This is a genomic window from Citrobacter sp. RHBSTW-00017 (assembly GCF_013797615.1).
Lineage (GTDB): Bacteria > Pseudomonadota > Gammaproteobacteria > Enterobacterales > Enterobacteriaceae > Citrobacter > Citrobacter braakii.
Window position 1 is genome coordinate 3624623 of sequence record NZ_CP056899.1, and the last position, 56873, is coordinate 3681495.

The window sequence follows — 56873 nt, forward strand, 5'->3', positions numbered from 1 at the left end:
ATGGAATTGGTATGGTGCATCAGGAGTTAAACCTGTTTGAGAACCTCACCGTCGCGGAAAACATTTTCCTCGGTCGGGAGATTCAAAAAGGCATGGCCCCCATTAATGAGGCCGAGCAAGAGAAACGCACCGCGGAATTATTAACCCGGCTCGATCAGCCGATATCACCGCGCGACCTGGTTGGCAATCTCAAAGTAGGGCAGCAACAGCTAGTCGAAATCGCCAAAGCACTGGCTGAAGATGCAGATATCCTGATTCTTGATGAACCCACCTCAGCGCTCAGTAAAACTGAAGTCGAGATTCTGTTTCGCGTGATCCGTGAACTTACTCGCCAGGGCGTGTCGATAATCTATATCTCCCATCGCCTCGAAGAATTGATGGCAATTGGCGATGTGATCACTATTTTACGCGATGGTAAATTTCAAGCCGAAGCCAAGGTTAGCGACATCGATGTCCCGTGGATTGTGCGCGAGATGTTGGGCAGTGATCCGGTAAGCAACTTTCTCGAACCCGGCCGCACGTTTGGAGCTCCGGTTCTGGAAGCTGAACATATCACCTGCGTGAATACCGCTGGCAGCGCAGTCGTCAATGACGTCACCTTTAACGTTCATGCCGGTGAAATTGTCGGTATCTATGGACTTATGGGGGCTGGGCGAACCGAATTGTTCGAGTGCTTGTTAGGTACTGAGCGCAACTACCTCGGAAAACTGTGGCTCGACAGCAAACCGGTCCCGCAGCGCTTAACCACCGCCGATCGCATCCGTATGGGAATGAGTCTGGTGCCGGAGGATCGCAAGCGCACAGGGATTTTCCCCATTTCATCCGTCGCCACCAATCTGACCATTGCCAGCCTTTGGCGGCGTCTGCAACGTGGCTTTGCCATTGCCCGCAAAGATGAAGAGGCCGTGGTCGCCAGCACAATTGGCAATCTGTCGATAAAAGTCTCCTCGCCAGAGGTTGAAATTCAGGCGCTGAGCGGAGGGAACCAGCAAAAAGTGGTGATTGGTCGCTCTCTGCTCACCAATCCCAAAATTCTATTTCTTGACGAACCCACACGCGGCATCGATGTCGGGGCGAAAGCCGATGTGTTCCGCATGATGGTCCAGCTTTCCCAGCAGGGTATTGCTGTGGTCTTCTCCACCTCAGATTTAAAAGAAATTATGGCGGTTTCTGACCGCATTCTGGTGATGTCCGGCGGCAAGCTAACTGCCGATATCGCCCGCGATCGTGCCGAAGAATCGGCGCTGGTAACCGCAAGTGCTCAGGGGTTCTGATATGAAAACACTACAATCTGCCGCCAACGCGCCTCGCTCCACAGTCGCCTTCTCTCGGGAAAATATCCTGCTACTAATCCTAAAACTGCGCACTTTTATTGCACTGTTTTTAATCGTCGGGTTCTTTGCCTTCACCGTACCGGGATTTCTCTCTGGCGGCAGCATGGTCATTATGATCAAGCATATCGCCATTAACGCCTTTCTGGCGCTGGGGATCACGTTTGTCATTATTACCGCCGGGATTGATCTCTCAATTGGCGCTACGCTTGGGCTGTGCGGCATGGTCGCAGGATGGCTAATCACTAAAGGCATTGTATTGCCAATGTTCGGCATCGCAATTTTCCCCAGCGTCTGGGTGATTGTGCCTGTCGTCTTGTTGATTGGTGGGCTGATTGGCGCGGCGAATGGTTGGATCATCACCCACTATAACGTCGCACCGTTTATTTGTACGCTCGGAACCATGTACGTTTTGCGCGGGGCGGCGATGCTGACCTCCGATGGGCAAACCTTTCCCGGGCTTTCCGGCAATCCGCAGCTCGGCAATACCGGTTTTGATGAGATTGGTGCCGGTACACTGTTTGGGATTCCGTGGGCCATCTGGATGATGATTGTGCTGGCACTGGTCATTGCTTACGTCGCTCGTCGTCTACCTTTTGGTCGCCACGTTTACGCCATCGGGGATAACGAGCGCGCTGCTGAGCTGTCAGGGGTAAAAGTAAAACAGGTGAAAATCTGGGTGTATACCCTATCCGGACTGTGTGCCGCGATTGCTGGAATTGTGGTCTCGGCACAGCTTTCCGCCAGCCATCCGGCCAACGGTACGGCATTTGAGATGAACGCCATTGCCGCAGTGGTTCTCGGCGGTACGTCACTGGCCGGTGGACGGGGCACGATTTTAGGCACGCTGATTGGCGCTTTCGTTATCGGTTTTCTGGCCGATGGTCTGGTGATGATGGGCGTCAGCGAGTTCTGGCAAATGGTGATTAAAGGTATCGTGATTATCGTCGCGGTCATCATCGACCAGATGCAAAACCGGATGCAGCAAAAAGCCGCGGTGGTAGCACAAAAGGCGGCGATGGAAAGTCAGTAATCCCCTCTGAAAAGTCTGATATGCACAACCAGACAGCTCCAGGGGCCTCCTGGGGCTGTCAATTGTTTAACTCACCGTGACATCACCCTTCCACCAGACTGCGGGCTGTCGGGTAGTCGGTGATCAATACGTCAATATAATTCCCCTGCAATGCCCCGCGTATCGCATTCTGTTTTTCCACACCACCAGCCAAAGCAATCACGTGGTTACACTCCCGGATCTGCGAAAGCTCCATTCCGATGACCGGGTCTTCCTCATGGCTGAGTACCGGGTTACCTGCTGCATCGTAATAATGCAGACAGATATCGCCTACTGCGCCGCGCTCGGCGAGCAGTCGCAACATTTCTTCGTTGTAGTAGTTGCCTGAGTTTTTCAGCAATTGAGAAGGCTCCAGTTCGCCAATACCGACAATTGCCACATCCACTTCAGCAAACTTTTCAACCACCGCGGCAACGTCAGGGCTGTTAACCAACCGTGTACGCTCTTCAACCGAATGCTCAATACTTTGTGAAGGCAGCAACCAGGCCGGACAGCCAAGGTGCGCTGCCAACTGTTGCGTAAGAATCGTGGCCTGCACGTTACCATTCGGCCCTACGCCGCCCAGCAGTTGGATCACCCCCGCCGCACGGATATTTTGCGGGTGCATCTCATCGACCATACAGCGAATGGTGCTACTCCAGGAGGAAATTCCAACCAGGTCCTCGGCTCGCAGGCGGGTTTCAACGTAATGCGCCGCCGCACTGCCAATAGCATGCTTAATTTGCGTATTGCTGGGGTTGTCACCGACATCCACGACAATCGCCTGACGAATACAAAACTGCTCTTCAATGGCTTTTTCCAGCGCCACAAAGATATTGGTCGGCTGTACGACGGTGATTTTCACCAGCCCTTCTTTCTGACAACGCGTTAAAGCACGGGAGACAAAGGACTGCGACAAATGCAGCAGCGTGGCGATTTCAGACTGTTTTTTATTTTCGGCGTAGTAAAGCGTGGCAATCTTAACCAGCAACCGCTGTTCATCCTGCTTTGACATGGCATTCCCCCTGATAAACTGCCTGTTATTTTTATTCATACCTGAATAGATAACAAGTCATCAGTACCTTTCCAGTTATCACGTTAGTGTGATCCTTTTCTCTTTTCTCCAAAATTTGGTGGCACAAGCCGTAGACAAACCGCCAGACAAGGCATATCTTTAATCGTGAATAATAAATCAGTAGTGAATATTTATTCTAACCAATAACGACTGACTGTTTTATCTGCAGATTACGTGGTGGGTAGAGAGACAGTTGCACTACTGCACTCACATGGAATATTTATTCATTCAAGATTAAACATTCAAGAGGTGTCTTATGAATCCGTTTTCGCTCTCAATACCAGAGCTAGAAAAGAAAGCACGTGCCGTGCGTCGCCGCATTATCGTGTTGAATGCTGAAAGCCCGGCTGGCGGGCACACTGGCGCAGACCTGTCGCAGGTTGAACTGCTGACAGCACTCTATTTTCGTATCCTGAATTGCTCCCCGGAGATTAAAGAGAGCGACGAGCGCGATATCTACATCCAGTCAAAAGGTCACGCTGTGGGCGGTTACTACTGTGTCTTGGCAGAAGCCGGTTTTATTCCTGTGGACTGGCTGGCGACCTATCAACACGCCGATTCGCATCTGCCGGGGCATCCGGTAAAACATAAAACGCCAGGAATTGAATTGAATACCGGAGCTCTAGGTCACGGTCTGCCGGTTGCAGTAGGGATTGCGCTGGCGGCTAAACGCAGCAACAGCAAACGCCGGGTGTTTGTCGTCACCGGTGATGGTGAACTGGCCGAAGGCAGCAACTGGGAAGCAGCACTGGTCGCTGCCCACTATAAACTGGATAACCTGATTATCATCAACGACAAAAATAACCTCCAGCTTGCCGGATCAACCAAAGAGATCATGAACACCGATCCGCTGGATGAAAAATGGCGAGCCTTCGGTATGCAAGTCACAGAGTGTCGCGGGAACGATATGAGCGATGTGGTGCGCACGCTGGAAGGATTAACCCCTGAAGGCAAGCCATATGTCGTCATTGCACACACCACCAAAGGAGCCGGGATCTCTTTTATCCAGGGCCGCCCGGAATGGCACCATCGCGTGCCAAAAGGAGAAGAAGTTGAACTGGCGCTGGAGGAACTGAAAGATGCGTAATAGCGAACACCTAGCCACCGTCATGGTGAACACGTTAATTGCCGCGGTCAAACGTGGAATGGATGTTGTGCCGGTGGTGGCTGACTCAACATCAACAGCAAAAATCGCCCCATTTATGAAGGAATTTCCCGGTCGTCTGGTCAACGTGGGTATTGCCGAACAGACGTTGGTCGGTGCTGCTGCCGGACTGGCGCTGGGCGGTAAAATCGCCGTCACCTGTAACGCTGCGCCCTTCTTGATTTCACGGGCCAATGAGCAAATTAAAGTCGACATTTGCTACAACAATACCAACGTGAAGTTGATTGGCCTGAACGCAGGGGCCAGCTACGGACCGCTCGCCAGTACGCACCACAGCATTGATGATATTTCCGTGCTACGCGGTTTTGGCAATATAGAGATTTACGCCCCGTCCTGTCCGGTGGAATGCCGACAGATTCTCGACTACGCCTTAAGCCACATAGGTCCGGTTTATATTCGCCTGGATGGCAAAGCCTTACCCGAATTACACGACGAAAACTACCAGTTCGCGCCGGGTAATATCGATATTTTGCGCAAAGGAAAAGATGTCGCACTGGTGGCAATGGGCTCAACTGTGCATGAAATTGTCGAGGCTGCCACAGTGCTGGAACAGGCGGGTATTGACGCCAGCGTAATCAGTGTACCGTCAATTCGTCCCTGCAATACCCAACAGTTACTGGCAGCTTTAACCCACTGCAAGGCAGTGGTTAGCGTGGAAGAACATAACATTAATGGCGGCGTGGGAAGTCTGGTGGCTGAAGTGCTGGCAGAAGCTGGCTGTGCTATTCCACTGCGTAGATTGGGGATTGCCGATGGCCAATATGCAATCGCAGCCGATCGTGCAGCAACGCGCGCGCACCATGAAATTGACGCGGCGGGTGTCGTGAAAAACGCCACCGCACTGTTGCTGGCAACACGATAAAACAATAACAACAGAACACTTACTGGAGAAAGCGATGTCACGAATTCCTCATCAGTTGACCATGGCGGTGATTATTGGCAATCGGGGATTTTTCCCGAGCTATCTGGTTGCTGAAGCCCGCGAACAAGCCAGCGTGCTCTTTGAGCGGCTGGGCATTAACACCATAATGCTCAACGAAACGCAGACAGAACTCGGCGGTGTTGAAACCCGTCAGGATGCGAAAGTTTGTGCTGAACTTTTCCGCGCTCACCGCGACAAGATTCACGGTGTGGTGGTACTACTGCCGAACTTTGGCGATGAAAAAGCGATAGCGGAAACGCTGCGACTTTCCGGTTTAGATGTCCCGGTTCTGATCCAGGCGCAGGAAGACAACCTGGATAAAATGGGGCTTGCCACTCGCCGTGACAGCTTCTGCGGCAAGATCTCCCTGTGCAATAACATGCGCCAGTACGGTATTCCGTTTACGCTAACCACCCAGCATGTCTGCGACCTGTCAGGCGAGGTGTTTGCACAAGACCTGAAACGTTTCGAACAAATCTGTCGCGTGGTCGCCAGCATGCGCGGAGTTCGCGTCGGCGCTATCGGCGCACGTCCAGCCGGGTTTAACACCGTCCGCTACAGCGAAAAATTGCTCGAAAGACTGGGTATTGCCGTCGAAACACTGGATCTGTCTGAAGTCTTTACCCGCATCAAACGACTGCGCGACGACGATATCCGGGTGGATGAAAAACGCCGCCTGTTGATGGATAACGCCGACGCCAGCGCCATTCCAGCCGACAAACTGGTCACCATGGCAAAACTGTTTGTCGTTATCAGCGAATGGGTCATCGCTAATGATATTGATACGACTGCCATCCAGTGCTGGACCTCGCTGCAGGAAAATTTAGGCATCAACGTGTGCTCAATCATGAGCGTGATGTCCGGGCAGTTAATGCCCAGTGCCTGCGAAGTGGATGTGATGGGCGCGTTGTCAATGTACGCCCTCGCCAGCAGTAACTTAAGTCCAGCATCCATTGCCGACTGGAACAATAATTTCGGCGACGATCGTGATAAATGCGTTCTTTTTCACTGCGGTAATTTCGCATCAGCCAGTCTGGACAGCCCGAAGATGGGGACGGCGGATATCATCGGTACCACCGTCGGTAAAGAGAACACCTGCGGTGCAGTTCACGGTCGTATGAAAAGCGGTGCCTTGACCTACTTCCGCCTGAGTACCGACGATTTAACCGGCGAAATCAAAGCCTACGTCGGCGAAGGGCTATCGGTTGACGATCCGCTGGACACTGTCGGCTGCCGAGCGGTAATCCAGGTACCTCATCTGGAGAACCTACTGGCCTGGATTTGTCGTAATGGCTTTGAGCATCACGTGGCAATGAACCATTCCGCCAGCGCAGAGGTACTGCATGAAGCTTTCACCCGCTATCTCGGGGTGGATACCTTTTTCCATCGCTAATACTCAGGGAAACCGAAGGGCTGGAGAAAACAATGTCAGCACAAAAAGACATTATTATTGCGCTTGATGAAGGCACCACCAATGCCAAAGCCGTAGCGCTGGATGGTCAGGGAAACGTGGTCGCGAAGTTCTCCCGCGCGCTGGCGATCCACACGCCCCGTGAAGGCTGGGTTGAACAGTCAGGTGATGCACTTCTGGACGCATCACTGGATGTTGTGGCACAAGCCATTACCTGCGTCGGCGCACAACGCGTCGCAGCGCTGGCGATCAGCAATCAACGTGAAACGGCGATAGGCTGGTCTCGTGCCAGCGGTCGCCCTCTCGGCCCTGCTATCACCTGGCAATGTTCGCGCACGGCTGATTTTTGCCGTGCATTACGTGAACAGGGGCACGAGGCGTACATAAAATCCATCACTGGATTACCCGTTGCCCCACTCTTTTCCGCCTCTAAAATGCGCTGGCTGCTGGAGTCAGTTCCCAACGGTATGACGCTCGCACAGCAAGGGGAAATATGTCTCGGGACCATCGATAGCTGGTTACTGTGGAACTTAACGCACGGCGAGGAATTTCGTTGCGATATCTCCAACGCTTCACGCACGCAGTTGCTCAATCTCAACAGCGGACAATGGGATAACGAGATGTTGGCTCTATTCGGTATCCCGCAGCAGGCGTTGCCCGAAGTTTGCCCTTCCAGCCACCATTTTGGCGTAACAAAAGGTCTGGAGAGGATACCTGATGGAATCCCTATTCTGGCGATGATTGGCGACTCACATGCTGCGCTTTTTGCCCATGGGCTGGGTATGGAAGGCTGCGTCAAAGCGACCTATGGCACCGGATCTTCCGTTATGGCACCCGTATTCTCGGCGCAGTCCGAGGTGAGCGCGCTGGCAACGACCATAGCCTGGCATGACGGTGACACCCTGGTCTACGGGCTGGAAGGTAATATTCCGCATACGGGAGATGCCGTCGCATGGATGGCCGATAGCACAGGTCTTAGCGAATTACCGGAAGAGCAACTGCTTCATGAGCTCAATACGCTGCCCGCCACGGTTGACTCCACGCTGGGCGTCTATTTTGTTCCGGCCCTTACCGGGCTGGGCGCGCCCTGGTGGGATGAAGATGCCCGGGGGTTGATTCACGGTCTCAGCCGCGGAGTGAAACGCGCACATCTGGTACGTGCGGCACTGGAGTCGATTACCTATCAGATTGCCGATGTTGTTTTAGCGATGCGCCAGCACAACGGTTTTCGACTCAGCGCGTTAATGGTTGATGGCGGGCCAACAAAAAATGACTGGCTAATGCAGTATCAAGCCGATTTATTGGGCTGTCCGGTGATGCGCAGCGATATCCCTGAACTTTCCGCTATCGGTGCCGGATTGCTGGCACGCAAGAAGCTGCAAGGTGCATCTACCAGCCAGTTGCGAGATTATCTGCCCGAACACGTATCGTTCCAGCCAAACATGGCGCGCCATGGGAGATTGCAAAAACGCTGGCATGAATGGCAAGGGGCCGTCGAACGCACCCGTTGGCAAACCCGTTAATAAATCAACGCTAATGATAAATGCGCCCGCAGCCATAACTGACTGTGGGCGCACTGTTAATTCTTCAAAAGCGAGCTACTGTTGCTGACACGCCGCCAGCGATCGGCGTTGCTGTCCTTTTTCATCGAAGTTGTCGGCAGCCAGCCAGTGCTGCAAAACAGCGTCGCACTGGGGCCATTCACTATCAATCATCGATAACCAGTCGCTGTCGCGATTACGCCCCTTGCGCACAATCTTCTGGCGAAAACGTCCTTCGAAGATAAACCCAAGGCGCTCCGCCGCCCGACGGGAAGCCGTGTTCAGAGAGTCACATTTCCACTCCACGCGACGATAGCCCAACGCAAACGCCTGGCGCAGCAACAGCCAGATGCTTTCGGTGCCGAGTACCGTATTTTTCATGCGCGGTGACCAGGTTACATGACCAATTTCAACCGAACCATGCTCCCGTTCGATCGCCATAAAGCACACCAGTCCCACCGCACGACCGGAACGCTGTTCAATGACAGCATAGGGAACCAGAGATGCATCCGTGGATTTGCCCTCTACCCAGCAAGCTGTGGCCTCAACGCTCGTGGGGCGAGAACTTGCAAGCCAGGTCCAGTCGCGATCGTCTGGCGCCTGCGCGTAAGCATCAAACAGATCGGCGGCATGGCTGTCGGCATCCAGGGGAACCAGTCGACAATATTGCCCTGCAAGTTCTTCCCGCGGCAGTACGGCGGCACCATTCCAGTCAGGCACAATATCGCCGACGGTCTGTCCATAAAGATTAATTTCCGGCACGATTCAACCCCTATTGCGAAGTAAAAAATAGTTATAACACCGGCCATTTCGCCGTCAAAGCATCGCGGGGGGATTTCTGACATCGAACAGAAATTCAGCGGCCCTTCTATATGCAGCTTGCAAGATGACGCGTCTATACTGATTAAAAATCAACGCTGAAGAGAACACTATGTCCCTACCCGATTTTCATGTTTCTGACCCTTTTACGTTAGGCATTGAACTGGAAATGCAGGTGGTCAATCCTCCGGGCTACGACCTGAGCCAGGACTCTTCCCGACTGATTGACGCCGTAAAGCCGCAGCTCACCGCCGGAGAAGTAAAGCACGATATCACTGAAAGTATGCTGGAGATGGCGACCGGGGTTTGTCGCAATATCGACCAGGCGAGTGCTGAATTATCCGCCATGCAGCAGATAATCTCACGGGTTGCTGCCGAGCATCACCTCGCCATCTGTGGCGGCGGTACGCATCCGTTTCAAAAATGGCAACGTCAGGAAGTCTGCGATGACGAACGCTATCGGCGCAACCTGGAAAATTTTGGCTATCTTATTCAGCAGGCGACGGTATTCGGCCAACATGTGCATATCGGCTGCGCAAACGGCGATGATGCTATTTACCTCCTGCACGGCCTGTCGCGATTTGTTCCCCATTTTATTGCACTCTCTGCCGCCTCACCTTATATGCAGACGTCCGACACGCGGTTTGCCTGCGCGCGGCTGAATATTTTCTCCGGATTTCCCGATAATGGCCCGATGCCGTGGGTGAATAACTGGCAGGAATTCGAGGGGTTATTTCGTCGACTGGCTTACACCAGCATGATTGATAGCATTAAAGATTTACACTGGGACATCCGCCCCAGCCCGCACTTTGGTACGGTAGAGGTTCGCGTCATGGACACTCCGCTAACCCTTGAACACGCAGTCAATATGGCGGGACTTATTCAGGCTACCGCCCACTGGTTGCTCACTAAACGGCCATTCAAGCACCAGGAGCGTGATTACCTGCTGTATAAATTTAACCGTTTCCAGGCCTGCCGCTTTGGCATGGAGGGAATCATCACCGACGTCAATACCGGCGATGGGCACCGCCTGTCAGATGACACGCTACGGCTACTGGAGAATGTCGCCGCTTCTGCGGACAAAGTGGGCGCGACCAGCGCGATTGAATCCTTACGCCTGCAGGTTAAAAATGGTCATGATGAAGCGCAGAGCATGCGTGATTTCGTCGCCGACGGCGGATCTCTGAGTGGTCTGGTGAAAAAACATTGTGAGATTTGGGCCGGGCTGTAAGCGTGGCGTTTGCGTTGCCCACAGAGATCCCGGACAATGGCTTTTTAACTCAAGTTTAACAATGCCATGAAACACCCGCTTGAATCACTGATGACCGCCGCAGGGATCCTGCTGCTGGCTTTTTTGTCTTGCCTGCTGCTGCCCGCCCCCTCACTGGGCATTGTGCTGGCGCAAAAACTCGTCGCCACCTTTCATCTAATGGATCTCAACCAATTTTATACTTTGCTGTTTTGTCTGTGGTTTTTACTGCTGGGGGTGATTGAATATTTTGTACTGCGTTTTATCTGGCGGCGCTGGTTCTCGCTGGCGGATTAGACCCGCGAGAACCCTTTGCCTTTAATGCGTTCGGCTATGATTTTCTTTGCGATACGCGCCCGGCGGCTGGCTGAACGTACGGGTGAAAATTCGCGTAAAGGTCTGCTGCGAATCGAATCCGTATTTCAAACAGATGTCATACACTTTCTGGTCGGTATCGCGTAGATCGCGCGCCGCCAGTAGCAGCTTACGCTCGCGGATGTAGCGCCCGAGGCTTTCACCTTTGTACTGCATAAAAAGACGCTGCAGGTGCCATTTGGAATATCCCGCATGGCGTGCAATATCATCAATGCGCAATGGCTGATTCAAATTATCATCAATCCATTCAACAATCGTATCAATGACCTGAGCAGAAATCGTCATCATGCTCTCCCCTGTATTCATTGAGTCGCCTGTTGCCACCAGGCCGTAAACGGTTGGTCCGGTTCGGACAGAATTACCGGTTCACCCAGCATTGGCGTCAGTAGTCGGTAATCCTGACGACGGCTGGCAAGCGCCAGTCGTTTGTAAGGATCATCCCAGGTATGTTTCGCCAGAACGAAACGGCCGGCATGCCCTGGCAACACGGCTTTCGCATGCAGATCGGCCGCAGCCTGCGCCGTCTCTTCTGGCATCATGTGAATAAACTTCCAGTCCTGGTCATATTGACCGTTCTCCATAATCGCCAAATCAACCGAGCCAAACTGCTCACCGATGGCTTTAAAATGCGGTCCATAGCCGGAATCTCCGCTGTAATAAACGTTCTGCTCCGGCGTTTCGAACATGAAGCTCGCCCATAGCGTCTGGTTGCGCTTGATACCGCGCCCCGAAAAATGACGAGCAGGCAGCACATGAACGATCAGTGAATCCGTCACTCTGACGGACTGATTCCAGTCCCGCTCTTCGATTATCTCGCTGCGCATCCCCCAGTAACGCAGATGCGACCCTACGCCGAGCGGCGTAATCACTCGCTTAATTTTCGGCATTAACGCCTTGATAGTGGCGAGATCCAGATGGTCATAGTGATCGTGCGAGATAATGAGCAGATCGATCTCCGGCATCGTCTGCGCAGTCCACGGATAATCCCCGGCAAAGGCTTTGTTCAGGAATGAAAACGGTGCGGCATAATTGCTAAGGAAGGTGCGAACAAGTTCCTGATATGAGATCATCATATTCATCCGGAGCGCATCCCAGAGGGACATCATGAGCCATCAACTCACCTTCGCCGATAGTGAATTCAGCACTAAGCGCCGTCAGACCCGAAAAGAGATTTTCCTCTCCCGCATGGAGCAGATTCTGCCATGGCAGAATATGACCGCTGTCATCGAGCCGTTTTATCCCAAGGCGGGCAATGGCCGACGGCCCTATCCGCTGGAGACCATGCTGCGTATTCACTGCATGCAGCATTGGTACAACCTGAGCGACGGTGCCATGGAAGATGCCCTGTACGAAATCGCCTCCATGCGCCTGTTTGCCCGATTATCCCTGGATAGCGCCCTGCCGGATCGCACCACCATCATGAATTTCCGCCACCTGCTCGAGCAGCATCAACTGGCCCGTCAATTGTTCAAGACCATCAATCGCTGGCTGGCCGAAGCAGGCGTCATGATGACCCAAGGCACTTTGGTGGATGCCACCATCATTGAGGCACCCAGCTCTACCAAGAACAAAGAGCAGCAACGCGATCCGGAGATGCATCAGACCAAGAAAGGCAATCAGTGGCACTTTGGCATGAAGGCCCACATTGGTGTCGATGCCAAGAGTGGCCTGACCCACAGCCTGGTCACCACCGCGGCCAACGAGCATGACCTCAATCAGCTGGGTAATCTGCTTCATGGAGAGGAGCAATTTGTCTCAGCCGATGCCGGCTACCAAGGAGCGCCACAGCGCGAGGAGCTGGCCGAGGTGGATGTGGACTGGCTGATCGCCGAGCGTCCCGGCAAGGTAAAAACCTTGAAGCAGCATCCGCGCAAGAACAAAACGGCCATCAACATCGAATACATGAAAGCCAGCATCCGTGCCAGGGTGGAGCACCCGTTTCGCATCATCAAGCGGCAGTTCGGCTTCGTGAAAGCCAGATACAAGGGGCTGCTGAAAAACGATAACCAACTGGCGATGTTATTCACCCTGGCCAACCTGTTTCGGGTGGACCAAATGATACGTCAGTGGGAGAGATCTCAGTAAAAACCGGAAATAACGCCAGAAATGGTGGAAAAAATAGCCTAAATAGGCTGATTCGATGTGTTTGCGGGAAAAAAATCGGCCCAGATCCGCGAAATTTTAATCAGCGAGTCAGCTTGGGAAGAAATGACCTGCTTATTCGCACCTTCCTTAACCGCCCAAAGCCTGAAAATAACCGCATTACTGAAAACTCTGCGCGAGCAGGGCTTTGACACGTCGGCCATTGAACAACAGGAAAAAGAGATCGCCCAGTCGTTAAGCCATCAGGGGGAGTTGGTTGGCGAACGTCTGAAACTGCGCGATCGGCAGCAACAGCTCAGCCAACATATTGTTGAGGCTACCGCCGACGTTGCCGAAATGGCGCGCGGTCAGGCCAGTAATGCCGCCACCTCGGCGGGCGCTACGCAGGCAAGCATTTATGATTTGATTGAGAGCCATCAGGGGCAGGCGGCAGAACACGCTCTCGACAGGCTTATCGATATCGATCTGGAATATTATAACCAGATGAATGAACTGCGCCTGAGCGCGCTACGCGTGCAGCAAATGGTGATGAATCTGGGGAATAACCAGGCGCAGAATAACCTTGCCGCGCTGGAAACCCAGCTTAATGCCGCCGTCAGAGTGCTTCACCGCCGACAAATACGCATTGAAGATCCGGTGGTACGCACCCAGGTTGCCGGCGCTGTAAATTCGATAAGCCGTTATGTCGATCTGCTGGCCCTGTATCGTCAGGATAATGACATCACCACCCGCTTACAGATCTTATCGCAGAATAATATCGAGCAATTTACCCGTTTCAGTAGCGAAGTCAGTCAGTTGGTAGAAATCATTGGCCAACGCAATCAGACCGGGCTGGCACATCTCAAACAGGCCAGCCAGCGCGGGCAAACGCTGCTGCTGCTGTTAGGTGCGGTGTCATTGTGCTTGTTAATTCTCATTCTTTGGCGCGTAGTTTACCGCTCGGTCACGCGTCCGTTGGCGCAGCAAACCCAGGCGTTACAGCGTCTGCTTGAAGGTGATATTGACTCCCCATTTCCGGAAACAGCGGGCGTTCGCGAACTGGATACCATCGGTCGGTTAATGGACGCCTTTCGCGGCAGCGTTCACGCCCTTAATAGCCATCGCGAACATCTGGCCGCTCAGGTAAAAGCTCGCACCGCCGAACTGCGTTCTATGGTGTCTGAACACCGGCAGGCGCGGGCAGAAGCCGAAAAAGCCAACCAGGCAAAATCGGCATTTCTGGCCGCCATGAGCCATGAAATACGCACCCCGCTGTATGGGATCCTCGGCACTGCGCAGTTGCTCTCAGACAATCCCGCTCTGGCGCAGCATCAGGAGAATCTACGCGCAATCACCGACTCTGGCGAGTCTCTGCTGACCATCCTCAACGATATCCTGGACTATTCCGCCATCGAAGCGGGCGGAAAAAATGTGGCGATCGGCGATGAACCTTTTGAGCCCAGACCCTTGCTGGAAAGTACGCTTCAGCTCATGCACGGTCGCGTTGTGGGTCGCCCGGTCGTGCTGGTTACGGATTTTGCCGACGATGTCCCCGACTCCCTACGCGGCGATCCGCGCCGCATTCGGCAAATCATAACTAACCTATTAAACAACGCGCTGCGCTTTACCGATCGCGGACACATCACCCTGCGTAGCCGATGTAAAGATCAGGACTGGTATATTGAGGTTGAGGACACGGGATGCGGGATTGATCTTGTCCATCAGCGCGATATTTTTCAGCCGTTTGTTCAGGTTAGCGGTAAACGTGGGGGGACCGGGCTTGGACTCACTATCAGTGCCAGCCTTGCGCAGGCGATGCAGGGAGAACTGAGCGTCACCAGTACGCCGGGAGTCGGAAGCTGCTTTCGTCTGCGTCTGCCATTACGGGCTGGCGCGATGCCAGTAGCTAAATCCGTTCCACGTGCCATATCGTTACAGGGTTTACGCTTACTGCTAATCGAGGATAACCCCCTCACGCAGCGCATCAGTACAGAAATGCTCACCCTCAATGGCGCCCAGGTCACCGCTGCCGACAGTGCGGCTGCGGCGCTCACCATACTGCAGCAAGACGCCCAGTATAATGCCGCGCTGGTTGATTTTGATCTTCCGGATATCGACGGCATCACGCTGGCGCAACAGTTAACCCGCGAGTTTCCGACGTTAAAGCTAATAGGCTTTAGCGCACACGTCATCGACGAAACGCTAAGCCAAAGAACCAGCACCCTGTTTCTCGGCGTTATTCAAAAACCGGTTCCCCGGGATGAACTCAGTCGGCTCATTACCCATTATCTGCACGGTAACGCCCCTCTCCCGGTTGCATTAGAAAATGACGACCAACGGTTAGATACCCAGCAATTAGCCGGGGATATCCAGCTAATGGGATGGCAAAAGGTGCACGAATGGTTAGCGCTCTTTAAGCAACACACCCTTCCTGTATTAGATGAGATTGACGCAGCGCGCGCAGCATGTGAGTACGAGAAGATAAAACGTCTGGCACATCAGCTAAAAAGCAGCTGCGCCAGCATGGGGATGCGTTCTGCCAGCAGGATGTGCGCAGCGCTTGAACAGCAGCCGCTAGCTGATTTTTCACTCAGAGAGGAAGTACAACTAAGTCTTACAGAAGTGGAAATGTGGTTGGCAAAAGAAAATTTGTCGCGATTAGCCGAAGCTGAACATCAGAAGTGACGTTGAAATGGTACGCCCTGTAGGATTCGAACCTACGACCTACGGCTTAGAAGGCCGTTGCTCTATCCAACTGAGCTAAGGGCGCATTGCGAAGTGATTACTTCATGCAGATGAAACGCGTGAATTATACGGTCAGCGCTTGCTGAGTCAATGCCTTTTGTTTCGGTTGCTGGCGAAGTGTACGAATGTTGATTTTTTCTGCTCGTTCAAAGGTATCCAGGAAATCACCTGGTAACAACTCAGCCCGCAAAACGTCAGATTTAGGGATACATGTATTTAGAATATTTATGATTTTGCTTAACATTCCTTTATCCCCTCTCCAGTGGTCAGGAACTCTTTAATGTTAAGTATCGCCATCAAGGAAGAAAACAGTCACTTCGAACATGGACTGAAAATCATCATCTCCCATCTGGCAAATCAGTGGCATCAGGAGATTAGCTTTTTACCTGTCGAAGATATCGATCGCGCGGAAATCGCGTTTATCTCACTGGATGAAGATTGGCTCAGCGCCGATTGTTACATGGTTCCTGTCCACACCAGGCGCCAACACCGGGTGGTCATCTGTAGCAAAAACGACAAAGATAAGCTGATGTTCCGCCCCTGCCTGTACATGTTGCCACTGATTTATCGGGAAGATGACGTCGACGAGATAACCAAAAAACTGGTCCTCATCCTGCAAAAACGCGCACTGCGCACTAGCGTGCCCGCGACTATCTGCCATTACTGCACCACCCGCAACTTTTCTATCGAAGAACGCCAGTTCTTAATGTTTCTCGCCAGCGGGTATACGTTATCCGAAACGGCTCATCTGCTCTCAGTCAGTGATATCCAGGCCAAAGCGACCCGCCGCAGCATTATGAAAAAGCTGCATGTGAAAAACGATCAGCAATTCTTAAGATACATCCGCGCACATCTGAACTTTCTGCAAAATTAGACGGGGTATCTCTGCCTAATTTTTATTGAGAAATATCTCATCATCGATTAAGCATCGGCTCCTACTGTACCTGGCTTCAGGCTGCGAGAATAATCCGGCCATACTATTTCCGGGGTAACAAAAAGACACACCCGGTAATATTTTATCTAATCTCAGAGAGAGGTTGAACTGGATAAAACGATCTTTTGGGCATTGAGTAAGACATCAGAAAACTTCCGGCAGATTATTCTGATGGAGTACGCAATTGCCAGTCTGATGATTGTTGAAGCACTGAAACCCAACGGCACAAGTCAACTCACCTTTGCGCTGACAAAAGTTTGGTTCAGGGATGCCTGTAGTCAGCAATTTATCCAGACCTGCCGCAACAGAAATGGAATGGAAAAGGATGCACAGTGCAAAACGCCGGGACCGCTATCGCCGTATACGAAACGCTAACTGTAGCTGGCAATTTCCCCACTGTACCTCACAGGTATTTGACCGGATCGAGTATCTGGCACAAAAACTCGAATACACCTTACCGGACGGCACTATATCTCAGGCGATAATTACGACAGACTACTATCTGGCCTATGCGCTGAGTCGACATTTATTCTCAGGTACTCGCACGGCGATCTTCCAGAGCGTTGAATCGACTTTGCTCAGCATGCAAGAGCCGGTAATTAGCCAGTTAGTGATTGACATTGAAAGCTTAACAACCCCTTATTTCGATATACTTGAAAGCCTGCGCCAGCTAATTAAGAAGCATAATGACATCCAAATCTTCATAATGCTTTCCAGTCGCGATGAAGACCTCACTACATTTATTTCACTGTCCGGTCCATTTTATATCTTGCCACGCAATTTGCGCCTCCCCGAGATGCGCCATGCCTTATTATCTCCGGCTCTTAACTATATTCATTCCAGGCGTATAAATCAGCTCGACTGGGAGCTGATTACCTTACTATTACAGGGTAACTCCTTAAAAAAGATTGCATTGTTACAGGCGCAACCCTACCACCGCATCATCTATCGCCTGAACCAGTTGATTACGCGCCTTGGATTACCCAGCAGGCAGCGCTTTTTGCATCTGATACACCGCCTCAACGTTACCTCTCCCCATTTAATTTAACACCATAACTCATTGTGCTATAAGATTTTTTAGGAAATTACTTATTCTTGAATAAGAAAAAAGATCTAATTTTTACAAATATTTAATATTTACAACTATTCCTGGTATTATGCCTGGAGGCACACTCACACTTAACCTTACTGATCCTGTGCATTTCAATAAAAAATAGTCCTATTGCAGCCTTAACAAAACCTAAACAATTGGTTTATTGTGTCGTTTTTACTGTTTAAAAAAATTTTCAATCTGCCATAATTAGAACCACAGATAAATAATACCAATAGTCATTAACACATCTGGATCTTTCAGAATATCCTAACTGACATTAACAACCAGGATGTTGTAAGTCTTTTCCGAATGAGCAGAGCAGGTATAATCCCCACAGTTTCCTGATTAATTGTTAGTTTTCCCGGTGTGAAATGGATTTTCCACAAATTCATTGTTCTGCAGAAGAACAACCGAATAAACAAGGATGAAATAATATTTATTCGGCTCTCCCTCAGAACAATTCTTGGCTATTTGACAATATTATAACGCCTGATGTTTTATCAAATTCGCAAGATACGCAAACAGTTTGAGGCATACAACAATGAAACCAGCATCCGTTATCATTATGGACGAACACCCTATTGTCAGAATGTCGATAGAAGTACTACTCGAGAAAAACAGTAATATTCAGGTAGTGTTGAAAACCGATGACAGCCGTACGGCAATAGAACACCTGCACACGTACCCTGTCGATCTTGTCATCCTGGATATTGAACTGCCTGGTTCTGATGGGTTTACATTACTCAAAAGAATAAAGTCATTGCAGGAGAAAACTCGGGTACTGTTTCTGTCCTCAAAATCCGAGTCATTTTATGCCGGACGTGCTATCCGGGCCGGTGCAAATGGGTTTGTCAGTAAACGAAAGGATCTCAATGATATCTACAATGCGGTAAAAATGATTTTATCGGGATATTCCTTTTTTCCTTCGGATACCCTTAATTTCATTAACAATATAAATGCACAAAAAGGCGTCTTACATGACATGCCGCTCTCTAACCGTGAAGTTACCGTTTTGCGTTATCTGGCAAACGGGCTATCCAATAAGGAAATTGCTGAGCAGTTGTTACTCAGCAATAAAACGATTAGCGCTCACAAGGCTAATATCTACTCCAAGCTCGGGTTGCACACCATCGTTGAGCTGATCGATTACGCAAAAATGCATGAATTAAGGTAATGGTGCCAACTTACTGATTTAGTGTATGATGGTGTTTTTGAGGTGCTCCAGTGGCTTCTGTTTCTATCAGCTGTCCCTCCTGTTCAGCTACTGAAGGCGTGGTGCGTAACGGTAAAAGCACTGCCGGACATCAGCGCTATCTCTGCTCTCACTGCCGTAAAACATGGCAGCTACAGTTCACTTACACCGCCTCTCAGCCCGGTACACACCAGAAAATTATTGATATGGCCATGAATGGCGTCGGATGTCGCGCCAGTGCACGCATTATGGGCGTTGGCCTCAACACGATTTTACGACACTTAAAAAACTCAGGCCGCAGTCGGTAAACTCACGCATACAACCGGGCAGTGACGTCATTGTTTGCGCGGAAATGGACGAACAGTGGGGTTACGTCGGCGCTAAATCACGCCAGCGCTGGTTGTTTTACGCGTATGACAGGATACGGAGGACGGTTGTGGCGCACGTATTCGGTGAACGCACGTTGGCCACGCTGGAGCGTCTTCTTGGCCTGCTGTCGGCCTTTGAGGTCGTGGTATGGATGACGGATGGCTGGCCGCTTTATGAATCACGCCTGAAGGGAGAACTGCACGTTATCAGCAAGCGATATACGCAGCGCATTGAGCGGCATAACCTGAATCTGAGGCAGCATCTGGCAAGGCTGGGCAGGAAGTCACTGTCGTTCTCAAAATCGGTGGAGCTGCATGACAAAGTCATCGGGCATTATCTGAACATAAAACACTATCAGTAAGTTGGAGTCATTACCTGAATTAATGTAATAACACTCCCGGCGAGATTTCGTTCGGGAGTGTTTTGTTAGCGCATTGATTAGTTATAGTTAATCATGAACGTGGCATCAGCCCTGGCAATGCCAGGCTGAACCCCAGCAGCTAACGCGATATAGTTTGCGAAAAAGGTCAGCGTGGCATTGCCGTTCTCATCAATCCCCACCGTCTGACTGGCCTGCTCGAGCGGCAATCGCGTACGGTCGCTGTCGTGCAGTTCGATCGCCACCTTTTGCGCCATCACCGCGTCATCAAGCGCCAGCAACGTCGTGCCCGGGGCCGGAGTTCCGGAAAACGTTATCGAAGCGGAACCCGGCGGGCAGCCTTCTAGCTTCAGCGTAAACGCGACCGGTTGAGTAGTATCTCCGCTGTTCTGAAGCTGCTTGGTCGGCCAGGTGCCTAGCTCCACGGACTTATTGCTGTCGCTGGCAATTACCGCGCAGGTAAAGTCCACCACGTTTCCGCGCAGTTCAATATTGATTTCCCCCAGCGACGAAGCGGCATGGCACAACGAGCTGAATGTCAGCAGGCACACCATTGCCAGGCGTTTCCCTGCGGCTGGCGTTTGCTTGTTAGTCATAATCCACTCGCAGATAGCCACGGGCTGTAAAAGGTCCTTCGGTAGGTTTATTGCCCGTCACGCTAACCGGCCATGTTCGAATACCCACGCTCGCCGCGGCGTTATCATCCAGTTGAAACGGGATAGTGCTGGACAGATTATTGGGCGTCAGCGGTTTACCGCTGCTGTCGGCGACAATAAAACCTAAATCGGGATTGTCAGATACCATCATTTGCCCGGTGGCTTTCTCGGCCTCTACACGCATGGTTAAGTAGGCCTGTGCAGCGACGTTGGTGCATTTTATCGCTACCGTTTTGGTCTGCGGATTGATGCCTTCAGGCCGGTTTCCCGCTCCTGCCTTGCTAAACAGCGATGCGCCAATATCACCAAAATCAAACTCAACAATCTGCCCGGCGTTTACTTCGCAGTTTTGTGGAACCTCCACCTTGCCGCTGTAGCTGATGGTATAAACCGGCACGCTTAGCGCATCTCCGGTACTGGTCGTGACATAGACGCTGAACATCGTCTGCCGCGGAATCGGCACCATGTTAATAAACGGGCGGATCACTTTGAGCTTAAACACCAGCTTTGAATCCATCACGCCAAAAGGCTGCTGCTTAGGTACGTTAGGGTGAGTCCCCATGCGAATGTAATTACGCGGGGGATAAAATAACCCGGCATAGCTATCGGTTATGCTCATGGCCCCCAGCAGGTAGTCATTGAGCTTCAGATACTGGAAGCCGCCTTCGGTACTTTGAACCGGAAGTTCAGTGACATAGCTTCGATAGGTGTAATTTACCGTTGTCCCGGCCGGACAGGTGGCATTCACGCCAACCCAACCAGATTTTTCCGGTAACGTCACCACCTGTCCCGGCTGGTTGTTACTACTGTTGAAGACATTCGACAGATCGTAAAAAACATCCGTTGGCGTGCCATTCGAGTTTTGGCAGACCGTCGCCCAGGACGAATGGGCCATCAGCAGTAAAGCGCTTCCCAGTAACAAACCCGTTTGTCGTTTCATCGTATTATTCCTGTCGTGCTGACGGAGATTCGCACGTCACGTTCGTGAGCGTTACCGCTTGTTTCAGGCTATCCTCTGGCAAGGCATAGCGCGCCACGCAGCGCGCGTTTGCGCCTTCCCCCCATTGGATCAACAACTCGCCTTTTAGCGGCAAGCCGCTCAGGTAGATTTGCCCGTCTTCACCCACCATGCTGGTCACGCCGCTGGTGTTTTCACGCACGACGGAGCCAAACGGCACTGGTTTACCGGCATGTTTGGCGGTAATCAGCGCCCGCACACCGATTCGTGTATCAAACGCCGCCCGCACCAGCGCCCCTTGCGTTGGCACTACGCTACTGACGTTATTCTCCACATCGGTATTGTTGTTCATGGAATTGGTGTCTAACGCGACGCGGTTATAGCGATAGACGGTGGCATATGGCATCACCGCGTATCCGCGCCAGTCGGTTTGAACGCCGGTCTGGTTCTCTATCCGTACACCCTGCGCGCCCGGCGCTTTAATCAGCACGTTGGTATCGCCCAGAGGCTGACTGAGCGTAATGCCGTCCGCATGCCCCACCACGCCGCCGGAGAGCTGCCAGTTGTAGTCATGCTGGTCACGGTCGTAGTTGTAACCCACGCCCAGCGTGCCATAGGCCGCCTGCCAGTTGGCGCTGGCGTTTCCGCTATAGCCATTGGTGCTGCTGTGCCCCTGATTCACGCTGTAGCTCAGGTTGCGCCCATCCAGCAACGTACCGCCGATCCCGCTCTGCCAGCTGTTCTGTCCGTTGCTATTACGGTTGGCGTTAAAGGTGGCGTAGGTGCGATCGAGGGCGTTATCACGCGAGTAACGCCGTCCGCTCAGCACGCTGAACGGTACAGACATATTGAACGCCAGAATACGGTCGGTGTCGGTGATGCCAACCGATTCATTCCACGACCAGGAGAGTGAATAGCTAATCCCCTGCCAGCCGCTGGCATAGCCCAGTTGATACCAGGTATTGGTGTCTGAAGTATTCCAGTACGTCTGCTGACTACCCGAGATATACAGCGATCCGTAATCCCCCAGATTCTGCGAAATGTTGATCTGGAAACGGCCCTTTTTGCTGTAGCTCAGGTTGTGGTAACTCGTCACATTGGGCACGTCGTGGCGATTGCCCTCACTGTCGTATTCGTACTCATAGCCTTCCATACTGCGATACGCCACATCGTCGAGGGTATAGAAGCCACGCGTTGAGTAGCGATACCCCAACAACTGGAAGTTAGTGCCAAAATTGTTCAGCGATTTCGCATACAAGAAACGCAAAGACTGCCCCTGGTGCGTACTGTCATCCGCCAGTTGGCTGCGCGCATGGGTGAGATCGACAGAAACCGCCCCCCAGTCCCCCAGGTTTCGACCGGTGCCTAAAACCACCGCGGTGTAACGTGAGGCCAACTGCGTACCACCGTATGCGGTATAGCCCTCTGGTAACCCGGCAATTAATGTTCCCTGGAAAAAGAACGGTGAAGATTGCTGGCTATTGCCGCTGCGAAAATCCCCGGCGACAACGTCATATTTGAAACGCCCTTCTCGCTGTAATAAGGGAACGGTGGAGTACGGCACCGTATAGCGTTGCTGGCTGCCGTCCTTCTCATCCACCGTGACCTCAAGATCACCGCTGGATGACGTTGGGTTGAGATCGGTTATCGAGAAAGCGCCGGGTGAAACATAGCTTTGATAAATCACATAGCCATTCTGACGAATGGTCAGTTTCGCTGCGGTACGCGCAATGCCGCGAACGGTAGGCGCGTAGCCCTGTAAGCTGTCGGGATACATACTGTCTGAGGAATAGAGCCGCGCACCGCGAAACCCGACGCTGTCAAAAACGTCGTTGCCAGTGTTGCTGTCGCCCATCACCAGTTCGCCCTTCAGCGGGACAATTGCGCGCTGAAGCCATGTACCGATGTTTTTCCAGCTTTGTGAGTGGTATCCGTCGCCCTTGGAGTAGCTCCACGCACCGTTGTTTCTCAGCCGCCAGGGGCCATAGTTCAGACCACTGAGCATACTGAGGAAATAGCTGTCAGTATCACTGCCACGGCTGCCGGTAAAGCTGTAGTTAACCAGCGCGGCCGGGATCCCTTCATCCCACTCTTCCGGTGGAATATAGCCGCGCGCGCTGTTTAACATTGACGCCTGTGGCAGGCTGACGTTTAAGCGCAGGGTAGAAAAATCAAACGCAATCTCGCTGCCAGGAATCGCCTCAGGTAGATTGATACAGGTATCGTTCGGATCCTTACTGAGTGCCGGAAACGCGGCGATATTGACGCCAAGGCGCTTCACCCAGTCGAGTCCAAAGCACGGCATCAACCCACCGGACTTCTCCCCGGCTTTTGCCGCACTGGTAGTAAAACGAATATCCTGAGTGGCAACAAACTCATCGTTGCGCCAGATATCCACGCGATAAACGCCTTCAGGCTGGTGATTGCCTTTTTCAAAACGTGATAAATCCGCCACGGTTGCCGTATCCGCAGATAAAAAGGCCGGATTAAAATAGCTTTCCCCATAGCTTAGAGAGGGAAAGAGCGCCGCCAGCGTGGACAACGCCACCCCCGCCAGCGGTGGCGTAACCCCCGGTAACAGGCCAGGAAAATACGTTGTCTTATTCATCGTTATCTCAACGCACACTAACCGTTTTAGCCGGGGTCACCGCGCCATAATCATTGACCGTCTGGAACGTGACGTTGCCCTGAACGCCCGTGGGTAGCAGGACCTGCGCATCGCTTTTCGGCGCAACCATCACGTTATCGACCTTCGTTTTCCCCACATTGAGATTGACCAACGTGACGTAATACGCTGACGGATTGTTGATCTTCAGGTAGTTGCCGGAGCGGGAAAAGGTCAGCATTCCTGGCGCATCTTCCGGGATTTGCGGCAGATTATTCGGACGAACGAAAAGTTTGATGCGTGACAGAATCGCCAGTTGCAGAACGTTTTTGCCCTCAAGGCTGTTTTTATTGACTGACGGAATGGCTTTTACGTTCATCCAGAACAGCGACTCACGGTCTTTGGGCAACGGTTCACCGGCATAGATGATACGCAGCGTGTTTTCGCTTTTGGGTTCACTGACAAACAGCGGAGGCGTAACCACAAACGATTTTTCTTTAGCACCTGCGCTATTCTCAATCCATGAATTAACCAGGTAACGTTCTTTGGTATCGCTATTGCTAATAGACAGGGACGTTTGTTTGGCATCGGCCGGATAAATAACGCGAGTGGCGCCTAATGCAATGCCTCCGGCAGCCTGAACACTGGCAGCAGAAAATAAGGCCAGTAAAAGGATAAAACCTGATTTTAGATAATTAAACATAGCTAAAAATACCTTTGATGCGATTATCGTTGGGAAATAAATCAGGGATAAACCAACGTAAACCACACGTCTGAGCGAAGCGTTCCCGGTGTTATATTTTCCGAGACAGCCCGATAGCGGGCAGTGAAATGAAACGTCATCTCTTGCGTTATAATCGGCGCATAATGAAGCGGCAGGGCATTCGGTATAATTTGCCGTTGGCGCTCGTCAAATAATGCCAGGCCAATCCCCGAAGCCGCAGACGCATCGCCGCTGGCAAGAAAAACCTGCGGATCTTCCGCTGGCGTCACGCCCGCAAATGCAATCCCAACATGGTCATAAACATCGGAGCTGCACGACGTTAAGCGCAGTGAAAACGGTACGCTGGTAGAGGCGAAGCTTCCCGTCCCAGAGAAAGCATTGGTGCGATACTGCCCCATTTGCACCCGCATATCCTGACTGTCAGTGGCGACCGTACAGGCGCCGTTGACGAGCTGTCCCCGTAAGTGGACGCGGCCACTTTCCAGTATTACCGTATGTGAAAGCACAGGCATTACGCACAGCATTCCCGCCAGCGCCACGCCTTTCCCTATCATCTGCCGCATCCTTCATCATCCCCGGATATTGCCTCATCCATTGAGGCGAACGTCATCCTTGCGCAAATCAAAACGGCTTATTCGTACTTCATGATGAATGTCGCGTCGGCATTTGCCTGACCCGGCGTTGCGCTTGCGGCAGTGGCTTTGTAACGTGCAGAGAAACGCAGGGTGTTGGTCCCTTCTACCAGCGCCTGAGCGGTAGAGAAGGTTGCGCCATCCGGCTTCAGCGCGGTGGACGTATTGTCCAGAATTTCAATCCCAACACCGCCTGCAGTGGTACCGTTGTCTGCAGAAGTGACGGCCAGCAGGTTGTTATTGGTAATATCGGACTGGCCTGAGAAAGCAACAGCTGCGGTTGCGGCAACGTTCGGGTCACAGTCGTTCAGCACGATAGAGAACGGAATTTGTGCTGTAGTGTCACCCACTGCGGCAAAACTGGCAGTACGATACTGGCCTAACGTCACAACCTGATCGGATGACTGAGTACTGACTGCACAGGCTGCATTGACCAGTTCACCTTCAAAATGCACAGTACCGCCGCTAACGCTTACCGGATCGGCTGCAACCGCTGCACCGGCGACTAACATCAGGCTGGCAATAACAGAAGAGGTCATTAATTTACGTTTCATGGATTTCCCTTGAATTACACACATCCGGCTCCGGCATCCTGCGGGATCCGTTTGAATCATTATCGACATTAAATGTCAGGCTAATTATCTCTGCATCCTGTAAAGATATATATCGCATGAGAATTAGCTAACCTTTTACCCCAACTCTCCTGAGTATTTGATTCACTAATTATTCCTCGCGAATATGACTATTCGTCACAGCGATAAATTAAACATTTCAATTAATGAAAAATACCTGCAAATCCTTTTAATGACCCTGGCTAATTCTTAATGGGACCCAGGAAAAATCTGGGTTGGAATGAGGTAAAATCCCTCATAATTAACCGTAACAGACTGGTTTGTGGCGCATTACCCCTGAATATACTAGGGTGATGAGTTGTTTCATTCACGTTAATTTTAATTAGCATGCTCATTAATTATCCGTAAGGCTTAAGCCTCTGTACTGACCCCATTCGCAGATCGTGACGCCCCCTGGCGCACATAAAAATGCAAACGAAAACTGACAGCACGTCCCGCTTCTGACAAAATAGCGGCATCCCCTTCGATTTAACGTAACAGACGGAATCCTCTCTCTGATGGCAGCAAAGATTATTGACGGTAAAACGATTGCGCAGCAGGTGCGCTCTGAGGTTGCTCAAAAAGTTCAGGCGCGTTTAGCGGCTGGATTACGCGCCCCAGGCCTGGCTGTTGTGCTGGTAGGTAGCAACCCGGCTTCGCAGATTTATGTCGCGAGTAAACGCAAAGCCTGTGACGAGGTGGGGTTTGTCTCCCGCTCCTATGACCTGCCTGAAACCACCAGCGAGGCAGAGCTGCTCGAGCTGATCGATACGCTCAATGCAGATACCACCATCGACGGTATTCTGGTCCAGCTGCCGTTACCTGCGGGTATCGACAACGTTAAAGTTCTCGAGCGTATTGCGCCGGATAAAGACGTTGACGGTTTCCACCCGTATAACGTTGGTCGCCTGTGCCAGCGTGCGCCGCGCCTGCGCCCGTGTACTCCGCGCGGTATTGTGACTCTGCTTGAGCGTTACAATATCGACACCTACGGTCTGAATGCGGTCGTTATTGGCGCGTCGAATATTGTTGGCCGCCCGATGAGCATGGAGCTGCTGCTGGCTGGCTGCACCACCACCGTCACCCACCGGTTCACCAAAGATCTGCGTCGCCATGTAGAGCATGCAGACCTGCTGATTGTTGCCGTCGGCAAACCTGGCTTTATTCCCGGCGAGTGGATCAAAGAAGGTGCGATTGTGATTGATGTCGGCATCAACCGTCTGGAGAATGGTAAGGTTGTTGGCGATGTGGTCTTTGAAGATGCTGCCGCACGCGCGTCATACATCACGCCGGTACCCGGCGGCGTAGGCCCAATGACGGTCGCCACACTTATCGAAAACACGCTGCAGGCGTGTGTTGAATATCATGATGTAAAGGACGTTTAAGATGGCCACATTTTCACTGGGTAAACACCCACACGTTGAACTCTGCGATTTACTGAAGCTGGAAGGCTGGAGCGAAAGCGGCGCCCAGGCAAAAATTGCTATTGGCGAAGGGTTAGTGAAGGTCGATGGTGCGGTAGAAACGCGTAAACGCTGCAAAATCGTTGCAGGACAGACCGTCAGCTTTGAAGGCCACAGCATTAACGTCGTGGCGTGATCCCAGGTGCCGGATGAGGTTAACCCCTGTCCGGCCACTTCCTCTCTCCTTTTCAGATAATGACTTCATCACCACTTCACAGTGAACTGTTAGCATGTTGTTTTTCCACATGAAGCGATCATCATGCCAACAATCGTTACCCACGCTGCCGTTCCTCTCTGTTTAGGATTAGGTCTCGGGCGTAAAGTCATCCCCCCGCAATTACTGTTTACTGGCGTCATTCTGGCTATGTTGCCGGATGCCGACGTACTGTCGTTTAAGCTTGGCGTCGCCTACGGCAACGTGTTTGGTCACCGTGGTTTTACCCATTCGCTGCTGTTCGCCTTCGTGGTACCGCTGCTCGGCGTATGGATGGGTCGACGATGGTTCAAGGCAGGATTAATTCGCTGCTGGCTATTCCTGACGGTTTCACTGCTGTCGCACAGCCTGTTGGATTCGGTCACCACTGGCGGCAAAGGCGTCGGCTGGCTGTGGCCGTGGTCGGATGAACGCTTCTTTGCACCGTGGCAGGTGATTAAAGTCGCCCCGTTTGCGCTATCACGCTACGCCACACCATACGGGCACCAGGTGATAATTTCGGAGTTGATATGGGTATGGCTACCGGGAGTTATGATGATGGGTGTGCTGTGGTGGTATCGGAAATATTAATTTGCCGGATACAACAAGCGTCTTATCCGACCGACATTCGTACATTGATTGCCGGACAGGGCGCGAGCCGCCATCCGGCAATCAATATCATTACTTACGGCGCCAGGTAGTGCCCTGCGGGCCATCTTCCAGCACGATACCCATCTCATTGAGACGGTCACGCGCGGCGTCAGCTGCCGCCCAGTCTTTGGCTTTACGGGCATCCAGACGCTGCTGGATTAACGCTTCAATTTCAGCAACTTCACCGTCATCCGCCTGCGCACCGCTTTGCAGGAATGCTTCGGGCTCCTGTTCCAGCAGGCCCAGCACGCTGGAAAGCTTACGCAGATGCGAAGCCATACCGTTAGCCGCCGCCATATCTTCACCCTTCAGGCGGTTAACCTCACGCGCCATATCAAACAGCACGGAGTAGGCTTCCGGCGTATTGAAGTCATCGTCCATCGCTTCAATGAAGCGCGCTTCAAAGGCTTCGCCACCGGCTGGGGCAACGGACTTATCGGTGCCGCGCAGCGCGGTATACAGACGCTCCAGCGCAGAACGCGCCTGCTTCAGGTTCTCTTCGCTGTAGTTTAACTGGCTACGGTAATGACCAGACATCAGGAAGTAGCGAATGGTTTCGGCGTCGTAGTATTTCAGCACGTCACGCACGGTAAAGAAGTTGCCCAACGATTTGGACATTTTCTCCCGGTCAACCATCACCATCCCGGAGTGCATCCAGTAATTAACGTATTCACCGTCATGCGCACAGGTGGACTGAGCGATTTCGTTTTCATGGTGCGGGAACATCAGATCCGAACCACCGCCATGAATATCAAAATGGTTGCCCAACTGTTTGCAGTTCATCGCCGAACATTCGATGTGCCAGCCAGGACGACCCGCGCCCCACGGAGACGGCCAGCTCGGCTCGCCTTCTTTGGACATTTTCCACAGCACGAAGTCCATCGGGTTGCGCTTCACATCAACCACATCAACGCGTGCGCCCGCCTGCAGCTGATCCAGATCCTGGCGTGACAGCTGACCATAGTTCGGGTCAGTCGGCACGTCGAACATCACGTCGCCGTTATCAGCGACATAAGCGTGACCTTTGGCAATCAGCTGTTCAGTGATTTCAATAATCTCAGCGATATGGTGCGTAGCGCGCGGCTCCAGATCCGGGCGCAGAATATTCAGCGCGTCGAAATCGCTATGCATTTCCGCGATCATTCTGTCGACCAACGCCACAAAGCTCTCACCGTTTTCATTCGCGCGCTTGATGATTTTGTCATCGATATCAGTAATATTGCGCACATACTTCAGCTTATAGCCGAGGAAGCGCAAATAGCGCGCGACAACGTCGAAAGAAACGAAGGTACGTCCGTGGCCAATATGACAGAGATCGTAAACGGTAATACCACACACGTACATGCCGACTTCCCCGGCATGAATAGGTTTGAATTCCTCTTTTTGGCGCGTCAGTGTATTAAAGATTTTTAACATCGAAGATTCCGTGTAGACGTGTGTGGATAGTAAAGTCTGTATAATACCCATAATTTAGACCGGAAGCAGCACACTTTGCGAGGTGATCGCAGCTTGCGGTTATGCTATAACACACCCCTAACTCTGACCCTTCACGGGGTCGAAGCACCAATCTATCGGAACAGGATGCAAAAATGGTTACTTTCCACACTAATCACGGCGATATCGTAATCAAAACGTTTGATGATAAAGCGCCTGAAACAGTTAAAAACTTCCTGGACTACTGCCGCGAAGGTTTTTACAACAACACCATTTTCCACCGTGTTATTAACGGTTTCATGATCCAGGGCGGCGGTTTCGAACCTGGCATGAAGCAAAAAGCCACGAAAGAAGCGATCAAAAACGAAGCGAACAACGGTCTGAAAAACACCCGTGGTACGCTGGCGATGGCGCGTACTCAGGCTCCGCACTCCGCAACCGCACAGTTCTTCATCAACGTTGCAGATAACGACTTCCTGAACTTCTCCGGCGAAAGCATGCAGGGTTGGGGTTATTGCGTGTTTGCTGAAGTTGTTGAAGGCATGGACGTGGTTGATAAAATCAAAGGCGTTTCCACTGGTCGCAGCGGTATGCACCAGGATGTGCCAAAAGAAGACGTCATCATCGAAAACGTGACCGTTAGCGAGTAATCGTGACGACACTGTTTATTGCAGATCTTCACCTCTGCACAGAAGAACCGGCGATCACCGCCGGTTTTCTGCGTTTTTTAGCCGGTGATGCGCGAAAAGCTGATGCACTGTACATTCTCGGCGACCTGTTTGAAGCCTGGATTGGCGACGACGACCCAACCCCACTGCATCATGAAATAGCCGCGGCGATAAAATCACTGGTTGATTCCGGCGTTCCCTGCTTTTTTATTCACGGCAACCGAGATTTTCTGCTCGGCAAACGTTTTGCCCGTGAAAGCGGCATGAGCTTGCTGCCTGAGAAAAAAGTACTCAACCTGTATGGCCGCAAGGTATTGATCATGCATGGCGACACTTTGTGTACCGACGATGCAGGCTATCAGGCGTTTCGCGCCAAAGTACATCAACCCTGGCTACAGAAGCTGTTCCTCTCCCTACCTCTGTTCGTTCGCCAACGTATCGCCGCGAAAATGCGCGCCAACAGCAAAGCGGCCAACAGCAGCAAGTCACTGGCGATCATGGATGTGAATCCGCAGGCCGTCATCACCGAGATGGAAAAGCATCAGGTCCAGTGGTTAATTCACGGCCACACCCACCGCCCGGCAGTCCACGAACTTACGGCCAATGAGCAACCCGCTTTCCGCGTGGTATTAGGCGCATGGCACACCGAAGGGTCGATGATCAAAGTCACGCCAAATGACGTTGAACTGATCGCATTTCCGTTTTAATTCCGCAGATATCCAGTTCCTCTTTACACAAAACTCATTGAGATGTAGCCAACTACAGAGGCTGCCTGAAGGGTGAAGTGTAAAGCGCGCAATCGTTTTCCTTGACGGCGAATTATGCTATTCTCTGTGGCCTCAAAAGTCGAGTGTAGTGCATCACAGGAGTTTTCAGACGCATGTCTTCCCGCAATAACCCGGCGCGTGTCGCCATCGTGATGGGGTCCAAAAGCGACTGGGCTACCATGCAGTTCGCCGCCGAAATCTTCGAAATTCTGAACGTGCCGCATCATGTTGAAGTCGTCTCCGCCCACCGCACCCCTGACAAGCTGTTTAGCTTCGCCGAAAGCGCAGAAGAGAACGGCTATCAGGTGATCATTGCCGGTGCGGGTGGCGCTGCGCATCTGCCGGGCATGATTGCGGCGAAAACGCTGGTGCCTGTTTTAGGCGTCCCGGTGCAAAGCGCGGCGCTGAGCGGCGTAGATAGCCTTTACTCCATCGTACAGATGCCGCGCGGTATTCCGGTCGGAACGCTGGCTATCGGCAAAGCGGGCGCGGCAAATGCGGCCCTGCTGGCAGCACAAATTCTGGCAACACACGACAAAGCATTACACCAGCGTCTGAACGACTGGCGCAAAGTACAAACCGACGAGGTGCTGGAGAATCCGGACCCGCGAGGTGCGGCATGAAGCAGGTCTGCGTACTCGGTAACGGTCAGTTAGGGCGCATGCTGCGCCAGGCCGGTGAGCCGCTGGGCATTGCGGTCTGGCCCGTCGGGCTGGATGCCGAACCAGCAGCGGTCCCTTTTCAGCAAAGCGTGATCACCGCTGAGATTGAGCGCTGGCCGGAAACGGCGCTCACCCGCGAGCTCGCGCGCCATCCGGCATTTGTCAACCGCGACGTTTTCCCAATTATTGCCGACCGTCTGACGCAAAAGCAGCTTTTTGACAAGCTCGGCCTGGCAACTGCGCCGTGGAAGTTGCTGGCAGATAAAAGCGAATGGCCTGCAGTATTCGACAAACTCGGTGAGTTGGCGATCGTGAAACGTCGCGTCGGCGGCTACGACGGTCGTGGGCAGTGGCGTTTGCGCGCAAATGAAACCGGACAACTGCCGGACGACTGCTACGGCGAGTGCATCGTTGAGCAGGGAATCAACTTCTCTGGTGAAGTCTCACTGGTTGGCGCTCGTGCGCACGACGGTAGCACCGTCTTCTATCCGCTGACCCATAACCTGCACCAGGACGGCATTCTGCGCACCAGCGTGGTCTTCCCGCAGGCTAACGGCAAACAGCAGAAACAGGCCGAAGCGATGCTCTCTGCCATCATGCAGGAGCTGGGCTATGTCGGCGTGATGGCGATGGAATGTTTCATCACCCCGGAAGGTCTGCTGATTAACGAACTGGCTCCACGCGTGCACAACAGCGGGCACTGGACGCAAAACGGTGCCAGCATCAGCCAGTTTGAGCTGCACCTGCGCGCCATTACCAACCTGCCGTTACCCACGCCGATAGTGAACACTCCTTCGGTGATGGTAAATCTGATTGGTAGCGACCTGAACTATGACTGGCTGAAGCTGCCGCTGGTGCATCTGCACTGGTATGACAAAGAGGTGCGTGAAGGGCGTAAGGTGGGACACCTGAACCTGAGCGACAGCGATACCGCGCGTCTTAGCGCGACGCTGGAAGCGCTTATCCCCCTGCTGCCGCCGGAATATGCCAGCGGTATTATCTGGGCGCAGTCAACGCTGAAATAAGCCATTAATACCGGGGATTTGATTTTATCCTTCCCCGGCCCCTCCTCTGGCGCGTAAAATCCCCTCCATTGCTGTTTTTGTATTTTCAGGATCACACATGAACGATGGAACGGACTATCGCGCAATTTTGCTCGCTGGTACGCCTATAATCGATGTACGCGCCCCCGTCGAATTTCTGCAAGGCGCAATGCCGGGCGCAATCAACCTTCCCCTAATGAACGATGACGAACGTGCCGCCGTGGGTACCTGTTATAAACGTCAGGGACCCGAGGCAGCCCTCACGCTCGGCCATCAACTGGTCTGCGGCGAGACTCGCCAACAACGTATGAAGGCCTGGCTGGATGCCTGTCGTCAAAATCCTGCGGGCTATTTATGCTGCGCGCGCGGCGGTCAGCGTTCGCACATTGTGCAGCAGTGGCTGCTCGAGTCCGGGATTGACTACCCGCTGATACACGGCGGCTACAAAGCCCTGCGTCAGGCGGCGATTCAGCTGACGGAAGAATTAGTGCAAAAGCCGATCGTCTTAATTGGCGGCTGTACCGGGAACGGTAAAACGCAGCTGGTGCAACAGCAGCCGAACGGCGTGGATCTCGAAGGTCTGGCGCACCATCGCGGTTCCTCGTTTGGTCGCACCGTTGAACCGCAGTTGAGTCAGGCGAGTTTTGAAAACCTGCTGGCGGTCGAAATGCTCAGAACCGACAGCCGTCAGGATCTGCGTCTGTGGGTACTGGAAGATGAAGGCCGCATGATCGGGGCTAATCATCTTCCTGAGTGCCTGCGTGAACGCATGACCCAGGCATCTATTGCAGTGGTGGACGATCCTTTTGAGCGTCGTCTGGAGCGACTGCGCGAAGAGTATTTCGTGCGGATGCACCACGATTTTACCCATGCTTATGGCGAGAGTCAGGGCTGGCAGGAGTATAGCGAGTATCTGCACCACGGCCTGTTTGCTATTCGCCGCCGTCTGGGTTTACAACGTTTTGCCGAGCTGACGGCCCTGCTCGACGTGGCTCTGCGCGAACAGCAAGCGACGGGCAGTACCGACGCCCATATGGGCTGGCTGGTGCCGTTGCTCAACGAGTATTACGACCCGATGTATCGCTATCAGTTGGAAAAGAAAGCCGCGAAAATCGTCTTTCGCGGCACATGGCAGGATGTTGCCGACTGGCTTAACGCACAGTGATCAGTGTCTGTCGCGCTTATCCGCGCGTTTCGCCAGCCAGTCGCCCAGCACCTGCACGACCTGCACCAGAATAATCAGCGCCACCACGGTGACGATCATGACCTGGGTTTCGTAGCGGTAATAACCAAAGCGAATCGCCAGGTCGCCTACCCCACCGCCGCCAACAATTCCGGCCATCGCGGAGTAACCGATCAGACTCACCAGCGTTATCGTCAACCCACGCAGCAGACCCGCGCTCGCTTCAGGTAACAGAACGGTGCAGATGATACGCATCGGGCTGGCGCCAAAGGCTTCCGCCGCTTCAATAATGCCTTTATCGACTTCACGCAGTGCGCTGTCGACCAGACGGGCATAAAAAGCGATTGCCGCCACCGAGAGCGGGACCGACGCCGCAATCGGCCCAATGGTATTTCCGAGTAAAAACTGGGTGAGCGGCAGCAGCAGCACCAGCAGGATCACAAACGGCACCGAACGGATGATATTCACCAGCACGGAGCTGAGCAGATACACAAAACGGTTTTGCCAGAATAAATGCCGGTCGGTGACGAAAATAAGAAAACCGAGCGGCAGACCGCCAATAATCGCCAGCACCGTAGAGATGCTTAGCATCTGAAAGGTTTCATTAAACGCCAGCGTCAAATCAGGCAATAAATCATCCACGAATCACCTCCACCTGTGCCGTGCGTTGACGAATATGTTCCACGGCGACATCCACCGCAGAAGGGTTATGCGGCGCGGTCAGTTGCACCACCAGAATCCCCAGCGCACGCTCGCCGATATATTCAATTTTGCCGTGCAGAATGTTCACCGCCACACCAAATTTAACCGCGACTTCTGACAACACTGGCTGTTCCGCCGAATCGCCGATGAACAGAATTTTCAGCAACTGGCCAGGCAAATGCTGGCGCAAGCGTTCGGGTAGCGTCAGATTGAGGGTATGCGACACCAGTTGCTGCGTGAAAGCGTGCTGCGGGTGAGCAAAAACGTCAAACACTTCACCGGACTCCACCACCTTGCCGCCGGACATCACCGCCACACGATCGCAAATCGATTTGATCACGTTCATCTCGTGAGTGATCAGCACGATCGTGATCCCCAGCTGTTGGTTGATCTGCTTAAGCAATGCCAGAATAGTGGCCGACGTTTCCAGATCCAGCGCAGAGGTCGGTTCATCACACAGCAGCACATCCGGGTGATTGGCAATCGCACGGGCAATACCAACGCGCTGCTTTTGCCCGCCGCTGAGCTGCACAGGAAAGCGGTTTGCCTTGTCAGACAGCCCCACCAGCGTCAGGATTTCGCTGACGCGTGGGCCAATTTTACTGCGCTCCCATCCGGCAGCCTTCAGGCTGAAAGCGACGTTTTGCGCCACGGTACGGGTATGCATCAGATTAAAATGCTGAAAAATCATCCCAATACGCTGACGGGCTTTACGTAGTTGCGCCCCTTCCAGCGCGGAAATTTCTACGCCGTTAACCTTTACGCTTCCCAGGCCTGGTCGCGTTAAGGCGTTCAGGGTGCGCAGCAGCGTACTTTTCCCCGCGCCGCTGGTCCCGACAATGCCAAATATCTCGCCTGCGCCTATGCGCAAGCTGACGTCATCAACCGCCCGGGTTGATGGTCCACGGCCTGCGCTAAAATCCACGCAAACCTTTTCTATCTCAATCATAGCCACCTCAGAAATGCGAAAAGGGCAGTCGCCGCTGCCCCTGTTAACCTTGTGCGCAGCGATTATTGGGCTGCCGACATCCATTCCGGTTTCTGGAAGGCGCTGTAGATATTTTGCGGATCGTCGATCACCGCGCGATACGCCGGAGATTTCACCGCCGCCACAATATCTTTCGCGAACGGTTTATCCGCATCTTCACTGCGAACCGCTATGATATTTTTCAGATTTTCGTCCAGATGCTCTTGCTTGATGGCACTGGCGAGATCCAGTTTCGCCGCCACGGCAAAGTTACCGTTGACCAGCGCGCCGGTCACACCGTCCAGGGTACGCGGCAGTTGTGCCGCTTCCAGCGGCTTAAACACCAGCCCTTTCGGGTTGCTGGCGATATCGCGCTCAGAGGCTTTAGTCGGATCGATAGTGTCTTTGATGGTAATAAGGCCAATAGACTGCAGGAAACGCAGACCGCGAGCCAGATTGGTTGGATCATTGGAAAGCGTGATCACATCCCCTTTTTTTAACTCATCCAGGCTTTTGATTTTATGTGAGTAAAAACCCATCCCGGCCGTTGGGACCACAATCAGCTTGCTCAGCTTCAGTCCTTTATCAGCGGTGAATTTGTCAAAGTAGAGCGAGTGCTGGAACAAGTTGGCATCAATACTGCCGTTGGAAAGCGCCATGTTCGGCTGCACGTAGTCGCTGAATTCGCGCACCACTACCTTATAGCCTTTCTCTTTCAGCGTAGGGGCAATGGCCTGTTTCACCATATCGCCGTACGGACCAGGTGCGACGCCAAACACGATGGTATGCGGGTCACTGTTCGCATGAGCAAGTTGTAATCCACAGGCCAGTAACAGCGCTCCGGTCGCGACGCGTAAACTCTGACGCAATCCCATAATTTCTCCATTTTAACGTTGTGGTGTCATGTCTCACGCCGTTCTTGCGGCGTTGTTCTTGTTGGCCTGTTAACAGGCAGATTGTTAACATGACACAGATCACAACCTGCTGTCCTTGAAATTATTTCATGATGTTGCGGGATATGTCGTTGAATGTACGTTGAAGGTACTAATGTGTTTTTCAGCAAAGGATAGTAAAAAACCGGATAACCTTCTGGTTACCCGGTTTTGGCAGGGAAATTGACTTAGAAATCGTAACGCAGACGAACCAGGTTCATATCACCCAGATTGTCGGTGCTGGAGGTGAAGACGTGTTCGTAATCCACACGGAAACCGTAGTCCAGCTGGAAGCTGATACCCACACCATTGTCGGTACGCAGGTAGTTACGACCATTCACGTATTCAATACGGTCGCCCATAACGTAGGGTTGAACGGATTTCAGCGCATACTGACCAACCGGGAAGGTGTAACCCGCAAAGTATTCCAGACCCCAGGCATCACCGGCAAAGTAATCGTTAACAGAGACTTTTTTGGTGGTCATGAAGTTTTGATACCAACCGCCGCCCATCGAGAAGGTCCAGTTGTCCGGTTTCCAGCTCAGCGCGGTACCGACGATGTTTTGATCGTAGGTTTTGCTGGTGTCGCCACGCATTTCCGCGCGGGTGTAGTTCCACGCCGTACCCCAGGTCAGGTCATCAGTGATGTGATAATCCACACCCAGCGAGCCACCGCCTTTACGCTTGTAGCGCAGACCATTGTTCGGGTTGTAATCATCACTGAACAGATAAGACGCGTAGAGATCAACATCGCCAACCGTTTTCTTATACTTCAGTGATTTACGCGTACGATAGGAACCGTCATAGTCGCCATTGATACCGTTACCTGGTGCCTGACCGATCATGTCGTAGTCCCAGATATCCGTTTTCGCACCAACCACATCATAGTAAATGCTGTTCTGTTGACCGAAGGTCAGCGTACCCCAGGTCGCGCTCTTCAGACCGGTGTACAACATACGACGCGTGGTATCGTTGGCGCCGTTAGCATAGTGATTATCCCAGTTGAACATTGCCGGGAAGTTAACGCCCAGCTCGTAATAACTCACCCAGCTGATGTCATCAAACAGATAGTAATCAGCGGCGAAGCGGAAACGCGTCCCGCCGTCGAAACCATTACGTTTGTAGCCATTCTTACCATCGTCACCAGCCATATTCTGGAACTGCGGACGAATACTCCCGCCAACGGTGAAGTTAAGACGGCTCAGCGGGTTGCCCGCCTGTGGATCTTGTTTCAGGACCGTGATTTCCGCCTGGGAGGCGAACGTCGTTAATGCCACTGCTGCGCCGATCGATACCGCCAGCGCCGTTTTTTTTATAGTCATTATTTGTACCTTGATAGATAGCCTGCCAATTATTCAGCATACAAATATTAACGTTTATTAATACACTCGTGTTGTCGGGTTTTTATTGTTCTGTGCTGTTAAATATCAATGAGTTATCAATTTGTGCTACATAGATAAAAAACGCACCGATTTAAAAAACCGGTGCGTAATCATCACGAATATGAATTAACTACTGAATTGACGGAACAGCGCTTTGCCTTTTAGCAGACGTGAACCGAGCCATCCGCCGCATAATGAGAGCAACAATGCCCCACAAAGCGGCAACACGACCCACAGTCGCCAGTCTGGCTCCCACGGAAAATCAAACACTCGGGTTTGCAGCACCGCCAGTGCGGTTTCCGCGCCGATGGCAGCCACCAGTCCGGCGACCATCCCGAGCATGGCGAACTCGCACCATAGCGTGGTACGCAGCAGCTTCTTACCCGCGCCCAGCGTGCGCCAGACCACCAGTTCCTGATGACGCTGACGCATTCCGACCTGGACCTGCGCCAATAGCAGCAACATACCGCAAGCGGTAACCAGCACCACCATCACCTCCAGTGCCCGGCTCACCTGCTCCAGCACCTGGCTCACCTGTTTGAGGATTGCACCAATATCCAGCAGGCTGATAGTCGGGAATTCGCGGTTAAGCTGCGTCAGCATGCCGTTGCCGTTCTCCCAGCGAAAGCTGGTTAACCAGCTTTGCGGCTGAGCGTCCAGCGCGCCGGAGGGAAAGATAAAGAAGAAGTTGGGGCGCAGGCTTTCCCAGTCCACTTTGCGCAGACTGCTGACCGTGGCGCTGAAATCCTGGGTATCGCCCATAAAGGTCACCCGATCGCCAAGCTTGACGTTCAGCCGTTTCGCCAGCCCCTCTTCCATCGAGACTTCGCCCGCTTTTGGCGGCCAGCTTCCGGCAACGATCGGGTTATGATCCGGTCGGGTATCCTGCCAGGTCAGATTAAGCTCACGGTTCAGCGCCTCATCGTGATTGCCTTCGGTCGGCTTCTCATTGATAGCCGTCAAACGCGCCCGCACAATCGGATAGAACGATTCCGGGATCACCTGATGCTCAGCCAGGAAAGCCTTGAGTGGAACCACCTGTTCGGTGGCAATGTTGATGAGAAAATAGTTCGGGCTTTCCGGCGGCATTTGCTGCTGCCAGCGGTCGAGCAGGTCGCCACGCAGTACCAGCAGCAGCGCCAGCAACATAAAGGAAAGCGAAAATGCCGACAGCTGACTGAGCGTTGACCACGGCTGGCGCAACAGCCGACTGACCGCTAAACGCAGCGGCAGCGAGGTGAGCGTCAGGCCACGCAGCACGTTGAGCAGCATCCAGCCGAGCACCCCGCACAAAAGCGCCAGCACTACCGCTCCGGCCAGCACGGCCCACAGCAGCGGACTTCCGCCCATCAGTCCGGCGAGCAGGGCAATCACGACTATCAATACCACCGGCAAATAAAACTTCAGCGGCCAGACGTTTGCCACCACGTCACGGCGCAGTACCCGCAGTGGCTGAGTCGCCAGCAGCAAACGGTAAGGGCGTAACCCCACCAGCAGAGAAATGACCGTCATGGTGCCTAATGCCCATAGCCACGGCCAGGGACTGGCAGGCGGCAGTTCACCGGGCAGTACCGGCTTAAGTAATACCACCAGCACGCGTTCAAACAACAGCCCGAATAACCCTCCGGTCACGCCAGACAGCACCAGCACCATCAGCCATTGACCAATAATCAGCCTGCGCAACTGTGCTCTGCCCGCGCCAAGGGTTTTCAGAATAGCCACCAGATCGTAACGACTGCGGCAGTAATGGCTCATCGCCACGGCAACCGCAGCGACCGCCAGCAGCAGGGTTAGCAGCGCCGACAGCAGCAGGAACTGTTGCGAACGCTCCAGTGATTTCCCCAGCGCCCCTTCATCCTGCTCCAGCCCATACCAGCGCTGTTCAGGCTTTAACTGCGGGAGCAGCCATTTTTCATAGGCTTCCAGTTGCTGCGGTGTCCCGCCAAATTTATAGCGCCAGGTCACACGGCTCCCCGGCTGGACCGCCGCCGTTTTTTCGACATCCGCCATGTTCATCATCAGGCGCGGCGCTATCTGGAACGGATTGAAACCGGCGTCCGGCTCCTGCACCACTTCCCCGGCGATGCGCAGCGTGGCATCACCCACGTCGATGGAATCACCGATTTTTAAGTTCAGCAACGCCATCAGACGCGGAGCCAGCAGTACCGAGCCTGGCTGAGGTTTCAGTCCCGGCGGATTGGTTTGCAACGTGCCATACATCGGATACACATCATCCACCGCTTTGACGTTCGCCAACTGCGGCGTATCCCGGGCAAAGGTCATAGTGGCAAAGGTCAGCTGTTCGCCCACTTTCAGGCCACGCTGTCGCGCCTCGTCAATCCACGCTTTCGGCACGGTACGCGAACTTTGCAGCGACCGATCTCCCGCCATAAACTCACGGCTTTGCTGGCTCAGCCCCTTTTCCATACGATCGCTGATATTGCCCAGCGCCAGCACGCAGGCCACGGCCAGGCTCAGCGCCAGCCAGACAATCAGTAATGAAGGCGAGCGCCATTCGCGCCAGAACCAGCGTGCAATCATGCCTCCTCCTGCAACTGTCCGTTCACCAGGCGTAAACGCCGATCGCAACGCGCCGCCAGTTGAGAATCATGGGTCACCAGAATCAGGGTGGTGCCATGTTCCCGGTTCAGAGAAAACAGCAGGTCGGCGATTTTGTCTCCGGTCTGGCGGTCCAGATTGCCCGTCGGTTCATCGGCAAACAGCACGTCAGGACGACCGTTAAACGCCCGCGCCAGCGCCACGCGCTGCTGCTCCCCACCGGAAAGCTGGGCCGGAAGATGATCAAGACGTTTTCCCAGCCCCAGTTGCTCCAGCAACGTTTTTGCCCCGTCGCGACTTTTTCCGCTGTTTTCGCCGCGCAACAACGCGGGCAACTCGACGTTTTCCAGCGCGTTTAGGGTCGGAATTAACATGAATGACTGGAAGACAAAACCCACGTGTCGCGCCCGCAGCTGTGCCCGGGCTTCTTCATCCATGGTGTGCAGCGCCTGCCCCACCAGGCTGACTTCACCGCTGGTGCCATCGTCCAGCCCGGCGAGGATCGCCAGCAGTGTGGATTTTCCTGAACCCGACTCGCCAATCAGCGCAATGGTCTCGGCGCGTTTGACAACCAGTTCAACTCCGGTAAGGATGGATAGCTCATGATCACCCTGACCGACGGATTTCTTAAGATGATGAACTTCAACAATGTTTTCCGCTGGCATTGGCCTTTCCTGTTCCTGGTCCTGTTAACTTTCCGCGCCGCCGCAGCGGACACGTTATTAATTCTGGGTGACAGCCTGAGCGCCGGATACCGTATGTCCGCCAGCGCCGCATGGCCTGCGCTACTTAATGATAAATGGCAAACCAAAACGCCGGTGGTGAATGCCAGTATTAGCGGCGACACCTCGCAGCAGGGGCTGGCCCGTCTGCCTGCATTACTGAAGCAGCACCAGCCGCGCTGGGTGCTGGTCGAACTTGGCGGCAACGACGGTCTGCGCGGTTTTGCGCCTGCGCAAACCGAACAAACCCTGCGCACGATTCTGCAGGATGTGAAAGCAGCAAATGCCGAACCGCTGCTGATGCAAATTCGTCTGCCGGCAAACTACGGTCGCCGTTATAATGAAAGCTTTAGCGCGATTTATCCAAAACTCGCCAAAGAGTTTGATATACCTCTGCTGCCCTTTTTTATGGAAGAGGTTTATCTGAAACCCCAGTGGATGCAGGATGATGGTATTCATCCTAACCGTGACGCCCAGCCGTTTATTGCCGACTGGATGGCGCAACATCTCACTCCTCTAGTAAATCACGACTCGTAAAACAACGGAGATCCTGACAGGTAAAGTTATGCAAAAATCGGTCTTAATAACAGGATGTTCCAGCGGAATCGGTCTGGAAAGCGCGCTTGAGCTAAAGCGCCAGGGTTTTCAAATTCTGGCGGGCTGTCGCAAACCTGACGATGTGGCGCGTATGAACAGCATGGGATTCACCGGCATATTGCTGGATCTGGATTCACCCGAGAGCGTAGATCGCGCGGCTGATGAGGTGATCGCCCTGACCGATAATCGTTTGTATGGGATCTTTAACAACGCCGGATACGGCGTCTATGGCCCACTGCCCACCATCAGCCGCGAGCAGATGGAACAGCAGTTTTCCGCCAACTTCTTTGGCGCACATCAGCTTACCATGCGCCTGTTACCCGCCATGCTACCCCACGGCGAAGGACGAATTGTGATGACCTCGTCGGTAATGGGATTGATCTCAACGCCGGGGCGCGGGGCCTATGCCGCCAGCAAATATGCGCTGGAAGCCTGGTCCGACGCGCTGCGTATGGAGCTGCGCCACAGCGGGATTAAGGTCAGCCTGATTGAGCCTGGCCCTATTCGCACCCGCTTTACCGAAAACGTCAACCAGACCCAGAGCGATGCTCCCGTGGAAAACCCCGGAATTGCCGCGCGTTTTACGCTGGAGCCACAAGCGGTTGTCGCCAAAGTGCGTCATGCGTTTGAGAGCGACAAACCAAAGCTGCGTTATCCGGTTACGCTGGTGACCTGGGCAGTTATGCTACTGAAGCGCCTGTTGCCAGGCCGCATAATGGACAAAATTTTACACGGTTGAGTTGAAGCACGCGCGTCAGCCCCCATGTAACAAGAAATCGACAAAAGAGAGTAACTCCATGTCCACACAGAATATTGTTAACATTAACGAATCGAACCTCCAGCAGACCCTTGAACAGTCGATGACCACGCCGGTCCTGTTCTATTTTTGGTCTGAGCGCAGCCAGCATTGTCTGCAATTAACGCCGGTACTGGAGAGCCTTGTTGCTCAGTACAACGGTCAGTTTATTCTCGCCAAGTTAGATTGCGACGCCGAGCAGATGATCGCCTCCCAGTTTGGTCTGCGCGCGATCCCCACGGTTTATCTGTTCCAGAACGGTCAGCCGGTAGATGGATTCCAGGGCCCGCAGCCGGAAGAGGTTATTCGCGCGCTGCTGGAGAAAGTGTTACCGAGCGAGGAAGAGCTGAAAGCGCGCCAGGCGATCGAGTTCATCGAAGCCGGCAATCACGCTGATGCGCTGCCGCTGCTGAAAGAAGCCTGGCAGATCTCCAACCAGAGCAGCGAAATTGGCCTGCTGCTGGCGGAAACGCAAATCGCCCTGAACCGTTCTGACGAAGCCGAAGCGGTGCTGAAAACTATCCCGTTGCAGGATCAGGACACCCGTTATCAGGGCCTGGTGGCACAGATCGAACTGCTGAAGCAGGCGGCTGATACACCTGAAATCCAACAGTTGCAGCAGCAGGTCGCCAGCAATCCACAGGATGCGGCGCTGGCAACTCAACTGGCCATTCAGTTACACCAGGTCGGACGTAACGAGGAATCACTGGAATTGCTGTTCAGTCACCTGAAGAAAGATCTCACTGCAGCCGACGGTCAGGCGCGTAAAACCTTCCAGGAGATCCTTGCCGCACTGGGCACCGGCGATGCGCTGGCCTCGAAATACCGCCGCCAGCTGTACGCGCTGTTGTACTAATCCGCTGCATTTGCCTGATGGCGCTTGCGCTAATCGGGCCTACAATCTCCCCGTAGGCCCGCGCCATCCGGTACTCCATTAGGTTTTTTTCAAATGCGTCACCACCAGTTGGTGACGTGAATTATAGAACTTCCGATAGGTCAGGTAGCAGGCGATAATGGTTGACAGACTGGCGGTCGAAAGCAGCATAAACGTCACCATAATCTGATACTTAATCGCTTTTACCGGATCAATACCTGCAAAGATCAACCCGGACATCATTCCCGGTAAACTCACCAGTCCCACGGTCTTCGCTGAATCGATCGTCGGGATCAGCGAAGCGCGAATACTGTCGCGAATCAGCGGCGCGGAGGCCACTTTCGGCGTCGCACCGAGGCTGAGTTTTTCCTGAATTTGCTGCTGTTCGCTGTTAAACCGCTGCCCCAGATTGTTGTAACACAGCCCTACCGCAACCATCGCATTGCCTGCAATCATGCCGGAAATTGGGATCACCTGCATTGGGGTAAACTCGATAGAGCCTGACAGAACCAGCACCGCCAGCGTTAACCCCGCCCCCGCCGTGATGGCGATAAATGACGAGAGAAAAGCTTTATCAATATATTTACTGCGCTTTTGCGCGTTATAGGCCGCGTTGAAACAGATAAACAGCACCATCAATAAGGTCAGAATGCTGTGGTTAACGCCGAAAATATATTTCAGCACATAGCCAACGATAATAAGCTGAACCACCGCCCGGCAAACGCTCCAGAGAATATCTTTTTCCAGCGCCAGTTTTTCTTTGTTGCTGATCAGTATCGCGACCACCACCAGCATCATCGCTAACGCCAGTGATTCATTGGTAATATTATGCTCGTTCATTGCTTACTTCCTGCATTTCCCCGGCGTGCGGTTGAAGGGTTATGACATTATCCGCATGATTAATTTCATCTTTGTCGTGCGTCACCCACAGCACAGCAATATTCTTATCGCGGACATAGTGGTGAATTAATTCGTTCACATTCCGTTTATTGGCTTCATCCAGCGCGCTGGTAATTTCATCAAGCAGCAGGATTTTTGGCAGAAACTGTAAATTACGAATTAATGAGACGCGTTGCTTTTCGCCGCCAGACAGCTCATTGATGTTTTTTTTGAGGATCGTTTCGGGTAGCTCAAAACGGGCCAGATCGGCAAGAAACACATCCGGATCCGGACGTTTATCGCGGATTTGCCAGGGGAAAATGAGGTTGTCGTAAACGGTGTCACCAAACAACGCGGGCGTTTGCGCACAATAAGAGACCTGCTGGCGATATGTTTCAGGCTTAAGAGTGTTTATCTCCTTGCCCTCAAAGAGAATTTCACCGGCAGTCGGGCTAATTAATGACGCCACTATCTTGAGTAACGTACTTTTACCGCAACCAGACTGGCCGGTAATCAGTTTAAATTCTCCGGCCCGGAGATTAAAACAGATGTTATTGAGAACCTGCGTCGCCCCTGCCTGCCATGCGACATTTTTTAACTGAAGCAGAATGCTGCTTTCTTCCATTACCAATCCCTTTTTTACCTCTTTCGTGCAGACAGTCTATCCCTGTAATTTATTATAGGGGAGCCCACCCTGATAAATCGGGTATAATTTGACTAATGAGGCAGTAAAGGACAACACAACAGGAGGTTTCATCAATGCTCATTTTTATTCCTATTCTCATTTTTGTCGCGCTGGTCATCGTCGGTGCTGGCGTCAAAATCGTCCCGCAGGGATATCAGTGGACGGTCGAGCGTTTTGGCCGTTACACCAAAACCCTGCAACCGGGTTTAAACCTTGTTGTACCGTTCATGGACCGCATCGGTCGTAAGATCAACATGATGGAACAGGTGCTTGATATCCCCTCTCAGGAAGTCATCTCCAAAGACAACGCCAACGTCGCGATCGATGCCGTCTGCTTTATTCAGGTGATCGACGCGCCAAAAGCGGCTTATGAGGTCAGCAACCTGGAACTGGCGATCATCAACCTGACCATGACCAATATTCGTACCGTTCTCGGCTCGATGGAACTCGATGAAATGCTCTCCCAGCGTGACAACATCAACACGCGCCTGCTGCATATCGTTGATGAGGCCACGAATCCCTGGGGCATTAAAATCACCCGTATTGAAATCCGCGATGTGCGTCCCCCAGCAGAACTTATCGACGCCATGAACGCGCAGATGAAAGCCGAACGCACCAAGCGCGCCTATATTCTTGAAGCGGAAGGGATCCGTCAGGCAGAAATCGTCAAGGCCGAAGGTGAGAAGCAGTCGAAAATCCTCAAAGCGGAAGGTGAACGCCAGTCGGCATTTTTACAGGCTGAAGCGCGTGAACGTTCCGCAGAAGCCGAGGCCCGCGCGACGCAGATGGTTTCGGAGGCCATTGCCGCCGGGGATATTCAGGCCGTGAACTACTTCGTGGCGCAGAAATACACCGAAGCGCTGCAGCACATCGGTTCGTCGAATAACAGCAAAGTGGTGATGATGCCGCTGGATGCCAGCAGCCTGATGGGATCCATTGCCGGGATCGCCGAACTGGTGAAAGACAGCGCCAGCGAACGGAAAAAATCATGATAGCGATGATTCTGGTGCACCCGCACATCTTCTGGCTCAGCCTCGGCGGTCTGCTACTCGCCGCCGAGATGCTGGGCGGTAACGGCTATCTGCTGTGGAGCGGCGTGGCGGCGGTGATTACCGGCCTGGTAGTGTGGCTCATCCCGCTTGACTGGGCGTGGCAGGGGGCGATGTTCGCCGTACTCACCCTGCTGGCGGCCTGGCTGTGGTGGAAGTGGTTGGCAAGGCGCGTACAAGATCAGAAACCCGCCGACAGCCATCTTAACCAGCGCGGGCAGCAGTTAGTTGGCCGTCGATTTATTCTGGAAACTGCCCTGGTCAATGGCCGCGGACATATGCGCGTCGGCGACAGCTCATGGCCCGTCAGCGCCCGCGACGATTTGAGCGCCGGAACGCAGGTTGAAGTCATTGCCGTTGAGGGAATTACCCTGATTATTACAGCGGTATCACACTAAAAAGACAGGAAATAAGACTATGGTCAGGAAGACACCCCTTGCCTTTGCCCTTTGCTCATTATTGGCCGCCGCCCCGCAGGTATTCGCCTCTTTCGATATGGAAGACTGCAAATGGAGCGACGACAGCTGCCTGCTGAAAGGCACGCCCACCTTCAACCCGGAAAACGACAGCCGCGATAACCTGCTGCGGCTGCTGAGCCAGGAGAAATCATTTGCTCTGCCGGTGCAGTCGATGCCGGCGGACATCACCCGCTCCCGCGATTTCTATTTTGCGTATCATCCGCAGTGGGATGACATTGCCCCGCAGCCAGCCGCAGCGCAGGTATCTGCCGAAGACAGCCCCCTGTCCCGACAGATAGCCGAACTGAACATTAGCGCAGACGAAATAAACGTCAACGACGCTGAGCTTGAGAACCGTCATGTTTCGAATAATACCGCGAGCGTCAGCGCATTTTTTGCCGCACTGCTGGCCGACTCAACGTTAACGGCAAATCAGCGTCAGGCCCTGGCCCAGGCGCGCACAGGACTGTTATCCGGGGCAACCCGCGAGCAGATTGAGTCATCGCTTGCCACTCTCCCGGCAGATTCTCCAGCTCAGTCCTACAAAAGCTATCTGGCAGCGGCCGCCAGTTTTTATGCCGGTGATTATGCCAGCGCCGAACAGGATTTCGCTCAGCTAGCCAAAAGCGATCGTCCGTGGCTGGCTGAGACCGCGCAATACATGCTGATACGTGCGGCGTTGAACAAAAGCAGCCAGAACAGCGTGGGCGAGTACGGCGATTTTGATATCGCAAAAATTAACCGCGAGGACGCTTCTCAGGCTCAGACGCTGGCGCAAGCCTATCTGCAACACTACCCACAAGGCCTGTACGCCGCTTCCTCGCACGGTATGCTGCGTCGTATCAACTGGTATTTACAGGCGTGGCCGCAATTGGCGGGGTTGTATGAGCAGACGCTCCAGCAGTCGGCTGACGCACAGCAACTGCGTGAGATCGTCATCGAATACGATAATGTCTACGGCATGGCGTTCTACGAACAGTCCGTGGTGGAGGCTTTCCCCGATGCGCCGCTTGTCAGCTATATCGAACTGCTGCGCGCGTTGCGCCTGAATAACAACAACAAACCAACGCTGACGCAGGCCCAGCTTGACGCCAGCAAACCGGTGTTTGAGCAGAGCCAAAAACTGCCGCTATGGCGCGATCTGCAGTTGAATCTGTGGCTGGCAACGGGCAACTACGCGGCGATTATTTCGGCAGTTACTCCGGCGCAGAAACTTCCGGCCCACGATACGCTGGCCTTCAGCGAACAGGTGCTGTACGGCGAAGCGCTGATGGGCCAGAAGAAATGGACCACGGCACGTGATTTCTGGCAGACATTGCTGAAGCTCAGCCAGGACAACGAACAGCAGCAGTATGTGCAGGCTAAGCTAGCCGCGACGCTGGTTTATAGCGGCGACGTGGCGGCAATTTTCGCCCCGGAAAGCGCAGTAACTAACCTGCGCTTTCGCTCGCAGGTGCTGAAAACCCAGGCAACGCCTGAACTACTGCGCCAGCAAGCCGTCCACGGTCCTAATAACGAAGAGCGTACCATCGCCCTGCATACGCTGCTGGTGCGGGATCTCACTGAGCATCGCTTTGACGACTGGCTGAATGACAGAAAACTGGCCAGCGCCATTACGCCGCCGGTCATTGGCGAAGCGTTTGATGACGTTAATCTGAGTATTTTCGACTGGAACGGCGACTCTGCCGAGAGCGGTTATACCTGTCGCAGCCTCAATGAAACGGTAACAGTTCTGAGCAAACAAGCGCATGATGCCCACGCCCTGAACTGCTTAGGCGAATTTTTCCGCACTACGCAAACCCACGTTGATTTATGGAAAAACAGTTCCGGCAACGATGTGCTTGAATCAGCAATCTCGCGCAAGAAACCGTTCGGCCAGTTCGACAGGCAAAGCTACTACCAGCAGGTGATCACATCGCCAAAAGCAGAGGTTGAAGATAAGAGCTTTGCGCTGTATCGCGCCATCATGTGCTATGCGCCTTCAGGCTCTAACGAGTGCGGCGGTGAGGAAGTGGATAAACTACAGCGTAAAGGCTGGTTCACCCAACTGAAAACGCAGTATCCGGGAAGTCCGTGGGCGCAAAAACTCAAATACTACTGGTAACTGCGCTACTGCTCGGCCAGGCACAGGCGGCGGAGATCGTCGCCGCCCGTGAACATCCGGCCTTCTGGCTATGGTCCGGAGTGAAGGCCAGTGACGAGCTGAAAAACGCACAAACAGTCTATCTGCATCAGGGCGAAGTCCTGGTTCGTTCAGGTCACGTGGTGTTCCAGCGTCTCGGGCTGCCGGTCAATCGCCTGACTTTCCCCTCTATCTGGTTGACCGTGCGCTTTACCACACTCGACGTACCGGAGGAGATCCCGGCGCGCATCATACGCTTGATGCAACGCTGGCAGGCGGCCGGAAATCACGTCATCGGCCTGCAGGTTGATTTTGACGCGGCGACCCATCAGCTTGCCGATTACGCCCACTTTCTGCAGCAGTTACGCCAACGGCTACCGACCGAGTTTGCACTTGGCGTAACCGGACTACTGGATTGGGCAAAAACGGGCGACGTCGCCACGCTGAACGCGCTGGCGGTCGATGAACTGGTGGTCCAGAGCTATCAGGGACGTCACACGGTACCGAATTATCAGGCGTATCTGCCCGCCCTCAGTCGTCTGCGCATTCCATTTAAGCTGGGGCTGGTACAAAACGGTAGCCGGGACCCGCAGGCTGAAGCGCAGCTTGAGAAATCACCGTGGTACCGCGGCACTGTGGTGTTTATGCTTAATCCGCCACTCCGTTAAGCCTTCGCTTTATGGTGGCAGCAGCCGGAGAGATTATCAATAATCGGGCATTCGGCGCTGTCATCGCCAGGGCAACTCTCCGCCAGCGCCAACAAATGCAAGCGCATAGCCTGCAGCTCGCTGATATGGCGCTCAATATCCGCCACCTTTTCTAACGTACGCTTTTTCACATCTGCGCTGTGACGCGCCGGATCGTTAAACAGGTTCACCAACTCGCCGCACTCTTCCAGGTTAAAACCAACCTGTCGTGCCTGTCGCAACAGCGTAAGCTCATTCAGATGCTGTTGGTTGTATGTGCGATAGCCATTTTCGCTACGCAGCGGCGGCGTCACTAACCCCTTTTCTTCGTAAAAGCGTATCGCTTTGCTGGTTAAACCGGTTTTTTTCGCAACATCGCTAATATTCACATTTCCCCCGCTGATCTTGTTGGTACTGAGCCACATTATAGCCCACATTGCCGTAATCCTTTACCCAAGAACCCCGCGCATTTTCCACCATCACAGCGATGCACAAATCCTTTTAATTCACATTGTTATATCCGATTCAGATCACATTTCAGCATTTATTGACCACGCAAAATTGACTCAAATCAAAAGATGTATCGGTTCTGCACCTTTCATCTTGAACAAAGGGAAACAATTTTATATACAAACGCGAATGATAATGATGATCATTTACATTCAATAAAGGTTCTCTTATGTTGCCACGGATTAATCAAAGGCCATTTATTCTTTCAGCCCTGACATTATGCATGTCAGGCGCTACTTTTGCAGCGACCTCTCCAACACACGGTTCAACGTCCGACGAAGATACGGTGATCGTTACGGCTAACCGCACAGAAAGTAGTCTCTGGGATAGCCCGGCAACCATTCAGGTTATCGATCGCCAGACGCTACAAAACTCCACCAGCGTTTCTCTTGCTGATGATTTACAAGATATCCCCGGCGTCGAAGTTACCGATAACGCTCTCGCAGGTCGGAAACAAATTCGTATCCGTGGCGAAGCTTCTTCGCGGGTGCTGATTTTGATAGACGGCCAGGTCGTCAGCTACCAACGTGCCGGACAAAACTACGGAGCCGGTTTACTGATTGACGAATCCGCGCTGGAACGCATTGAAGTGGTCAAAGGCCCTTATTCTGTCCTCTACGGTTCGCAGGCAATTGGCGGCGTCGTGAACTTTATTACCAAAAAAGGCGGCGATAAGCCTCTGGGTGGTAGCGTTAAGGCTGTTTATAACTCCGCAACGGCAGGATGGGAAGAGTCAGCGGCAGCCTGGGGAAGCATCGGTAACTTTGACTACCGTATCAATGGCAGCTATTCCGACCAGGGGGATCGCGATACACCTGACGGAAGATTGCCCGACACCAACTTCCGTAATAACGGCCAGGGAGTGTGGCTTGGCTACAACCTCGATCGCCACAAAATTGGACTCTCACTCGACCGTTATAAGCTATCCACTCAAACCTGGTTTGACGATCCCGAAGGTCAGTTCGACGACTTTAGCGTCAAAATTCCTAAGCTGGAACGCGAGAAAATCGGTCTTTTCTACGACTACGCGGCCGACGGGGATTACCTGAAGAACATCCATTTTGACGCATACACCCAGACAATAGAGCGCAAATTTGAAAACCGGGTCAAAACGACCCAGATTATCCCCAGCCCGATGATTAAAGCGCTGACGGTAAGCAATCAAACCAATACCAACGACAAACAACATACCCAGGGTGTAACGCTGCAGGGCAATATCTCCCTTCCGGCTAACAACACGCTGGTGATTGGCACTCAGTATCAGCATGACAAAATAAAACAGGACACGGACGGCAGTACGCGCCAGACCGCGGCTACCGGCTTCTTCGATACGCAAACCCGTACCCTGTCATATAACGAAGCGGAACAAAGCAACACCTCACTGTTCGCGCAAAACGACTGGCGCTTTGCTGATGACTGGACGTGGACCGTGGGCGCACGCCAGTACTGGCTGTCTTCGAAACTCAATCGCAACGATACGCAAACTATCCAAAGCAGCGGCACCACCTGGCAATCCACCGGGGGAAATTCCGTTCACGATGATGAACTGGTGACCTCGACCAGCCTGCGCTATTCCGGCTTTGAAGATCTTGAACTTCGGGCTGCATACGCCCAGGGCTATGTCTTCCCCACGCTTACTCAATTGTTCATGCAGACATCCGCCGGCGGCAGCGTTACCTACGGCAACCCAAACCTGAAGGCGGAACACTCAAATAACTATGAGTTGGGCGCGCGGTATAAAGGGAATATGTGGCTGATTGACGGCGCCATTTATTACTCCGAAGCCAAAGACTATATCGCCAGTCTGGCCTGTTCAGGCCAACCCGTTTGCAACGGCAACACCACCTCTTCCCGCGGCGGCTATTACTACTACGACAACATCGATCGTGCCAAAACCTGGGGCATGGAATTAACCGCAGAATACAACGGCTGGGCGGTTTCCCCCTACCTGGGCGGTAATCTCATTCGCCGTCAATACGAAGGCAACACCATAAAAACCTGGGATACCGGCGAACCCACGCTGACCGGGCGCGTTGGCCTGAAACATACCTGGTTGATGAATGCCGCTAACGTGACGTCCGATGTCTTTATTCGCGCGGCGTCCCGCGCCAAAGATAATACCGGCACCACGGAAATAAACTACCCAGGCTGGGCCACGCTAAACCTCGCATTCAACACTGAGTTTGGTCCGCAGGACCAGTATCAGGTCAACCTCGCGCTCAACAACCTGACCGACAAGCGTTACAGAACCGCGCATGAATCTATCCCAGACGCTGGTTTCAATGCCGCTGTTGGCTTTGCGTGGAATTTCTGACGATGAAAAAACTCATGATTGGCTTACTGAGCCTCGCCTGTGTGTTCAGCGCCCAGTCCGCTGAACGCCTGGTGGTGGCGGGCGGTTCGCTTAGCGAACTGATTTACGCCATGGGCGTCGGCAACCTGGTGGTTGGCGTCGATGAAACCACCTCGTACCCACCTGAAACTGCCGCACTCCCGCATATCGGCTACTGGAAGCAGTTAAGCAGCGAGGGCATTTTATCGCTGCACCCGGACAGCTTTATCACCTGGCAGGATGCAGGCCCTCAAATCGTTTTGGATCAGCTCCGGGCGCAGAAAGTTAACGTCGTTACATTGCCGCGCGTACCGGCCACCGTCGAGCAGATGTACGCCAACATTCGGGAGCTGGCTCAAACGCTGCGCATTCCTGAACAAGGTGAAGCGCTGGTCAATCGCCTGCATCAACGTCTGGATCGTGTTCAGCACAGCGTGGCGGCGAAAAATGCGCCGGTCAAAGCCATGTTCATTCTCTCCGCTGGCGGCAGCGCGCCGCAGGTCGCCGGCAAGGGCAGCGTTGCCGATGCCATTATGACCCTCGCAGGCGCACAAAATGTCGCCACCCACGCGCAGTATAAAAGTTACAGCGCGGAGTCGCTGATCGCCGCCAACCCGGAGGTGATCGTGGTGACGTCGCAAATGGTGGATGGCGATCTGGCTCGTCTGAGCGCGATTGCCGGTATTACCCACACTGCGGCCTGGAAAAATCAGCGCATTGTGGCGGTAGACCAGGCGCTGATTCTGGGAATGGGGCCTCGCGTCGCCGATGCGGTTGAAGCCCTGCACCAGCAATTCTGGCCTCACTAACTGGATTTATAAAAAAGAATGAAAACTGAACACTCGCTGGATCTCACCGCGCATTTTGCGCTTGAGGGAAGTCAGCCCTTTAAGGATCGCCGCGCCACAATGCCATGGCGCGGGGCGATCCCGATTGCCAAAGAGCTATTGTCACAAACCTGGCAGGATGTTATCAGCCAGCCTACCCCGCCGCGTAAACGGCTGGTGTACTTGCATATCCCTTTTTGTGCAACGCATTGTACTTTCTGCGGTTTTTATCAAAACCGGTTCGAAGAAGATCACTGCGCCCGCTACACCAACGCGCTGTTGCGCGAAATCGAGATGGAAGCCGATAGCGCATTACATCAGTCAGCCCCAATTCACGCCGTCTATTTTGGCGGCGGTACGCCTTCAGCGCTGTCAGCACGGGATCTGGGCAGAATCATCACTGCGCTGCGTGAAAAGTTACCGCTGGCGCCGGACTGCGAAATTACCATTGAGGGACGAGTGCTCAATTTTGACGATGCGCGAATTGATGCCTGCCTTGACGCTGGCGCCAATCGGTTTTCGATCGGTATTCAATCTTTTAACAGCCGGATCCGCAAGAAAATGGCGCGCACCTCGGACGGCCCAACCGCAATTGCCTTTATGCAGGGGCTGGTAAAACGGGATCGTGCCGCCGTGGTATGCGATCTGTTGTTTGGTCTGCCAGGACAAGATGCAAAACTGTGGGGCGACGATCTGGCGATTGCCCGTGACATCGGCCTCGACGGCGTAGATCTTTATGCGCTGAACCTGATCCCCAATACACCGCTTGGCAAAGCAGTTGAAACCGGGCGCACAACCGTTCCCTCTCCCGCCGAACGTCGCGATCTCTATCTTCAGGGTTGCGATTTCATGGACAGCGCGGGCTGGCGCTGCATCAGCAACAGCCACTGGGCGCGTACCACGCGTGAACGCAATCTGTACAACCTGCAGATTAAACAGGGAGCGGACTGTCTGGCATTCGGCTCAGGCGCCGGGGGATCAGTCAATGGCTATTCCTGGATGGTCGAGCGCAATCTGACGACATGGCATGAATCTATCGCCGCCGGGAAAAAACCACTAATGATGATGATGCGTACCGCCGAGCGTGGTTTCCAGTGGCGACACACTCTCCAGGCGGGCATTGAAACGGCCCGCGTTCCGCTGGATGAACTGACGCCTCATGCACAAAAACTGACCCCGCTACTGACCCAATGGCATCACGCAGGACTGACGCGAGATGCCAGCACCTGTGTGCGCCTGACCAATGAAGGGCGTTTTTGGGCGAGCAATATTTTGCAGTCTCTTGATGAACTTATTCAGGCACTTAACGCGCCGCGCATTGCGGTAGAACAACCATACCAGGAGTGAATTATGAGCCATGTCTCTTTACAGGATTTTTTGAAAACTGAACCGGACGGTACGCTGGAAGCTATCGCTGCCCAGTACAACACCACGCTGCTGGAGGTGGTGAAAAACCTCCCCTCCCCGACGCTGGTTTCCGGCGATCAATTTGATACCGTCTGGGAAACCGTCAGCGAATGGGGCAAAGTCACCACCCTGGTCCATACTGCTGATGTCATTCTGGAATTCACCGGTGAATTACCTTCCGGATTCCACCGTCATGGCTACTTCAACCTGCGCGGCAAAAAAGGCATGACCGGTCATATCAAGGCAGAAAACTGTACGCATATTGCCCTGATTGAACGCAAATTTATGGGAATGGACACCGCGTCCATTCTCTTCTTTAACCAGGCGGGTAGCGCGATGTTCAAAATTTTCCTCGGTCGGGATGAACATCGACAGCTACTGGCCGAACAGGTTAGCGCCTTTCACGCGTTGTCTTCATCTTTAAAGGAACATGCCTGATGGCTCCATGGCTCATTTTTGGTGCGGGTGGTAACGGCGTCGGTGCGAAAACGCTTGAACTCGCACTGGCGGAACAACGTCCGGTGATTGTTGTCGTTCGCAACGCACAGGTCGCTGCAGGGTTGCAGGAAAAAGGTGTGCAGGTCTTCATCGGCGACGCCTGCGATAGTCAGGTCACCGCCTGTGCCTGTCGCGCAGCGGGTCAACATGCCACGGTGATCTCCTCCATGGGCGGCGCCCAGGATTATCTGGCGCACAGAACCGTCATTGATGAAGCAGAAAAAGCGGAGATCAAGCGCATGATTCTGGTGACCTCACTCGGCTGCGGTGACAGTTGGCCTTTTCTTTCTTCACGCGCAAAGGCCGCATTTGGTCAGGCTGTACGGGAAAAATCGTTGGCTGAAAGCTGGCTACAAACCAGTCGACTGGACTACGCCATTCTCCGCCCCGGCGGTTTGCTGAACGGTGCAGCCACCGGCCAGGCGCAACGAATACAGGCTCAGGAGTGTCACGGCTTTGTAATGCGTGCAGATGTTGCGAAGCATATTCACGAACTGGCCACTGCGCCGGCACTCAATAACCAGATTTACAGTTTGGTTGAGCCGGGACTGAAACCCGCGTAAACCCCTCACGGCGCGGGAACTCCGCGCCGCAAAGACGTTATGGAGCGTTACGTGCTTAAGGACTCGCTTTCTTCCGTCAGCATCCTGACGGATCTTTCTCTTTTGCTGGTTGCTCTGATGCTCTTCGGTGCCAGCCAGGGGGCGCTGAACATTAGCTTCAGCGCTCTGTTCAACGACGAATATCGTGATATCTGGTTAAACATCCGCCTGCCTCGCGTGCTGCTGGCCGTTCTGGTCGGTGCTGCGCTGGCGACGGCTGGGGTCATCATGCAGGGACTTTTCCGCAATCCGATGGCCGATCCTGGCCTCCTTGGCGTCAGCAGCGGCTCCGCGCTGATGGTCGGCATCGCGATAGTTATCCCATTTTCGTTCCCCGTAGTGCTGGTGCTGTATGAGCAGATGATTTTTGCCGTCGCAGGCAGCATGGTGGTCTGCACGATTATTTTCCTGATAAGCCAGCGTCATAACCACGGTGGAATGATGCAACTGCTGTTAGCCGGTATCGCTATCAATGCCCTGTGCGGTTCGGCTATTGGCGTACTGAGCTATGTGGGCGACGAGCAGCAGCTACGTCAACTTACATTGTGGATGATGGGAAATCTCGGCCAGGCCCAGTGGCCAACGCTGTTGGTTGCCAGCACGTTTATTCTTCCAGCCATTGTTATAACCATCTGCATGGCGGGAACGCTTAATTTACTGCAGTTGGGTGATGAAGAGGCGCATTACCTCGGCGTAAACGTCAAACGTAAGCGTCAGCAGTTACTGTTGCTCAGTTCGCTCCTGGTTGGCGCTGCGGTTTCCGTCAGCGGCGTAATTGGCTTTATTGGCCTGGTGATCCCGCATCTGATCAGAATGACGACCGGCGCCGATCATCGCTGGTTGATTCCCTGCTCTACGCTGGCCGGTGCCTGTTTACTTCTGATTGCCGACACGTTGGCCCGCACACTTGTTCAGCCAGCCGAAATGCCCGTTGGCCTGTTAACCAGCCTGATCGGTGGACCGTATTTCCTGTGGTTAATACTGCGTAGCCGGAGGGTGTCATGATCGTCGCTGAAAATCTGGTCTACCATATTCAGGGAAGACGACTGACCGACGACGTTTCCCTGACGCTACCTGATGGAGAGATCATCGCGATTCTTGGCCCGAACGGAGCCGGGAAATCGACGCTGCTACGCCAGCTTACGGGATATCTGCAGCCCCACAGTGGGCGTTGTAGCATGTTTGGCAAGCCGCTGGACAAGTGGTCAATCACCGAGCTGGCAAAAACCCGTGCCGTGATGCGCCAGAATAGTCATATGGCCTTCCCGTTTAGCGTTCAGGAGGTCATTCGCATGGGCAGACAT

General features: G+C 53.3%; 56 protein-coding genes, 1 tRNA gene and 2 pseudogenes (2 of these 59 running past the window's edge). 37 read left to right on the forward strand and 22 right to left on the reverse strand.

Translation table 11 applies throughout. The features are described from left to right. Both HV037_RS17645 and HV037_RS17650 read left to right on the forward strand, forming a co-directional pair. Positions 1-1274: the 3' portion of a sugar ABC transporter ATP-binding protein gene (locus HV037_RS17645; RefSeq protein ID WP_170973930.1), read on the forward strand. Its footprint begins 253 nt before the window's first position; only the last 1274 of its 1527 coding nucleotides appear in the window; its start codon lies beyond the left edge, outside the window; it ends in the stop codon at positions 1272-1274. A gap of 1 nt (position 1275) precedes the next feature. Further along, complete coding sequence (locus tag HV037_RS17650) at positions 1276-2364, forward strand: ABC transporter permease (RefSeq protein ID WP_103283601.1); 1089 nt, start codon at positions 1276-1278, stop codon at positions 2362-2364. 82 nt (positions 2365-2446) lie between these two features. Here HV037_RS17650 and HV037_RS17655 read toward each other — a convergent pair whose 3' ends face one another. After that, positions 2447-3397 (reverse strand): sugar-binding transcriptional regulator, encoded by a 951-nt coding sequence (locus tag HV037_RS17655; RefSeq protein WP_103283600.1) that lies wholly within the window; start codon positions 3395-3397, stop codon positions 2447-2449. Positions 3398-3713: 316 nt separating this feature from the next. Here HV037_RS17655 and HV037_RS17660 point away from each other — a divergent pair, with 316 nt between their 5' ends. The 4 genes from HV037_RS17660 to HV037_RS17675 are packed head-to-tail and all read left to right on the forward strand — an operon-like array spanning position 3714 to position 8478. Beyond that, positions 3714-4544 carry a transketolase gene (locus tag HV037_RS17660; RefSeq protein ID WP_016152181.1) on the forward strand — a complete coding sequence of 277 codons (831 nt, stop codon included), beginning with the start codon at positions 3714-3716 and terminating at the stop codon, positions 4542-4544. Then, positions 4537-5484: a transketolase C-terminal domain-containing protein gene (locus tag HV037_RS17665; protein ID WP_016152180.1), complete on the forward strand. Its 948-nt coding sequence runs from the start codon at positions 4537-4539 to the stop codon at positions 5482-5484. Before HV037_RS17660 ends, HV037_RS17665 begins: the two co-directional genes overlap by 8 nt. Positions 5485-5518: 34 nt before the next feature. Next, positions 5519-6937: an L-fucose/L-arabinose isomerase family protein gene (locus tag HV037_RS17670; RefSeq protein WP_047358063.1), complete on the forward strand. Its 1419-nt coding sequence runs from the start codon at positions 5519-5521 to the stop codon at positions 6935-6937. 32 nt (positions 6938-6969) lie between these two features. Then, positions 6970-8478 carry an FGGY-family carbohydrate kinase gene (locus tag HV037_RS17675; RefSeq protein ID WP_103283599.1) on the forward strand — a complete coding sequence of 503 codons (1509 nt, stop codon included), beginning with the start codon at positions 6970-6972 and terminating at the stop codon, positions 8476-8478. Positions 8479-8553: 75 nt separating this feature from the next. Here HV037_RS17675 and HV037_RS17680 read toward each other — a convergent pair whose 3' ends face one another. Next, positions 8554-9258 (reverse strand): GNAT family protein, encoded by a 705-nt coding sequence (locus tag HV037_RS17680; RefSeq protein ID WP_103283598.1) that lies wholly within the window; start codon positions 9256-9258, stop codon positions 8554-8556. Positions 9259-9427: 169 nt separating this feature from the next. Between HV037_RS17680 and HV037_RS17685 the strand changes: the two genes are divergently transcribed. Beyond that, positions 9428-10546, forward strand: a complete 1119-nt coding sequence (locus tag HV037_RS17685; RefSeq protein WP_181500121.1) for a YbdK family carboxylate-amine ligase — start codon at positions 9428-9430, stop codon at positions 10544-10546. A gap of 66 nt (positions 10547-10612) precedes the next feature. After that, positions 10613-10861: a DUF1158 domain-containing protein gene (locus HV037_RS17690; protein WP_016152175.1), complete on the forward strand. Its 249-nt coding sequence runs from the start codon at positions 10613-10615 to the stop codon at positions 10859-10861. Between the two features lie 21 nt (positions 10862-10882). Here HV037_RS17690 and HV037_RS17695 read toward each other — a convergent pair whose 3' ends face one another. Together HV037_RS17695 and HV037_RS17700 are read right to left on the reverse strand one after the other, a co-directional pair. Then, a complete protein-coding gene (locus tag HV037_RS17695; RefSeq protein ID WP_003021996.1) occupies positions 10883-11224 on the reverse strand; it encodes a RamA family antibiotic efflux transcriptional regulator in 342 nt (113 codons plus the stop codon). A 17-nt stretch (positions 11225-11241) separates the two neighbouring features. Further along, a pseudogene (locus HV037_RS17700) lies at positions 11242-11973 on the reverse strand (MBL fold metallo-hydrolase); the annotation flags it as partial. Positions 11974-12043: 70 nt separating this feature from the next. Between HV037_RS17700 and HV037_RS17705 the strand changes: the two are divergent. From HV037_RS17705 to torS, 3 genes and pseudogenes are all read left to right on the forward strand, one after another. Further along, the gene (locus tag HV037_RS17705) at positions 12044-13024 is read left to right on the forward strand and encodes an IS5-like element ISKpn26 family transposase (protein WP_000019445.1); all 981 of its coding nucleotides are present in this window, start codon (positions 12044-12046) and stop codon (positions 13022-13024) included. Beyond that, the gene (locus tag HV037_RS24835; RefSeq protein WP_326926157.1) at positions 13006-13233 is read left to right on the forward strand and encodes a hypothetical protein; all 228 of its coding nucleotides are present in this window, start codon (positions 13006-13008) and stop codon (positions 13231-13233) included. The genes HV037_RS17705 and HV037_RS24835 overlap by 19 nt, the downstream gene beginning before the upstream one ends. Next, positions 13172-15706, forward strand: a pseudogene (torS, locus tag HV037_RS17710) (TMAO reductase system sensor histidine kinase/response regulator TorS); the annotation flags it as partial. The gene HV037_RS24835 and the pseudogene torS, both read left to right, overlap by 62 nt. 8 nt (positions 15707-15714) lie before the next feature. Here the strand turns inward: torS and HV037_RS17715 are convergent. Further along, a tRNA-Arg gene (locus HV037_RS17715) sits at positions 15715-15791 on the reverse strand. A gap of 39 nt (positions 15792-15830) precedes the next feature. Further along, a complete protein-coding gene (locus tag HV037_RS17720) occupies positions 15831-16010 on the reverse strand; it encodes a hypothetical protein (RefSeq protein WP_016152134.1) in 180 nt (59 codons plus the stop codon). A 36-nt stretch (positions 16011-16046) separates the two neighbouring features. On the opposite strand from HV037_RS17720, the gene fimW reads away from it, so the two are divergent. The 4 genes from fimW to HV037_RS17740 all read left to right on the forward strand — a co-directional run bounded on the left by fimW (position 16047) and on the right by HV037_RS17740 (position 19715). Next, entirely contained in the window at positions 16047-16640 is a 594-nt protein-coding gene (gene fimW, locus HV037_RS17725; RefSeq protein ID WP_016152133.1) for a fimbria biosynthesis transcriptional regulator FimW, read from the forward strand. 385 nt (positions 16641-17025) lie between these two features. Further along, the gene (locus HV037_RS17730) at positions 17026-17748 is read left to right on the forward strand and encodes a fimbriae Y protein (RefSeq protein WP_103283572.1); all 723 of its coding nucleotides are present in this window, start codon (positions 17026-17028) and stop codon (positions 17746-17748) included. 586 nt (positions 17749-18334) lie between these two features. Further along, entirely contained in the window at positions 18335-18967 is a 633-nt protein-coding gene (gene fimZ, locus HV037_RS17735; protein ID WP_181500122.1) for a fimbria biosynthesis transcriptional regulator FimZ, read from the forward strand. A 50-nt stretch (positions 18968-19017) separates the two neighbouring features. Continuing rightward, positions 19018-19715, forward strand: a protein-coding gene (locus tag HV037_RS17740) for an IS1 family transposase (RefSeq protein ID WP_223274117.1) whose coding sequence is annotated in 2 segments (ribosomal slippage) — positions 19018-19267 and positions 19267-19715 — 699 coding nt in all. Because the reading frame shifts where the segments join, the coding sequence is not laid out codon by codon here. Between the two features lie 77 nt (positions 19716-19792). Here HV037_RS17740 and sfmF read toward each other — a convergent pair. From sfmF to fimA, 6 genes are all read right to left on the reverse strand, one after another. After that, positions 19793-20329, reverse strand: coding sequence for a fimbria assembly protein (sfmF, locus tag HV037_RS17745; RefSeq protein ID WP_019076205.1), 537 nt, complete (start codon positions 20327-20329; stop codon positions 19793-19795). Then, positions 20322-21284: a type 1 fimbria D-mannose specific adhesin FimH gene (gene fimH, locus HV037_RS17750; RefSeq protein WP_230330236.1), complete on the reverse strand. Its 963-nt coding sequence runs from the start codon at positions 21282-21284 to the stop codon at positions 20322-20324. The genes sfmF and fimH overlap by 8 nt, the downstream gene beginning before the upstream one ends. A gap of 49 nt (positions 21285-21333) precedes the next feature. Continuing rightward, positions 21334-23955 (reverse strand): fimbrial biogenesis usher protein, encoded by a 2622-nt coding sequence (locus HV037_RS17755; RefSeq protein WP_103283570.1) that lies wholly within the window; start codon positions 23953-23955, stop codon positions 21334-21336. Between the two features lie 7 nt (positions 23956-23962). Then, positions 23963-24655, reverse strand: a complete 693-nt coding sequence (gene fimC / locus HV037_RS17760) for a type 1 fimbria chaperone FimC (RefSeq protein ID WP_047416801.1) — start codon at positions 24653-24655, stop codon at positions 23963-23965. Between the two features lie 41 nt (positions 24656-24696). Continuing rightward, positions 24697-25230 (reverse strand): type 1 fimbrial protein subunit FimI, encoded by a 534-nt coding sequence (gene fimI / locus HV037_RS17765; protein WP_016152126.1) that lies wholly within the window; start codon positions 25228-25230, stop codon positions 24697-24699. A gap of 77 nt (positions 25231-25307) precedes the next feature. Further along, the gene (fimA, locus tag HV037_RS17770) at positions 25308-25862 is read right to left on the reverse strand and encodes a type 1 fimbrial major subunit FimA (RefSeq protein WP_032946983.1); all 555 of its coding nucleotides are present in this window, start codon (positions 25860-25862) and stop codon (positions 25308-25310) included. A 575-nt stretch (positions 25863-26437) separates the two neighbouring features. Here fimA and folD point away from each other — a divergent pair. From folD to HV037_RS17785, 3 genes are all read left to right on the forward strand, one after another. Further along, entirely contained in the window at positions 26438-27304 is an 867-nt protein-coding gene (gene folD, locus HV037_RS17775) for a bifunctional methylenetetrahydrofolate dehydrogenase/methenyltetrahydrofolate cyclohydrolase FolD (protein ID WP_003021887.1), read from the forward strand. A gap of 1 nt (position 27305) precedes the next feature. Further along, a complete protein-coding gene (gene ybcJ / locus HV037_RS17780; protein WP_016152124.1) occupies positions 27306-27518 on the forward strand; it encodes a ribosome-associated protein YbcJ in 213 nt (70 codons plus the stop codon). A gap of 123 nt (positions 27519-27641) precedes the next feature. Continuing rightward, on the forward strand, positions 27642-28166 hold the full coding sequence (locus HV037_RS17785) for a metal-dependent hydrolase (RefSeq protein ID WP_019076201.1): 525 nt from the start codon (positions 27642-27644) through the stop codon (positions 28164-28166). Positions 28167-28256: 90 nt separating this feature from the next. On the opposite strand, the gene cysS is transcribed toward HV037_RS17785, so the two are convergent. Beyond that, a complete protein-coding gene (cysS, locus tag HV037_RS17790) occupies positions 28257-29642 on the reverse strand; it encodes a cysteine--tRNA ligase (protein WP_006685638.1) in 1386 nt (461 codons plus the stop codon). Positions 29643-29815: 173 nt separating this feature from the next. Here cysS and ppiB point away from each other — a divergent pair, with 173 nt between their 5' ends. The 5 genes from ppiB to mnmH all read left to right on the forward strand — a co-directional run bounded on the left by ppiB (position 29816) and on the right by mnmH (position 33965). Next, positions 29816-30310: a peptidylprolyl isomerase B gene (gene ppiB, locus HV037_RS17795; RefSeq protein ID WP_003021875.1), complete on the forward strand. Its 495-nt coding sequence runs from the start codon at positions 29816-29818 to the stop codon at positions 30308-30310. 2 nt (positions 30311-30312) lie between these two features. Next, on the forward strand, positions 30313-31035 hold the full coding sequence (gene lpxH / locus HV037_RS17800) for a UDP-2,3-diacylglucosamine diphosphatase (protein ID WP_103283569.1): 723 nt from the start codon (positions 30313-30315) through the stop codon (positions 31033-31035). Positions 31036-31208: 173 nt separating this feature from the next. Then, positions 31209-31718, forward strand: coding sequence for a 5-(carboxyamino)imidazole ribonucleotide mutase (gene purE / locus HV037_RS17805; RefSeq protein WP_075846830.1), 510 nt, complete (start codon positions 31209-31211; stop codon positions 31716-31718). Then, a complete protein-coding gene (gene purK, locus HV037_RS17810; RefSeq protein ID WP_103283568.1) occupies positions 31715-32782 on the forward strand; it encodes a 5-(carboxyamino)imidazole ribonucleotide synthase in 1068 nt (355 codons plus the stop codon). The genes purE and purK overlap by 4 nt, the downstream gene beginning before the upstream one ends. Before the next feature lie 97 nt (positions 32783-32879). Then, a complete protein-coding gene (mnmH, locus tag HV037_RS17815; protein ID WP_181500123.1) occupies positions 32880-33965 on the forward strand; it encodes a tRNA 2-selenouridine(34) synthase MnmH in 1086 nt (361 codons plus the stop codon). Here the strand turns inward: mnmH and HV037_RS17820 are convergent, their stop codons facing one another. The 6 genes from HV037_RS17820 to ybbA form a co-directional block, all read right to left on the reverse strand. Next, positions 33966-34625, reverse strand: coding sequence for a methionine ABC transporter permease (locus tag HV037_RS17820; RefSeq protein WP_003831085.1), 660 nt, complete (start codon positions 34623-34625; stop codon positions 33966-33968). After that, on the reverse strand, positions 34618-35634 hold the full coding sequence (sfbB, locus tag HV037_RS17825) for a virulence-associated ABC transporter ATP-binding protein SfbB (RefSeq protein WP_047358079.1): 1017 nt from the start codon (positions 35632-35634) through the stop codon (positions 34618-34620). Before sfbB ends, HV037_RS17820 begins: the two co-directional genes overlap by 8 nt. A 62-nt stretch (positions 35635-35696) precedes the next feature. Further along, complete coding sequence (locus HV037_RS17830; protein ID WP_016152116.1) at positions 35697-36527, reverse strand: MetQ/NlpA family ABC transporter substrate-binding protein; 831 nt, start codon at positions 36525-36527, stop codon at positions 35697-35699. A 245-nt stretch (positions 36528-36772) separates the two neighbouring features. Continuing rightward, positions 36773-37906 carry a porin gene (locus tag HV037_RS17835; protein WP_016152115.1) on the reverse strand — a complete coding sequence of 378 codons (1134 nt, stop codon included), beginning with the start codon at positions 37904-37906 and terminating at the stop codon, positions 36773-36775. Positions 37907-38092: 186 nt separating this feature from the next. Next, a complete protein-coding gene (ybbP, locus tag HV037_RS17840) occupies positions 38093-40507 on the reverse strand; it encodes a putative ABC transporter permease subunit YbbP (RefSeq protein ID WP_103283566.1) in 2415 nt (804 codons plus the stop codon). Further along, positions 40504-41190, reverse strand: a complete 687-nt coding sequence (gene ybbA / locus HV037_RS17845; protein ID WP_016152113.1) for a putative ABC transporter ATP-binding protein YbbA — start codon at positions 41188-41190, stop codon at positions 40504-40506. The genes ybbP and ybbA overlap by 4 nt, the downstream gene beginning before the upstream one ends. On the opposite strand from ybbA, the gene tesA reads away from it, so the two are divergent. Genes tesA through HV037_RS17860 form a run of 3 tightly spaced genes read left to right on the forward strand, consistent with a single transcriptional unit; the run spans position 41158 to position 43496 of the window. Further along, on the forward strand, positions 41158-41784 hold the full coding sequence (gene tesA / locus HV037_RS17850; RefSeq protein WP_085951033.1) for a multifunctional acyl-CoA thioesterase I/protease I/lysophospholipase L1: 627 nt from the start codon (positions 41158-41160) through the stop codon (positions 41782-41784). The two genes, ybbA and tesA, sit on opposite strands and share 33 nt — an antisense overlap. A gap of 28 nt (positions 41785-41812) precedes the next feature. Beyond that, the gene (locus HV037_RS17855; protein ID WP_047416830.1) at positions 41813-42583 is read left to right on the forward strand and encodes an SDR family oxidoreductase; all 771 of its coding nucleotides are present in this window, start codon (positions 41813-41815) and stop codon (positions 42581-42583) included. A gap of 58 nt (positions 42584-42641) precedes the next feature. Further along, complete coding sequence (locus HV037_RS17860) at positions 42642-43496, forward strand: co-chaperone YbbN (protein ID WP_016152110.1); 855 nt, start codon at positions 42642-42644, stop codon at positions 43494-43496. A gap of 78 nt (positions 43497-43574) precedes the next feature. On the opposite strand, the gene fetB is transcribed toward HV037_RS17860, so the two are convergent. Further along, on the reverse strand, positions 43575-44354 hold the full coding sequence (gene fetB / locus HV037_RS17865) for an iron export ABC transporter permease subunit FetB (protein WP_047358028.1): 780 nt from the start codon (positions 44352-44354) through the stop codon (positions 43575-43577). Beyond that, entirely contained in the window at positions 44341-45018 is a 678-nt protein-coding gene (fetA, locus tag HV037_RS17870) for an iron ABC transporter ATP-binding protein FetA (RefSeq protein WP_019076194.1), read from the reverse strand. The genes fetB and fetA overlap by 14 nt, the downstream gene beginning before the upstream one ends. Positions 45019-45152: 134 nt before the next feature. Between fetA and HV037_RS17875 the strand changes: the two genes are divergently transcribed. From HV037_RS17875 to HV037_RS17890, 4 genes are read left to right on the forward strand one after another with little or no spacing between them, the layout of a single operon-like run. After that, a complete protein-coding gene (locus tag HV037_RS17875; RefSeq protein WP_016152106.1) occupies positions 45153-46070 on the forward strand; it encodes an SPFH domain-containing protein in 918 nt (305 codons plus the stop codon). Beyond that, on the forward strand, positions 46067-46525 hold the full coding sequence (locus tag HV037_RS17880; protein WP_016152105.1) for an NfeD family protein: 459 nt from the start codon (positions 46067-46069) through the stop codon (positions 46523-46525). Before HV037_RS17875 ends, HV037_RS17880 begins: the two co-directional genes overlap by 4 nt. A 19-nt stretch (positions 46526-46544) precedes the next feature. Continuing rightward, the gene (locus HV037_RS17885) at positions 46545-48689 is read left to right on the forward strand and encodes a hypothetical protein (protein ID WP_103283565.1); all 2145 of its coding nucleotides are present in this window, start codon (positions 46545-46547) and stop codon (positions 48687-48689) included. After that, a complete protein-coding gene (locus HV037_RS17890) occupies positions 48659-49375 on the forward strand; it encodes a DUF3142 domain-containing protein (protein ID WP_103283564.1) in 717 nt (238 codons plus the stop codon). Before HV037_RS17885 ends, HV037_RS17890 begins: the two co-directional genes overlap by 31 nt. Here the strand turns inward: HV037_RS17890 and cueR are convergent. Further along, positions 49372-49782, reverse strand: coding sequence for a Cu(I)-responsive transcriptional regulator (gene cueR, locus HV037_RS17895; RefSeq protein WP_029139441.1), 411 nt, complete (start codon positions 49780-49782; stop codon positions 49372-49374). The two genes, HV037_RS17890 and cueR, sit on opposite strands and share 4 nt — an antisense overlap. A 290-nt stretch (positions 49783-50072) precedes the next feature. Between cueR and HV037_RS17900 the strand changes: the two genes are divergently transcribed. The 7 genes in view from HV037_RS17900 to HV037_RS17930 are tightly spaced (at most 51 nt apart) and all read left to right on the forward strand, a layout consistent with a single transcriptional unit that may run on beyond the window. Beyond that, positions 50073-52217, forward strand: coding sequence for a TonB-dependent receptor (locus tag HV037_RS17900; protein WP_103283563.1), 2145 nt, complete (start codon positions 50073-50075; stop codon positions 52215-52217). A gap of 2 nt (positions 52218-52219) precedes the next feature. Further along, entirely contained in the window at positions 52220-53044 is an 825-nt protein-coding gene (locus HV037_RS17905) for an ABC transporter substrate-binding protein (RefSeq protein ID WP_103283562.1), read from the forward strand. An 18-nt stretch (positions 53045-53062) separates the two neighbouring features. After that, the gene (gene hutW / locus HV037_RS17910) at positions 53063-54409 is read left to right on the forward strand and encodes a heme anaerobic degradation radical SAM methyltransferase ChuW/HutW (protein WP_103283561.1); all 1347 of its coding nucleotides are present in this window, start codon (positions 53063-53065) and stop codon (positions 54407-54409) included. A 3-nt stretch (positions 54410-54412) separates the two neighbouring features. Next, positions 54413-54907 (forward strand): heme utilization cystosolic carrier protein HutX, encoded by a 495-nt coding sequence (hutX, locus tag HV037_RS17915; RefSeq protein WP_016155886.1) that lies wholly within the window; start codon positions 54413-54415, stop codon positions 54905-54907. Continuing rightward, a complete protein-coding gene (gene chuY, locus HV037_RS17920) occupies positions 54907-55530 on the forward strand; it encodes an anaerobilin reductase (protein WP_103283560.1) in 624 nt (207 codons plus the stop codon). Before hutX ends, chuY begins: the two co-directional genes overlap by 1 nt. 51 nt (positions 55531-55581) lie before the next feature. Beyond that, entirely contained in the window at positions 55582-56574 is a 993-nt protein-coding gene (locus tag HV037_RS17925) for an iron ABC transporter permease (protein ID WP_220131380.1), read from the forward strand. Continuing rightward, positions 56571-56873 carry the start of a heme ABC transporter ATP-binding protein gene (locus tag HV037_RS17930; protein WP_019076187.1) on the forward strand. The gene runs 468 nt beyond the window's last position, so 303 of the gene's 771 nt are visible here — the first part of the coding sequence; the start codon lies at positions 56571-56573; its stop codon lies off the right edge, out of view. Before HV037_RS17925 ends, HV037_RS17930 begins: the two co-directional genes overlap by 4 nt.

What these genes read in the sequence shown, in the direction of transcription:
- HV037_RS17730 (WP_103283572.1), top strand. Translation starts at nt 17,026, where the DNA reads ATGCACAGTGCAAAACGCCGGGACCGCTATCGCCGTATACGAAACGCT.
- ybcJ (WP_016152124.1), top strand. Translation starts at nt 27,306, where the DNA reads ATGGCCACATTTTCACTGGGTAAACACCCACACGTTGAACTCTGCGAT.
- HV037_RS17835 (WP_016152115.1), bottom strand. Translation starts at nt 37,906, where the DNA reads ATGACTATAAAAAAAACGGCGCTGGCGGTATCGATCGGCGCAGCAGTG.
- HV037_RS17785 (WP_019076201.1), top strand. Translation starts at nt 27,642, where the DNA reads ATGCCAACAATCGTTACCCACGCTGCCGTTCCTCTCTGTTTAGGATTA.
- cysS (WP_006685638.1), bottom strand. Translation starts at nt 29,642, where the DNA reads ATGTTAAAAATCTTTAATACACTGACGCGCCAAAAAGAGGAATTCAAA.
- folD (WP_003021887.1), top strand. Translation starts at nt 26,438, where the DNA reads ATGGCAGCAAAGATTATTGACGGTAAAACGATTGCGCAGCAGGTGCGC.
- HV037_RS17855 (WP_047416830.1), top strand. Translation starts at nt 41,813, where the DNA reads ATGCAAAAATCGGTCTTAATAACAGGATGTTCCAGCGGAATCGGTCTG.
- HV037_RS17650 (WP_103283601.1), top strand. Translation starts at nt 1,276, where the DNA reads ATGAAAACACTACAATCTGCCGCCAACGCGCCTCGCTCCACAGTCGCC.
- fimI (WP_016152126.1), bottom strand. Translation starts at nt 25,230, where the DNA reads ATGATAGGGAAAGGCGTGGCGCTGGCGGGAATGCTGTGCGTAATGCCT.
- ybbA (WP_016152113.1), bottom strand. Translation starts at nt 41,190, where the DNA reads ATGCCAGCGGAAAACATTGTTGAAGTTCATCATCTTAAGAAATCCGTC.
- fimZ (WP_181500122.1), top strand. Translation starts at nt 18,335, where the DNA reads ATGAAACCAGCATCCGTTATCATTATGGACGAACACCCTATTGTCAGA.
- HV037_RS17755 (WP_103283570.1), bottom strand. Translation starts at nt 23,955, where the DNA reads ATGAATAAGACAACGTATTTTCCTGGCCTGTTACCGGGGGTTACGCCA.
- HV037_RS17655 (WP_103283600.1), bottom strand. Translation starts at nt 3,397, where the DNA reads ATGTCAAAGCAGGATGAACAGCGGTTGCTGGTTAAGATTGCCACGCTT.
- HV037_RS17695 (WP_003021996.1), bottom strand. Translation starts at nt 11,224, where the DNA reads ATGACGATTTCTGCTCAGGTCATTGATACGATTGTTGAATGGATTGAT.
- HV037_RS17830 (WP_016152116.1), bottom strand. Translation starts at nt 36,527, where the DNA reads ATGGGATTGCGTCAGAGTTTACGCGTCGCGACCGGAGCGCTGTTACTG.
- sfbB (WP_047358079.1), bottom strand. Translation starts at nt 35,634, where the DNA reads ATGATTGAGATAGAAAAGGTTTGCGTGGATTTTAGCGCAGGCCGTGGA.
- purE (WP_075846830.1), top strand. Translation starts at nt 31,209, where the DNA reads ATGTCTTCCCGCAATAACCCGGCGCGTGTCGCCATCGTGATGGGGTCC.
- HV037_RS17660 (WP_016152181.1), top strand. Translation starts at nt 3,714, where the DNA reads ATGAATCCGTTTTCGCTCTCAATACCAGAGCTAGAAAAGAAAGCACGT.
- sfmF (WP_019076205.1), bottom strand. Translation starts at nt 20,329, where the DNA reads ATGACTAACAAGCAAACGCCAGCCGCAGGGAAACGCCTGGCAATGGTG.
- HV037_RS17665 (WP_016152180.1), top strand. Translation starts at nt 4,537, where the DNA reads ATGCGTAATAGCGAACACCTAGCCACCGTCATGGTGAACACGTTAATT.
- ppiB (WP_003021875.1), top strand. Translation starts at nt 29,816, where the DNA reads ATGGTTACTTTCCACACTAATCACGGCGATATCGTAATCAAAACGTTT.
- fetB (WP_047358028.1), bottom strand. Translation starts at nt 44,354, where the DNA reads ATGAACGAGCATAATATTACCAATGAATCACTGGCGTTAGCGATGATG.
- tesA (WP_085951033.1), top strand. Translation starts at nt 41,158, where the DNA reads ATGATGAACTTCAACAATGTTTTCCGCTGGCATTGGCCTTTCCTGTTC.
- HV037_RS17905 (WP_103283562.1), top strand. Translation starts at nt 52,220, where the DNA reads ATGAAAAAACTCATGATTGGCTTACTGAGCCTCGCCTGTGTGTTCAGC.
- HV037_RS17690 (WP_016152175.1), top strand. Translation starts at nt 10,613, where the DNA reads ATGAAACACCCGCTTGAATCACTGATGACCGCCGCAGGGATCCTGCTG.
- mnmH (WP_181500123.1), top strand. Translation starts at nt 32,880, where the DNA reads ATGAACGATGGAACGGACTATCGCGCAATTTTGCTCGCTGGTACGCCT.
- HV037_RS17675 (WP_103283599.1), top strand. Translation starts at nt 6,970, where the DNA reads ATGTCAGCACAAAAAGACATTATTATTGCGCTTGATGAAGGCACCACC.
- fimC (WP_047416801.1), bottom strand. Translation starts at nt 24,655, where the DNA reads ATGTTTAATTATCTAAAATCAGGTTTTATCCTTTTACTGGCCTTATTT.
- HV037_RS17880 (WP_016152105.1), top strand. Translation starts at nt 46,067, where the DNA reads ATGATAGCGATGATTCTGGTGCACCCGCACATCTTCTGGCTCAGCCTC.
- HV037_RS17875 (WP_016152106.1), top strand. Translation starts at nt 45,153, where the DNA reads ATGCTCATTTTTATTCCTATTCTCATTTTTGTCGCGCTGGTCATCGTC.
- fimH (WP_230330236.1), bottom strand. Translation starts at nt 21,284, where the DNA reads ATGGCCCATTCGTCCTGGGCGACGGTCTGCCAAAACTCGAATGGCACG.
- HV037_RS17670 (WP_047358063.1), top strand. Translation starts at nt 5,519, where the DNA reads ATGTCACGAATTCCTCATCAGTTGACCATGGCGGTGATTATTGGCAAT.
- chuY (WP_103283560.1), top strand. Translation starts at nt 54,907, where the DNA reads ATGGCTCCATGGCTCATTTTTGGTGCGGGTGGTAACGGCGTCGGTGCG.
- fetA (WP_019076194.1), bottom strand. Translation starts at nt 45,018, where the DNA reads ATGGAAGAAAGCAGCATTCTGCTTCAGTTAAAAAATGTCGCATGGCAG.
- HV037_RS17885 (WP_103283565.1), top strand. Translation starts at nt 46,545, where the DNA reads ATGGTCAGGAAGACACCCCTTGCCTTTGCCCTTTGCTCATTATTGGCC.
- HV037_RS17900 (WP_103283563.1), top strand. Translation starts at nt 50,073, where the DNA reads ATGTTGCCACGGATTAATCAAAGGCCATTTATTCTTTCAGCCCTGACA.
- HV037_RS17860 (WP_016152110.1), top strand. Translation starts at nt 42,642, where the DNA reads ATGTCCACACAGAATATTGTTAACATTAACGAATCGAACCTCCAGCAG.
- HV037_RS17720 (WP_016152134.1), bottom strand. Translation starts at nt 16,010, where the DNA reads ATGTTAAGCAAAATCATAAATATTCTAAATACATGTATCCCTAAATCT.
- HV037_RS17705 (WP_000019445.1), top strand. Translation starts at nt 12,044, where the DNA reads ATGAGCCATCAACTCACCTTCGCCGATAGTGAATTCAGCACTAAGCGC.
- fimA (WP_032946983.1), bottom strand. Translation starts at nt 25,862, where the DNA reads ATGAAACGTAAATTAATGACCTCTTCTGTTATTGCCAGCCTGATGTTA.
- purK (WP_103283568.1), top strand. Translation starts at nt 31,715, where the DNA reads ATGAAGCAGGTCTGCGTACTCGGTAACGGTCAGTTAGGGCGCATGCTG.
- ybbP (WP_103283566.1), bottom strand. Translation starts at nt 40,507, where the DNA reads ATGATTGCACGCTGGTTCTGGCGCGAATGGCGCTCGCCTTCATTACTG.
- HV037_RS17685 (WP_181500121.1), top strand. Translation starts at nt 9,428, where the DNA reads ATGTCCCTACCCGATTTTCATGTTTCTGACCCTTTTACGTTAGGCATT.
- hutW (WP_103283561.1), top strand. Translation starts at nt 53,063, where the DNA reads ATGAAAACTGAACACTCGCTGGATCTCACCGCGCATTTTGCGCTTGAG.
- hutX (WP_016155886.1), top strand. Translation starts at nt 54,413, where the DNA reads ATGAGCCATGTCTCTTTACAGGATTTTTTGAAAACTGAACCGGACGGT.
- fimW (WP_016152133.1), top strand. Translation starts at nt 16,047, where the DNA reads ATGTTAAGTATCGCCATCAAGGAAGAAAACAGTCACTTCGAACATGGA.